This is a genomic window from Sediminibacillus halophilus, from assembly GCF_900103695.1.
Taxonomy (GTDB): Bacteria; Bacillota; Bacilli; order Bacillales; family Amphibacillaceae; genus Sediminibacillus; species Sediminibacillus halophilus.
This window is the reverse complement of sequence record NZ_FNHF01000003.1, coordinates 346029-403699: the sequence shown is the minus strand read 5'-3', so window position 1 is coordinate 403699 and position 57671 is coordinate 346029. Positions and strand designations below refer to the sequence as shown.

The 57671-nt window shown below is 44.3% G+C and carries 58 protein-coding genes, 1 riboswitch and 2 other annotated features (1 of these 61 only partly in view); of the genes, 24 read left to right on the top strand and 34 right to left on the bottom strand.

Annotated features, from left to right (window positions below; translation table 11 throughout):
• The 9 genes from rarD to BLR82_RS12415 form a co-directional block, all read left to right on the top strand.
• Positions 1-480 carry the 3' portion of an EamA family transporter RarD gene (gene rarD, locus BLR82_RS12455; protein WP_074599793.1) on the top strand. Its footprint begins 438 nt before the window's first position, so only the last 480 of its 918 coding nucleotides appear in the window; the start codon falls outside the window, past its left edge; its stop codon occupies positions 478-480.
• A 177-nt stretch (positions 481-657) separates the two neighbouring features.
• Positions 658-1164 carry a DUF3231 family protein gene (locus tag BLR82_RS12450; protein ID WP_074599792.1) on the top strand — a complete coding sequence of 169 codons (507 nt, stop codon included), beginning with the start codon at positions 658-660 and terminating at the stop codon, positions 1162-1164.
• Positions 1165-1564: 400 nt separating this feature from the next.
• Positions 1565-2404: a CAP domain-containing protein gene (locus BLR82_RS12445; RefSeq protein WP_074599791.1), complete on the top strand. Its 840-nt coding sequence runs from the start codon at positions 1565-1567 to the stop codon at positions 2402-2404.
• Positions 2405-2581: 177 nt separating this feature from the next.
• Positions 2582-3142, top strand: coding sequence for an RNA polymerase sigma factor (locus tag BLR82_RS12440; RefSeq protein WP_245693800.1), 561 nt, complete (start codon positions 2582-2584; stop codon positions 3140-3142).
• Positions 3143-3583, top strand: coding sequence for an anti-sigma factor family protein (locus BLR82_RS12435; RefSeq protein WP_074599789.1), 441 nt, complete (start codon positions 3143-3145; stop codon positions 3581-3583).
• On the top strand, positions 3580-4686 hold the full coding sequence (locus tag BLR82_RS12430; RefSeq protein ID WP_074599788.1) for a hypothetical protein: 1107 nt from the start codon (positions 3580-3582) through the stop codon (positions 4684-4686). The genes BLR82_RS12435 and BLR82_RS12430 overlap by 4 nt, the downstream gene beginning before the upstream one ends.
• Positions 4683-5522: a hypothetical protein gene (locus BLR82_RS12425; RefSeq protein WP_074599787.1), complete on the top strand. Its 840-nt coding sequence runs from the start codon at positions 4683-4685 to the stop codon at positions 5520-5522. The genes BLR82_RS12430 and BLR82_RS12425 overlap by 4 nt, the downstream gene beginning before the upstream one ends.
• Before the next feature lie 169 nt (positions 5523-5691).
• Positions 5692-5802: riboswitch (SAM riboswitch) on the top strand.
• Positions 5803-5940: 138 nt separating this feature from the next.
• Positions 5941-7707, top strand: a complete 1767-nt coding sequence (locus BLR82_RS12420) for a PLP-dependent aspartate aminotransferase family protein (RefSeq protein WP_074599786.1) — start codon at positions 5941-5943, stop codon at positions 7705-7707.
• A 141-nt stretch (positions 7708-7848) separates the two neighbouring features.
• On the top strand, positions 7849-8151 hold the full coding sequence (locus BLR82_RS12415; RefSeq protein ID WP_074599785.1) for a hypothetical protein: 303 nt from the start codon (positions 7849-7851) through the stop codon (positions 8149-8151).
• A 227-nt stretch (positions 8152-8378) separates the two neighbouring features.
• Here BLR82_RS12415 and BLR82_RS12410 read toward each other — a convergent pair whose 3' ends face one another.
• Together BLR82_RS12410 and BLR82_RS12405 are read right to left on the bottom strand one after the other, a co-directional pair.
• The gene (locus tag BLR82_RS12410) at positions 8379-9290 is read right to left on the bottom strand and encodes a TIGR01777 family oxidoreductase (protein WP_074599784.1); all 912 of its coding nucleotides are present in this window, start codon (positions 9288-9290) and stop codon (positions 8379-8381) included.
• A gap of 111 nt (positions 9291-9401) precedes the next feature.
• Positions 9402-10022: a TetR/AcrR family transcriptional regulator gene (locus BLR82_RS12405; RefSeq protein ID WP_175486804.1), complete on the bottom strand. Its 621-nt coding sequence runs from the start codon at positions 10020-10022 to the stop codon at positions 9402-9404.
• A gap of 129 nt (positions 10023-10151) precedes the next feature.
• Between BLR82_RS12405 and BLR82_RS12400 the strand changes: the two genes are divergently transcribed.
• The 3 genes from BLR82_RS12400 to BLR82_RS12390 all read left to right on the top strand — a co-directional run bounded on the left by BLR82_RS12400 (position 10152) and on the right by BLR82_RS12390 (position 12544).
• Positions 10152-11054: a hypothetical protein gene (locus BLR82_RS12400; RefSeq protein WP_074599782.1), complete on the top strand. Its 903-nt coding sequence runs from the start codon at positions 10152-10154 to the stop codon at positions 11052-11054.
• A 311-nt stretch (positions 11055-11365) separates the two neighbouring features.
• Positions 11366-11914, top strand: a complete 549-nt coding sequence (locus BLR82_RS12395; protein ID WP_217629892.1) for a hypothetical protein — start codon at positions 11366-11368, stop codon at positions 11912-11914.
• Between the two features lie 15 nt (positions 11915-11929).
• On the top strand, positions 11930-12544 hold the full coding sequence (locus tag BLR82_RS12390; protein ID WP_074599780.1) for a class D sortase: 615 nt from the start codon (positions 11930-11932) through the stop codon (positions 12542-12544).
• Positions 12545-12592: 48 nt separating this feature from the next.
• Here the strand turns inward: BLR82_RS12390 and BLR82_RS12385 are convergent, their stop codons facing one another.
• The 7 genes from BLR82_RS12385 to BLR82_RS12350 form a co-directional block, all read right to left on the bottom strand.
• Positions 12593-13372: a class I SAM-dependent methyltransferase gene (locus BLR82_RS12385; RefSeq protein ID WP_074599779.1), complete on the bottom strand. Its 780-nt coding sequence runs from the start codon at positions 13370-13372 to the stop codon at positions 12593-12595.
• Positions 13373-13775: 403 nt separating this feature from the next.
• Complete coding sequence (locus BLR82_RS12375) at positions 13776-13973, bottom strand: DUF2188 domain-containing protein (protein ID WP_026570880.1); 198 nt, start codon at positions 13971-13973, stop codon at positions 13776-13778.
• 109 nt (positions 13974-14082) lie between these two features.
• Positions 14083-15153 (bottom strand): Gfo/Idh/MocA family protein, encoded by a 1071-nt coding sequence (locus BLR82_RS12370; RefSeq protein WP_074599777.1) that lies wholly within the window; start codon positions 15151-15153, stop codon positions 14083-14085.
• Positions 15154-15163: 10 nt separating this feature from the next.
• Positions 15164-16138 (bottom strand): ABC transporter permease, encoded by a 975-nt coding sequence (locus BLR82_RS12365; RefSeq protein WP_245693798.1) that lies wholly within the window; start codon positions 16136-16138, stop codon positions 15164-15166.
• Positions 16131-17645: a sugar ABC transporter ATP-binding protein gene (locus BLR82_RS12360; RefSeq protein WP_074599776.1), complete on the bottom strand. Its 1515-nt coding sequence runs from the start codon at positions 17643-17645 to the stop codon at positions 16131-16133. The genes BLR82_RS12365 and BLR82_RS12360 overlap by 8 nt, the downstream gene beginning before the upstream one ends.
• 88 nt (positions 17646-17733) lie before the next feature.
• Entirely contained in the window at positions 17734-18705 is a 972-nt protein-coding gene (locus BLR82_RS12355; protein ID WP_074599775.1) for a substrate-binding domain-containing protein, read from the bottom strand.
• A 114-nt stretch (positions 18706-18819) separates the two neighbouring features.
• Positions 18820-19809: a LacI family DNA-binding transcriptional regulator gene (locus BLR82_RS12350; RefSeq protein WP_074599774.1), complete on the bottom strand. Its 990-nt coding sequence runs from the start codon at positions 19807-19809 to the stop codon at positions 18820-18822.
• A 181-nt stretch (positions 19810-19990) separates the two neighbouring features.
• Between BLR82_RS12350 and BLR82_RS12345 the strand changes: the two genes are divergently transcribed.
• The 3 genes from BLR82_RS12345 (at position 19991) to BLR82_RS12335 (ending at position 22965) form a co-directional block, all read left to right on the top strand.
• Complete coding sequence (locus BLR82_RS12345; protein ID WP_074599773.1) at positions 19991-20959, top strand: sugar phosphate isomerase/epimerase family protein; 969 nt, start codon at positions 19991-19993, stop codon at positions 20957-20959.
• A 427-nt stretch (positions 20960-21386) separates the two neighbouring features.
• Positions 21387-22325 carry an SGNH/GDSL hydrolase family protein gene (locus BLR82_RS12340; protein WP_425440901.1) on the top strand — a complete coding sequence of 313 codons (939 nt, stop codon included), beginning with the start codon at positions 21387-21389 and terminating at the stop codon, positions 22323-22325.
• 25 nt (positions 22326-22350) lie between these two features.
• The gene (locus BLR82_RS12335) at positions 22351-22965 is read left to right on the top strand and encodes a YpmS family protein (RefSeq protein ID WP_074599772.1); all 615 of its coding nucleotides are present in this window, start codon (positions 22351-22353) and stop codon (positions 22963-22965) included.
• A gap of 38 nt (positions 22966-23003) precedes the next feature.
• Here the strand turns inward: BLR82_RS12335 and BLR82_RS12330 are convergent, their stop codons facing one another.
• The 5 genes from BLR82_RS12330 to BLR82_RS12310 all read right to left on the bottom strand — a co-directional run bounded on the left by BLR82_RS12330 (position 23004) and on the right by BLR82_RS12310 (position 26622).
• Complete coding sequence (locus tag BLR82_RS12330) at positions 23004-23639, bottom strand: response regulator (protein WP_074599771.1); 636 nt, start codon at positions 23637-23639, stop codon at positions 23004-23006.
• Complete coding sequence (locus BLR82_RS12325; RefSeq protein ID WP_074599770.1) at positions 23632-24672, bottom strand: sensor histidine kinase; 1041 nt, start codon at positions 24670-24672, stop codon at positions 23632-23634. Before BLR82_RS12325 ends, BLR82_RS12330 begins: the two co-directional genes overlap by 8 nt.
• Positions 24669-25394, bottom strand: coding sequence for a cell wall-active antibiotics response protein LiaF (gene liaF / locus BLR82_RS12320; protein ID WP_074599769.1), 726 nt, complete (start codon positions 25392-25394; stop codon positions 24669-24671). Before liaF ends, BLR82_RS12325 begins: the two co-directional genes overlap by 4 nt.
• 241 nt (positions 25395-25635) lie before the next feature.
• Entirely contained in the window at positions 25636-26259 is a 624-nt protein-coding gene (locus tag BLR82_RS12315; RefSeq protein ID WP_074599768.1) for a PspA/IM30 family protein, read from the bottom strand.
• Between the two features lie 24 nt (positions 26260-26283).
• The gene (locus tag BLR82_RS12310) at positions 26284-26622 is read right to left on the bottom strand and encodes a lmo0954 family membrane protein (protein ID WP_074599767.1); all 339 of its coding nucleotides are present in this window, start codon (positions 26620-26622) and stop codon (positions 26284-26286) included.
• 220 nt (positions 26623-26842) lie between these two features.
• On the opposite strand from BLR82_RS12310, the gene BLR82_RS12305 reads away from it, so the two are divergent.
• On the top strand, positions 26843-27820 hold the full coding sequence (locus BLR82_RS12305) for a cation diffusion facilitator family transporter (RefSeq protein ID WP_074599766.1): 978 nt from the start codon (positions 26843-26845) through the stop codon (positions 27818-27820).
• 29 nt (positions 27821-27849) lie between these two features.
• Here the strand turns inward: BLR82_RS12305 and BLR82_RS12300 are convergent, their stop codons facing one another.
• The 9 genes from BLR82_RS12300 to BLR82_RS12260 all read right to left on the bottom strand — a co-directional run bounded on the left by BLR82_RS12300 (position 27850) and on the right by BLR82_RS12260 (position 37462).
• Positions 27850-29502 carry a DUF2339 domain-containing protein gene (locus tag BLR82_RS12300; protein ID WP_074599765.1) on the bottom strand — a complete coding sequence of 551 codons (1653 nt, stop codon included), beginning with the start codon at positions 29500-29502 and terminating at the stop codon, positions 27850-27852.
• 276 nt (positions 29503-29778) lie between these two features.
• Positions 29779-30354 (bottom strand): hypothetical protein, encoded by a 576-nt coding sequence (locus BLR82_RS12295; protein ID WP_074599764.1) that lies wholly within the window; start codon positions 30352-30354, stop codon positions 29779-29781.
• 183 nt (positions 30355-30537) lie between these two features.
• Positions 30538-32715: a DNA topoisomerase III gene (locus tag BLR82_RS12290; RefSeq protein ID WP_074599763.1), complete on the bottom strand. Its 2178-nt coding sequence runs from the start codon at positions 32713-32715 to the stop codon at positions 30538-30540.
• A gap of 241 nt (positions 32716-32956) precedes the next feature.
• Complete coding sequence (arsC, locus tag BLR82_RS12285; protein ID WP_074599762.1) at positions 32957-33376, bottom strand: arsenate reductase (thioredoxin); 420 nt, start codon at positions 33374-33376, stop codon at positions 32957-32959.
• 23 nt (positions 33377-33399) lie between these two features.
• The gene (locus tag BLR82_RS12280; protein ID WP_074599758.1) at positions 33400-34698 is read right to left on the bottom strand and encodes an arsenic transporter; all 1299 of its coding nucleotides are present in this window, start codon (positions 34696-34698) and stop codon (positions 33400-33402) included.
• A gap of 16 nt (positions 34699-34714) precedes the next feature.
• On the bottom strand, positions 34715-35059 hold the full coding sequence (locus BLR82_RS12275) for an ArsR/SmtB family transcription factor (protein ID WP_074599755.1): 345 nt from the start codon (positions 35057-35059) through the stop codon (positions 34715-34717).
• 149 nt (positions 35060-35208) lie between these two features.
• Positions 35209-35337, bottom strand: coding sequence for a zinc finger domain-containing protein (locus tag BLR82_RS21615; RefSeq protein ID WP_175486803.1), 129 nt, complete (start codon positions 35335-35337; stop codon positions 35209-35211).
• A 220-nt stretch (positions 35338-35557) separates the two neighbouring features.
• Entirely contained in the window at positions 35558-35974 is a 417-nt protein-coding gene (locus BLR82_RS12265) for a universal stress protein (protein WP_074599753.1), read from the bottom strand.
• Positions 35975-36001: 27 nt separating this feature from the next.
• Positions 36002-37462, bottom strand: a complete 1461-nt coding sequence (locus BLR82_RS12260) for a SulP family inorganic anion transporter (protein WP_074599751.1) — start codon at positions 37460-37462, stop codon at positions 36002-36004.
• A gap of 297 nt (positions 37463-37759) precedes the next feature.
• Here BLR82_RS12260 and BLR82_RS12255 point away from each other — a divergent pair, with 297 nt between their 5' ends.
• Positions 37760-37942, top strand: a complete 183-nt coding sequence (locus tag BLR82_RS12255; protein ID WP_074599746.1) for a helix-turn-helix domain-containing protein — start codon at positions 37760-37762, stop codon at positions 37940-37942.
• A gap of 436 nt (positions 37943-38378) precedes the next feature.
• On the opposite strand, the gene BLR82_RS12245 is transcribed toward BLR82_RS12255, so the two are convergent.
• Positions 38379-39941 (bottom strand): bifunctional metallophosphatase/5'-nucleotidase, encoded by a 1563-nt coding sequence (locus BLR82_RS12245; RefSeq protein WP_139186955.1) that lies wholly within the window; start codon positions 39939-39941, stop codon positions 38379-38381.
• Positions 39942-40125: 184 nt separating this feature from the next.
• On the opposite strand from BLR82_RS12245, the gene BLR82_RS12240 reads away from it, so the two are divergent.
• The 6 genes from BLR82_RS12240 (at position 40126) to BLR82_RS12215 (ending at position 47134) form a co-directional block, all read left to right on the top strand.
• Complete coding sequence (locus BLR82_RS12240; protein WP_139186954.1) at positions 40126-41067, top strand: phosphate/phosphite/phosphonate ABC transporter substrate-binding protein; 942 nt, start codon at positions 40126-40128, stop codon at positions 41065-41067.
• A 148-nt stretch (positions 41068-41215) separates the two neighbouring features.
• Positions 41216-42013: a phosphonate ABC transporter ATP-binding protein gene (gene phnC / locus BLR82_RS12235; protein ID WP_074599740.1), complete on the top strand. Its 798-nt coding sequence runs from the start codon at positions 41216-41218 to the stop codon at positions 42011-42013.
• On the top strand, positions 41997-42788 hold the full coding sequence (phnE, locus tag BLR82_RS12230; RefSeq protein WP_074599738.1) for a phosphonate ABC transporter, permease protein PhnE: 792 nt from the start codon (positions 41997-41999) through the stop codon (positions 42786-42788). The genes phnC and phnE (BLR82_RS12230) overlap by 17 nt, the downstream gene beginning before the upstream one ends.
• The gene (phnE, locus tag BLR82_RS12225; RefSeq protein ID WP_074599734.1) at positions 42785-43585 is read left to right on the top strand and encodes a phosphonate ABC transporter, permease protein PhnE; all 801 of its coding nucleotides are present in this window, start codon (positions 42785-42787) and stop codon (positions 43583-43585) included. Before phnE (BLR82_RS12230) ends, phnE (BLR82_RS12225) begins: the two co-directional genes overlap by 4 nt.
• Positions 43586-43777: 192 nt before the next feature.
• The gene (locus BLR82_RS12220) at positions 43778-45400 is read left to right on the top strand and encodes an ABC-F family ATP-binding cassette domain-containing protein (RefSeq protein ID WP_074599733.1); all 1623 of its coding nucleotides are present in this window, start codon (positions 43778-43780) and stop codon (positions 45398-45400) included.
• Between the two features lie 360 nt (positions 45401-45760).
• Complete coding sequence (locus BLR82_RS12215) at positions 45761-47134, top strand: FAD-dependent oxidoreductase (protein ID WP_074599732.1); 1374 nt, start codon at positions 45761-45763, stop codon at positions 47132-47134.
• 77 nt (positions 47135-47211) lie between these two features.
• On the opposite strand, the gene trpA is transcribed toward BLR82_RS12215, so the two are convergent.
• The 9 genes from trpA to BLR82_RS12170 form a co-directional block, all read right to left on the bottom strand.
• The gene (gene trpA, locus BLR82_RS12210; protein WP_074599731.1) at positions 47212-48009 is read right to left on the bottom strand and encodes a tryptophan synthase subunit alpha; all 798 of its coding nucleotides are present in this window, start codon (positions 48007-48009) and stop codon (positions 47212-47214) included.
• On the bottom strand, positions 48002-49207 hold the full coding sequence (gene trpB / locus BLR82_RS12205) for a tryptophan synthase subunit beta (RefSeq protein WP_074599730.1): 1206 nt from the start codon (positions 49205-49207) through the stop codon (positions 48002-48004). Before trpB ends, trpA begins: the two co-directional genes overlap by 8 nt.
• 1 nt (position 49208) lies before the next feature.
• Positions 49209-49826, bottom strand: coding sequence for a phosphoribosylanthranilate isomerase (locus BLR82_RS21070; RefSeq protein WP_074599729.1), 618 nt, complete (start codon positions 49824-49826; stop codon positions 49209-49211).
• 12 nt (positions 49827-49838) lie between these two features.
• The gene (trpC, locus tag BLR82_RS21065) at positions 49839-50615 is read right to left on the bottom strand and encodes an indole-3-glycerol phosphate synthase TrpC (protein ID WP_074599728.1); all 777 of its coding nucleotides are present in this window, start codon (positions 50613-50615) and stop codon (positions 49839-49841) included.
• A complete protein-coding gene (gene trpD, locus BLR82_RS12190) occupies positions 50615-51643 on the bottom strand; it encodes an anthranilate phosphoribosyltransferase (RefSeq protein ID WP_074599726.1) in 1029 nt (342 codons plus the stop codon). Before trpD ends, trpC begins: the two co-directional genes overlap by 1 nt.
• A complete protein-coding gene (locus BLR82_RS12185) occupies positions 51624-52226 on the bottom strand; it encodes an anthranilate synthase component II (RefSeq protein ID WP_074599724.1) in 603 nt (200 codons plus the stop codon). The genes trpD and BLR82_RS12185 overlap by 20 nt, the downstream gene beginning before the upstream one ends.
• A complete protein-coding gene (gene trpE, locus BLR82_RS12180; protein WP_074599722.1) occupies positions 52207-53619 on the bottom strand; it encodes an anthranilate synthase component I in 1413 nt (470 codons plus the stop codon). The genes BLR82_RS12185 and trpE overlap by 20 nt, the downstream gene beginning before the upstream one ends.
• 76 nt (positions 53620-53695) lie before the next feature.
• Positions 53696-53943: a binding site (T-box leader), on the bottom strand.
• A gap of 46 nt (positions 53944-53989) precedes the next feature.
• Positions 53990-54232 (bottom strand) — a binding site (T-box leader).
• A 132-nt stretch (positions 54233-54364) separates the two neighbouring features.
• The gene (locus BLR82_RS12175) at positions 54365-54919 is read right to left on the bottom strand and encodes a hypothetical protein (protein ID WP_083334836.1); all 555 of its coding nucleotides are present in this window, start codon (positions 54917-54919) and stop codon (positions 54365-54367) included.
• A 22-nt stretch (positions 54920-54941) separates the two neighbouring features.
• Positions 54942-56051: a DEAD/DEAH box helicase gene (locus BLR82_RS12170; RefSeq protein WP_074599720.1), complete on the bottom strand. Its 1110-nt coding sequence runs from the start codon at positions 56049-56051 to the stop codon at positions 54942-54944.
• 232 nt (positions 56052-56283) lie between these two features.
• Here BLR82_RS12170 and BLR82_RS21475 point away from each other — a divergent pair, with 232 nt between their 5' ends.
• Positions 56284-56415 (top strand): hypothetical protein, encoded by a 132-nt coding sequence (locus BLR82_RS21475; RefSeq protein ID WP_281242190.1) that lies wholly within the window; start codon positions 56284-56286, stop codon positions 56413-56415.
• A gap of 128 nt (positions 56416-56543) precedes the next feature.
• Here the strand turns inward: BLR82_RS21475 and BLR82_RS12165 are convergent, their stop codons facing one another.
• A complete protein-coding gene (locus BLR82_RS12165; RefSeq protein ID WP_074599718.1) occupies positions 56544-57341 on the bottom strand; it encodes a 3D domain-containing protein in 798 nt (265 codons plus the stop codon).
• Positions 57342-57671 lie beyond the last annotated feature (330 nt).

Genomic DNA, 57671 nt, shown 5'->3' with positions numbered 1-57671 from the left:
TTAACCATCAGCTTCGGTGTTTTTCCCTGGATTTCCATTATGCTGGCCCTCTCCTTCGGTTTATACGGCTTGTTGAAAAAAACAGTGGCCATCAGCGCGATGTTTGGACTGGCGATTGAAACACTGATTGTCATGCCAATCGCCTTGATTTATTTGGTCAGCCGGCAAACTGTTGCGGGTACAGCTCCGGAGGTCTTCACTTCCACCACTGGACTGTTGGTTTTAAGCGGCGTAGCGACAGCTGTCCCGTTATTATTGTTTGCCAGCGGAGCACAGCGAATCCCTCTTTCCATGGTCGGATTCCTGCAATACTTCGCCCCAACGCTGATGCTGTTTATCGGTGTATTTCTATATGGAGAAACCTTTACTCATGCACACCTAGTCTCTTTCACGTGCATTTGGGCAGCCCTTGCTATATATACTGTCTCCCGCACCAAATGGTTTCATCATTTGGAGTCGAGGTTCTCACGTAGTTATTAGGATTCATAATCAGGCTTTCCCTAAACCGGTTCCTTTTACCCTTCAAAAAGCGGAAAGGGAAAACGTTTTTTCATAAATAATGGTTGCTTCGTTCTGACAAAAGTGAATTGTCCCGCATAGTTTTCCTGCTATTCGCAAACTATATCCTTGCATGATTATACAGCAAGGAGTGAAAAAATGGGTATTTTAAGTGGAAATCCAAAAAACCAGCCAATGCATTATGGTGAAGTTTTCGGGATTTGGAGCAGTCTTGCAGGCAGTAAGGGCTTGATCGCAGGTTACCAAACCATGGCGAACCATACCGGCGACCGGGACTTAAAGAAATTGATTGAAGACATGATCCGGACGATGAAGCAGGAAAACGAAGAACTTGAGGAGCTTTTGAAAAATAACGGAATTGCTCTTCCTCCATCGCCACCGGAGCGGGCAAAAGCGGCTTTAGAACAAATCCCTTCCGGCGCAAGGTTCAATGATCCTGAAATAAGCGCCGCTATTTCCCGGGATATCGGGCAGGGGCTGGTTGCTTGCAGCCAAATCATCGCTCAATGCATCAGGGAGGATATCGCCATGATGTACGGCCAGATCCATATGAGCAAAGCACAATTCGGTGCCAGACTGCTACGGTTGAATAAAGAAAAAGGCTGGCTCATTCCGCCACCAATCCATAACCAAAACTTTGAATAAGCATTTCGGGGACAGTCCCTTCCATCGTTGCACGAGGATAGGGGTCTGTCCCCATTTTTTATCTCGCTTCGTTTACAAGGTAACAATATGTTTACAAGAGCAGGACCATTTGTAATATAAACGGCCGATTTTGAAGGCTGTCAATGCGGTTTTCCATGTAAATTTAACCAATTTGGCGGCTTTTTTGCATGGACAACGTTAATGGCAGAAGCCATTCCTTTCAACGGACGGTCCGGAGAATCTATTATTATAATAGGAAAGAAATAATCTTCGCGGAAATTATATACGAAAGAACAAGCTCCATCCCGTTTGTAAATGGTAAATAGCTCCTCAAATATTACAAAAAAACCATGCTATGATGTAACAGTAAAAAACAAAACGAAGAGGAGAGTGTAAGGAAATGTTCAAGAAAGTAAGTGTAGTAACAGGAATTTCAGCAGCATTACTTTTTGGAGGAGCTTTTTCTTCCTCAGTAGATGCGCATGCAAATAACGCAGACAACCAACAGGCAAAGTCCTACCAAGTCTATTACTCTGTAAATAGCTATGGTGGTGACTTTTCACAAAAAGATATTCAAAGTATGATAGATAAATACTTCAGCAAGAACAAATGGAGTCAGAAGCAGCAAGCTCCAGCGAAACAAGAACAGGCACAGCCACAAAAAGCTGAAGAGCAAAAACAGCAAGAACAAACAAAAGAGCAGCCTGCAGAACAAAAAGAGCAGGAAACTGCAGAACAAAAGCAACAAGCAGAGGCTCCAAGTAACGAGCAAGCTGAACAAGCACAAGCACCTCAACAAAACAACAATGAAGCAACAGCTGAAGAATCCAAACAAGAACAGACGCAAAATGCAGGACAAGAGCTTTCTCAGTATGAACAAGAAGTAGTAGAATTGACCAACCAGGAAAGAGCCAAGCAAGGCCTTGATCCTTTGGAAATCGATACGGAACTAAGCAAGGTTGCACGTGAAAAATCAGCAGACATGGCTCGTAATGGTTACTTCGATCATAACAGCCCAACCTACGGTTCTCCATTCGATATGATGAAGCAATTCGGTATCTCCTACAACACCGCAGGGGAAAACATTGCCAAGGGACAGCGTACTCCGGAAGAAGTAGTAAACGCTTGGATGAACAGTGAAGGCCACCGTAAAAACATTCTTAACGGCAACTTCACGCATATCGGTGTCGGTTATGTCGAAAATGGCAACGTTTGGACACAACAATTCATCGGTAAATAATAGACAAGTAGTTTTGGACAAGGGCTGCCTCATTCGCCGGTAAATGGCTTATGGGGCAGCCCTTTTAATTGGGGTCAGTCCCTCCCATCGTAATACGGTGGGAGGGACTGACCCCAAAATTTTCTTATTATTTTTTGTAGGGGTTGGGCATGGTTGGTTCGTCTATAAAGTGAAATGGTGAGGAGAGGAGGAGCATCCATTCAAGATGAACTGCTTATCAAGAAAATAAAAACAGGCAATCAACAGGCACTGCGTCTGCTGATCGAGCGTTATAAGCACCATGTATTCAAGGTGACAATGAGCGTGTTGCATGACGAAAAAGCAGCTGAAGACGCCGCACAGGAGACATTTATCAAGATGGTAGATGCCCTCCCCTCCTACCAGCATCAAGGTTTTAAAACCTGGCTTGGTCGGATAGCTTTCCATAAAGCGATCGACTCCCGTCGAAAACAGCAGCGAATGAAAGAAGATGTCAGCGGACCATATCATGAATATCACCATGGCCAGGTTGACAGTGCGGAAGAACAGGTATTGCTGCAAGAAAGAAAACAACGTATCCGCGACCAAATCGAGCAGCTTCCGGAAAAACTTCAGTTTGCTGTCCGCTGCTATTATTTAGAGGGCATGTCCTATGCCGAAATCGCTAATCAGCTTGACCTGGCCGAAAAGACAATTGAAGTACGGCTGTACCGAGCACGAAAATGGATGAAAGCCCATTGGAAGGAGGATGATTTTTAAATGATACATATTGAAGAGGAATTGTGGCACTACATAGAGGAAACAATCGATGACCAGAGACAACAGCAAATCGAAGCCCATTTGGAGAGTTGCGAACAATGTTTTGACCATTACCTTGCATTACTTGACCAATGGGAACCACCAGGGCATCTAGCCGATCCGTTTACCGAATCAACCATAGACAAAATAAACGTTCAACAAGTACTGCCCCGAATGGACAGACAAAAAAACTCATCCTCTCCATCCAAGGAAGTAAAAACCGTAAGTCATTATTTATTGGCTGCAGGCCTAACTATTGTATTAATGGCAAGCGGCATCTTCCAGGGCGTTTTGCATATAACCGATCAAACGAGTCTAAATAGCCGGCCGTCCATGACAGACAGTCTCATGCAAAAAACGGACAGCTGGCTGACGCAACTAATGAAGGGGGAAAATCAATGAATAAATCATCTGTACTTGCATTCTTTTTAGCGCTTATTCCCGGTTTCGGCCACATGTATCTTGGTCAAAAACGTAAAGGGGTGCTCTATCCGTTTCTTTTCTTCGGCACAATAGGATTGGGAGCATTTGCTTATTTCATCTCTGCGATTGATGGATTCATCCCCTTGACACTGCTTGTCGCCTTTCTGATTTGGGCAATAAATGTCATCGACATGATTATTACTCTATTGATGCGGAGCAAAATACAGACTGCCGGTCAGTCGGCCGACACTAATGTTGTATCTCCGAATCCGATTGTTTCCCAACCGGAGAATTACAATGAACGATTCACGACGATTTTACTGTCATTCATCCCTGGGGTCGGCCATTTTCAACTCGGTCTGAATCAGAGAGGACTAACGTTTTTGGCTGGTTTTTTCGGTGTAGCCTCAATGATTTTCTTTGTTGCTTTTGTCAGCCATCAGGGAGGGTTTTTAATTTTTCTGCTGGCCATGCCGATTATCTGGATATACAGCTTTTTTGACGCGATTCAGCAATTGAATAAAAAACAGAACGGAGAAACGTTAGAGGACCGTACAATTATCGAAGATCTGGACCGGTATCGTGAAGAAGGTAAGAAGAGCAAAATGCTAGCCACTATTTTGGCCATTTTTCCAGGGGCTGGCCATATGTATTTAGGACTACAACGAAGAGGCCTGCAGTTAATGGCCGCCTTCCTGCTGTCTATCTATGTACTGGACGTTTTGCGTCTGTCCATCTTTTTATTTTTGATACCGATCATCTGGTTTTTCAGCTTCTTTGATGCCTTGCAGCATTCGAGCAAATCTGAACAGGAAGATCTTCAGGACGTACCGATTGTCAAGTATTTAGCCAACCATCAAAAGTGGCTGGGCATTGCCCTTTTAGGACTTGGTCTTTTCTACATTGCCGATTCAATCCTGCTGCCAGTCTTCGCCGAACAGGTACGTAACGTCTTTCAAATCGACCTTTGGTATTACTACCATCAATATTTTCAGGTATCGGTCGTTTGCCTCCTGCTGATTGCCGGGGGAATCCGCTTGATTGTCGGAGCAAAACCTAGTAAAGGAGGAAATGAACAATGAAGAAATGGCGGGTAGGATCTATTTCGATGGGTGCAGCACTCATTTTACTGGGCGTGGTCATCATGCTCTCTCAATTTCTAGAATGGAATGCAACCACGGTTTTGCTGGCCTGGTTTCCGCTTATCCTGGTTGTTTTAGGGGTGGAAATCATCCTTTATGTCTACTTATCTCAACAGGAACAGCCAGTAGTAAAATATGACTTTTTATCGATTATTTTTATTACTTGTCTTGGCGGGATTGCCCTTATTCTATTTATTGGCGCCTCCACGGGGGTGCTGGACAAAATAAAAACCACTGTTCAAGCAGAAGAGGTCGAAGCAACATTACCGCCGATCGAAAAAACAGTCGATGAAAAAGTTAAAAAAATCGTTTTGGAATCGGCCGAGGGAACGTCGCTGGAGACGAATAACACAGGGGATGTTCATATATTTGGCACCTTTCATTCAAGTACGATGAGCAAGAAGGATATCAGACCGGAGGAAATCGCCTCTTTCCATCAGATTGGTGATACGATGTATATTGAAATGCTGGAAGCACCTTCCAGCCGATTCGGCTACGATGAAAGCCAATTTACTGCTACTGTTTCTATTCCCGGCAACCTGGAAACCGAAGTCCGGTCCTGGCTGGATGAAGCGCATCTAAACCTGGCTGCTATCAAAAGTGACTGGTCGCTAAAAGAGGTTGATCAGGTGTATCTGACTAATACAGATACGGCCGATGTTCAACTACAGGCAGAAAATATCTGGCAAGAGGAAGGCAGTGACCAAACAGAGACTTTCGGAAAAGGCACCCACCTGCTCGACATCGAAGCAGCCAACCAACTGTACACCAAATAAATTCTTTATCCTGGTAGAGCGTTGGGGGACAGTCCCTCCCATGGTGTTACGATGGGAGGGACTGTCCCCCACTTCCCAAAAATTTTTTCTTAATGGGGTTGACTCGATCGATAGGGTGATTTATAATTCTTTCAAAGATTGAAATTTTCTAACAAATCGAATAATAAGACTCTTATCCAGAGCGGCGGAGGGACTAGGCCCGATGATGCCCGGCAACCTTCAGGCAATGATGCTTGAAAAGGTGCCAATTCCTACAGGTCTATGATCTGACAGATAAGAGGAGGACTACGAATATAAGCCCTCTTCTTAGGAAGAGGGCTTTTCTATTCCCCTCTTTCCAACCCAACATTTCATTACCTGCTCTCACGGCCTTAGGTGCAATTTTTCCCTAGCATTATCACAATTAGGAGGAATTAAAATGACAAACCCTTTCCATTTACAAGGTACCGAAACGCAACTACTTCACGGAGGACAGACACCTGATCCGGCGACAGGGTCCCGGGCAGTCCCTATCTATCAAACAACTTCTTATGTTTTCCGTGATACCGAGCATGCACAAAATCTTTTTGCCCTTGCAGAACCAGGCAACATTTATTCGAGGATCATGAACCCGACTGTCGATGCATTTGAACAACGAATCGCTCTGTTGGAGGACGGCGTCGCGGCGGTAGCAACCTCGTCCGGCATGGCTGCCATTACCCTGTCGATCCTGAATCTTGCCGGGAGCGGGGATGAAATCGTGGCCGACAGCAATCTGTACGGCGGCACCTATAACCTTTTCGTCAAAACGCTCCCTCGCTATGGAATCAATGTCACCTTTGTCGATGCTTCTGATCCGGAAAAAGTCCGGGCAGCTATTACGGACAAAACCAAAGCCGTCTTCGGGGAAATCATTACCAACCCCAGCCTGAATGTACTTGATGTGGAGACAATCGCTGCAATTGCACATGAGCAGGATATTCCATTGATTATCGATAATACCTTCGCCACTCCGTATTTAACCAAACCAATTGCCTGGGGGGCTGACATCGTGGTCCATTCCGCGACCAAATGGATCGGTGGACATGGTACAACAATCGGAGGCGTAGTAGTCGATGGCGGGCGTTTTGACTGGAACAATGAAAAATTCCCTGAATTTATTAATCCCGATGAAAGCTATCATGGCATTCGCTATGCGGTCGACACTGCCCCGGCAGCCTTTGCTACAAAGTTACGTGTACAGCTGCTGCGCGATATTGGTGCCTGCCTAAGCCCACAGAACGCATTCTTACTATTGCAGGGATTGGAAACATTGCATCTGCGTATTGAAAAACATAACCAAAATGCTCAACAGGTCGCCAAGTACCTAAGCGATCATCCAGCAGTGGAATGGGTTGCATACCCGGGATTGGAAAACCATCCTTCCCATCAGCTCGCAGAAAAGTATTTAAACGGAAAAGCCGGCTCCATTATTACTTTCGGCATCAAGGGCGGTCGTGATGCCGGACGGCAGCTAATCGACAACATTACCCTATGGTCGCATGTTGCCAATGTCGGGGATGCCAAATCGCTGATCATCCACCCGGCTTCTACAACCCACCAGCAGCTGGATGCAGATGGATTGAAAGAAAGTGGTGTAACGGAAGAATTGATTCGTTTGTCAATCGGTATTGAAACGGCAGAGGACTTAATCCAGGATCTCGATCAGGCAATCGCCAACGCTACAGGAACACAACCCACCGTTACCGTCACAAACGAAAAGGCAATCCAGTGGGCGCTTCACTCACCATTCGACCGGACAAACGGACTGCGGCAAAAGACAATCGCCGTTCTTGGAATAGAACCCGATACTAATTTGCCGGTGTATCAGACAGCTGCGAAGTTGCAAAACCTTGGTTACAAAATCATTCCGGTTCATACTGGAAGTGAGACGATCCTTGGTGAGACACCAATAGCAAATGTGGAAGCAATAGAAGAAGAGGTCGATGTTGTTTATACACAGGACACGCTGGCGGCTGAGGCCCTATTGGCAAATGAAAGCCCGGTAAAAACAAAAATACTATGGCTCGATTCTCAGGAAACCAGCCTCGATGTCACTGACCAGGCGCGCGTACAAGGGATTACCGTTGTCGAAAGTCTTTGCCCATATCAGGAAGCGGTAAGATTGAGAAGCGGAGAAACCAGACAACAACTTATCCACGCCTGATCTAGAGAATAGAAGGATTCCCCTCATTAAAAAGCCGTTTGGAATTATCCAAGCGGCTTTTTTGTGTAAGGTGTCTGCCATTCTTCACTGCATAAATTCGTTAAATCCTTTCATACTATTCCTAAAGAGGAGGAAACATGGATGGACTTTCCGACTATACATACAAACTTTTGGGACGCTGTGATAGCAGTGCCTGCCGTCATGATCACAACTCAATTGATAAAAGTGTTTTTTCGCATTCCAAAAAAGTTTGTTCCGACGCTTGCACTGGGTATTGGGTTGGCGATTTCTGTTCTCATCAGCCACCGTGGCAGCATAATTGCAGGAATTTTCATGGGCTGGTTTTATGGCTATGCTGCTATCGGTTCTTATGCATCCTTAAAAACGACGATTATCACCTTTCTACACAAACGAAAGCATAAACGACTGTCGTCTCTCGGTTGATCAACCAGCTTGCTAATATATGTTTTTCAGCTCCCGCACCTCTTCCTCTAGCTGTTTCACCCTTTCCCGAAGTTCCTTTTTTGGTTCAGAAATTCTTCTGCCAATCATACCAAAAAAAGCCGAACAGAGCTACGATTCCGCCGGCGATTGCCATGACAAACAATAAACCTATTTCTGCAAAGATTATCCCTCCCTCTTTCACTAATAAGTCCGCTCTTTCTCTTTTTTTAACCCGGCATTCCAACACGCTTGTTCTGATGAAGAATATCCTTTATCGTCTTATCAAGCGTATCAAACCTGAATTGGAAGCCTTCCCGTTCCAAACGTTCTGGAATTACCCAGCGGCTTTTTAATACAAGTTCCGTTTCCGTCCGGATCAATACTGCCCCCATTTCCAACATCCATTTCGGTGCTGGCAGACCTATCGGGGCATTCATTTCCGTTCTTAATAGCTTCATCAACTCCCGATTGCTGACGGGATTTGGTGCTGCACAATTAAAGACCCCGCTCAAGTCATCCCTTCCAAGCAAAAACAGGGTGATTTGAAATAGATCCTCTACATGGATCCAGCTGAATTTTTGCCTTCCAGACCCCTGGACACCGCCGAGACCGAATTTCACCAGATTTAAATAAGGAGTCATCACTCCTCCCTTTGGTCCTAAAACGATAGCAGTTCGGAGTGCAGCTTGTCTTGTTTTCGGTAAATCAAAGGAAAAGAATACTTCTTCCCATTTTTCCGCCACATCCACAGAAAACCCTGTGCCTGTTTCTCCGTTTGTTTCCGTCATCGGCCGATCCTCCGCATGCCGGTAAATGGTAGCGGTACTGGCATTAAGCCAAACTGGCGGCGGGTTATCACAAGCCCTGATGGCTTCGCCGAGTATCGTTGTCGTTTCGATTCTAGATTGCATGATCTCCTGCCTGTTTTTATCATGATAACGGCAATTGACCGATTTACCAGCGAGATTGACGAGCAAATCTGACGCTTCCAGCGCCTCTTTGATGGCATTTCTGTCATCCCATGTTATGTAAGAGGACTGTCTCGATATAATGCCTACGTCATACCCCTTCTCTTCGAATCTCTCTTTGAAATAATTACCGATAAAGCCTGTTCCTCCTGCAAGGATCACCTTTTTCATCGTAAAAACCCCAATCTGATTTTTTCTGAATTGGTCGTCTCTTGGTGTTTTGCGTTTATTTTAACATAGTTAACTATTTGTAACGGCACTTCAGCGTGAAAAGAGGAAGGACTATGACTCCTGCCCGAGTCCGCTTTCATCCGTAAAGGAAATTGGCGTGTTGGACAGTGTTGCCCTCATCAATTGAAAAACATCTTCTTGAGCTAACAACTCCTCACTTTCCGATATCATAGCTTGTACCCTCATGCCATATCCAAGAATAGTGAAGAAAGCAGATATTTTTTCAGCATCCAATATATCGGGTATCGGCCCTCCATTTTGTCCTGCTTTAATCCACTTTACGGAGTGCTGAAAAAATGCATTCTGGAATTCCTCTAAGATTTCTTGATCCTCTGGTTTATTTTGGTGGCTTACTAAATAAAAGAAAATTTGGTTGGAAACGCTCCTTTTGGAATGAATAAAGGATTTTAATGTCTGGCGAAGCGGTTCGCCCAATTCCATTTCCTTTTGTTCCTTCATACTACTTTGAAACTGCTTATCAACTTGTTCTAATTGATGCTTCAACACCAAGACAAACAATTCATTTTTACTTTTAACATAATGATAGATTGCGCCTTTTGAAAGACCGCTACGCTGTATGATTTCATTCAACGTTGTCTTCTGACAACCTTTTTCAGAGATGATTTTTTCGGTTACATTGATTAGTTTTTGGAAGCTTTCATTCTCATGCATGTTCTGTACACTCCTAATAATCATATAACTTAACTATACAGAGCAGTAAAGTTTCTGTAAACTGATTGCAAACCGACCGTCGGTATGTTACTTTTTTCTTATAAAACACCCTATTAAGGAGGGGATAAAATGGCAGGTACAACTCAAGGGAATTCTAATTTTTATCGTTCATGGTTTGGTCAAGAACGCTTATTACTGATCACAGGAGGAATCGGCATTCTGCTTGGCGGGGTTTGTCTTTTCATGATGCTTTTCAAGGGAGCTGCAATTCCTCCGGAGGGGGATTTGTTTAAAGCGGTATCTTTTAATGTTGCTATCGGAATCTTTTTAATTACGACGGCCATACTACTACCTTTAGTCGAGATGCCTGACTCTAAACAAAGGTTATTTCGTTGGAGCCTCTTTGTCAGCAGTCTATATAGTTGCGGCGCAGAAACCATTCAACACCTTCGAGGTATAAACCCTCGTTTTACAGTAGCCGGAAATCTGATTGACCAAGTAGCAGGCGGGGTTTTCGGACTTGTATCCTTATGCATAGTCGGGCTATACATTATGTTGGCCTTCTACATCTTCCAGCCTGTTATGCTGAAACAACATCCACTATTTACCCTCGGTTTAAGATACGGTATTCTATCTACGCTGATTTCCTTTGCGGCAGGTGTCTGGATGATTGTATTGCAGGGGCGATTTATCGGCATGGATGGAAATATTATCTGGTTCCATGGTTTGGGATTTCACGGACTACAAGTTATGCCACTTCTTGCCTGGGCTTTCGTACAATCCTATTCTGATAAAAGAAAGCAACAGAAACTGATCCACTTAACTGGATGGGTTTGGAACTTATCACTAGGGATGATCGGCATACAAACAGCACTAGGAAAATCACTTCTCCAGCTAACCATTACCTCTGCCGCATTCTACTTACTAACAATAGCCTTTTGTACAATCTTTCTTTTAACTGCTTTTCAATTTTTTAAAAATTCAAAAGGGATTGCCTCCATTGCTCCAGAAGACAAAGATTTAGCAAAATAAGCTTTAACAATGTATAGATCACAATCTGTATTCCTCCATGTCTCCTATAGAAGTATCAGCTGTTTCACTAGATGCGCATGGTCCCCCACTTCAGAGTCCACTGCAGACGTTTCTGGCAAATGAAAGAACCTGCGGTGCTATACCAGATTGTCATAGGAAAATTTTCATTTTATTAAATAGAAAAACAAATTTGTTACAAAAATGTGAAAAATGACGTTTAAACGTAACTCTAGCCCGGAACAGTATTAATGTAACAAAATTCTCAAGGAGGTTTTACTATCAGTAAAAAAGTATGTGCTGTACTCGTCGCTTTGTTTGGAATTTTGGGATTACATAGCTCTGTTTCAGCTGAGGATCACGGGAATCCTCCGGTCGAAGAGCTGGAAGCACAGTTCAACAGTTTGATGGATTTAGAGACAAATGAGGATGGCGAGGTAAAAAAGTACAGTTCCAAAGGACGCCTTGAGCAGGAATTCAAAAGCATCATGGTTTGGCCATTGGCCGATCATTTTGTTGATACGTATTTCGAAGAAAAAAACGGAAAATTATATAAAAAAGAAATAGATGGACCTTATCGGTTACAAACGGACGAGGACTATTCGTTAGAAAAAATCAATGATAGCGAGTACAAACTTACCCAACAAGGAGAAAATCAGCTCAGAGGAAGTTATACACTTACAATCACGTATAGCTATGAGGCAGGAAAATGGGTGTTTGCAGACAGAATGGATCATGTTTCTGATCAGGGTGGACAAATGCCGGACACAGCTACTTCCCTGCCAACGATGATGATGTTCGGTATTATTATTAGCGCCATAGGATTATTGGTGCTTACTTTAAGAAAACGATTAATGGCCTAAACGGGGTGTTTTGTAATGAAGATGCTCGGTTTCTTCCTACTAACAGCCGGCACTGCTATTGTATTGTGGAGCGGATATACGTGGTGGCAGCAAGGAAGTGCGGTTACCCATCAACCTGAAAAAGTCGAAGAGGCCCATCCTGAATGGGAGAATACAAAACCGCAAAAGACCTTGAAAACGAACAGTGAAGATACGGATTCTCTTCATTTTCAATCAGGTGAAAAAGTCGGCCAACTAGATATTCCCCGTATTGGCAATGAATATGAGGTGTTTTGGGGAACAGGTCCCGAGGTTCTTAAGCAAGGTGTAGGGCTCCATGATAGTAAATGGACCGTAACGCCGAATCAAACGGGACATGTAGTTTTGTCTGGACACAGGGATACTGTCTTCCGTCATTTGGATCAAGTAGAAAATGGGGATCATCTCTACGTCACCTTTGAAGGAGTGACTTATGATTATCAAGTTAACAAGACCTGGATAACAGATAAAGATGATCGTTCGGTAATCGTGAAGAAGGAAGAACCGACATTGACACTTACAACCTGCTATCCTTTTGACTTTATCGGCTCTGCGCCAAAACGTTATATTATCCAGGCAGCATTGGTTGGAAAAGACGTAACTGCGGCCTGATAAAAAGTCAGCTCATGTAAGGATGAGCTGACTTTTGATTTTGTAGAGTCACAAAACGAATTTTACTGCCTTCGTCGCGATAAACATTTTGATATATTGATCCAAAATCCGTGTTCCTCCAAAATCATCTTCATAAAAGCCCGTTATGGCAAAGCCGGCGTCGATTTGCCCTTGTATTTGGTCTTCCAAGGTATGTGCATATTCAATGGTTTGGTTGGAGCGAATGTAATCCTCTACTTCTTCTTTGGGCAACTGATCTAAAGTCGAAGAAGGGATGGGATGCCTCACATCAAGAATCCCTTTTTGTTCCTGCTGATCATCAAAAATAAACAGCAGCGGATTCGTAAATCCGGCGATTAGAGTCCCATTGTTTTTTAATACCCTTGCTGCTTCTTTCCATACCGGACGGATGTTATCCACGAATAAATTCGAAACTGGGTGGATGATCATATCAAATGATTCGTCCTCAAAGATACTTAAATCAAGCATATCTCCTTGCATGGTGCGTAACGACAAACCATCTCGTTCCGCTACCAACCGATCCTGTTCCAATTGTTTTTTTGATATATCGGTGACGGTTACCTCAGCACCCGCAGCTGCCAGTACTGGAGCTTGCTGCCCTCCACCTGATGCGAGGCAAAGTATTTTCAATCCTGCCAATCGGTTCGGAAACCAGCTGCGCGGTACTGGTTTTTCCGTGGTGACAGTGATCTCCCATTCCCCTGCTTTGCTTTTTTCAATCGTTTCCCTACTGACTGATTTTGTGTAACGCGAGCCTTCCTCTACTTTCTGATCCCAGGCATTACTGTTTTGTCGTGTAGTGTCCATCTTCATTTCCTCCCCATCCCGATAACCTTCTATGTTTTTACCAGCGTACCATAGAAGTACCATGATAGGGCCCTTATTTCAATAAAATACACGAAATAGGCCAGGCGGGGGACGGGGTGGGGTCAGTCCCTCCTATGGGAAGTTTCATTGACATTGCTGATGGAGGGTCAGTCCCCCATCAGGCCGAATCAACCCTTTTTCCAGGCGGTTTTTTGATAGGAATCCTTATCTGTCAAGGCTTCCAACTATTCTGGGGACTGACCCCCAAGGGTTTATTATTCCATCATGAGCCGGAGAGGGACTGACCCCTGTTCCCCCCCCCTGTTACCTCGACCCTTGTTCCTTCCAGAAGAAGGCCAGCTCATGGTGAGCTGGCCTTCTGGTGTTATGGGTTGATTGGTTTTTAGTATTTCTTCTCTTCGACGATTTCGTGGTTTTCGTCTAATATCATTAAACGGCTTGGTGTATCGTTTGAAGCCAATTTTTCGGCTTCTGCGATTGCATCGTCTTTTTTGCTGTATAAATCTGTCGGAGCTACGTCTTCGATTTTCACATACCAGCCTTCAGCATTTTTGTTTGGTGTTACGCTATATTCTTTCATGTCCATCGCTCCCTTTCAGAAATTGCTTTATCTTCTTTTACAAGACAGTTCCCGAGAGCTTAGCGCCCCAAACCTGTACTACTGAGTTCTGTGCAGGGCTCTGCCTGCTTTATACTTTCTTGGTTTCTACTTTACCGGAACTCTGGTTAACCTGAACAACTGATGCTGTTTCTGCGGCTTTTACGATGCCCAGGATGACCTTTAATGAAACAAGCGCATCTTCTCCGGTAACAGGCGGTTCCTGATTACGAAGGACACTATCCACAAAAGAATCGATTACACCGCTATTCGTTTGCTTGTCATTTGTCTGGATGGTTTCCAATTGATACTTGGTTACTGCCCCATCCTTGTCCATGACAATCAGTGGATATTTATTGTCATGATAGATTTTTATAATTCCACCCGTCAGGTAAATAATCGTGCTGTTATCCTCCTCACCGTAGTAAGTCCAAGAAAAGGAGGCCGTCCCAATGCGCCCTCCAACCGTTTTCAAGCTGCATACTAGATTGTCGCAAACCTCTATCGGTTCGCCGGATGTGCCCGTTTTATCTAAAGAACCTTGAAAAGCGCTGACCTGTTCTATTTGATCATTCAATAGATAATGGAGTAAATCGACTTTGTGGATTCCTAAGTCACCTGCAACTCCAAGTCCTGAACGCTCTTTGGAAAAAAACCAAGTGGAATTCGACTTATTAATCCCCCATCGTTCAGGTCCCGCATGACCGAAGCTCGTTTTAAAAGTAAGGACTTCTCCGAGTTCTTTACGCTCTATTAACTGTCTGGCTTTTTGATGAGCCCTCGTAAAACGCTGGTTATGATCGATCATCAATTTTTTATTAGACGTTCTCTGCGCCTGAACAATTTGTTCTGCATCCTCAAGGGTTAACGCTATCGGTTTTTCACAAAGAACATGCTTTCCGCCTAGTAACGCTTTAACGGAATTGATAGAATGAAATTCATTCGAGGAACAGTCGCTAATAATATCGATCGTCGGGTCTGTTATCAAGTCGTCCAGCGATTGAGCAACCGATCCTGCAAATTGATTGGCCAGGATTTCCGCCCTTTCAGGGTTTCGATCATAAAAGACAATTTCACTAATAAATGGATTCGCTTTGTACTCTGGGGCATGGCGAAACCTGGTAATGGATCCGCAGCCGATAATGCCTGCCTTCAACTTCATAGACACCCTCCTATTCCCGCTTTTGGAAAACTACAGCGACGATGATGATCAATCCCTTTACAAATCCCTGTAAATGCGGTGATACATTCATCAGGTTCATCATGTTGTTCAAAATGCCAAGAATCAAAACGCCGAAAAACGTCCCAAGAACCTTCCCCCGCCCACCGGTCATCCTTGTCCCTCCGATGATGACCGCTGCAATTGCATCCAACTCATACGCCTGACCGGAGCTAGAAGAAGAGATCGAATTCAGCCTCGATGTTTCAATAATCGCTGCAATACTTACGAGCAGACCAGCCAGACTATAGACACCTATTTTGACACGGTCGACACGTATAGTGGATAATAAAGCCGCTTTCTCATTGCTCCCAATCGCATAGACATACCTGCCAAAGCGCGTCTTTTGCATCAATACATAAACAAGGCCTGTCATTACTAAAAAAATGATAATTGGATAATCGATGATCCATAATTCGCTATTTGCTATTACCGTGAAGCTGGATACCTCTCCAGAGATACTACCACCATCAGCAATATACAGCGCAATCGATCTCGCTCCCGCCATCATACCCAATGTGGCAATAAACGAAGCAATCCTTCCCTTGGCAACCATCAGGCCATTTAACAGACCCGCAAATGCTCCGACTATAAATGCAGTCAAGATCGCTAACAAGATACTTCCTGTCGCATTAAGGGACAAAATAGAAACGACACCGACAAGTGCCAGGACGGAGCCGACCGACAAGTCAATACCACCTGAAAGCATAACGATGGTCATCCCCAAGGCGACAATGCCGATAATCGAAACCTGCATCAGAATATTCAATTGGTTATTCACATCCAGGAATCGGGGATTTAACAAGGATGCCAGGACAAAAATGACCACAAAAGCAATGATTACACTATATTCAGACCACAGCCAGGACAAGTGCCTGTTTCTGTTCGACATTTCTGTACTTTCTTGTTGGGTTGCTGGACTAGCCAATGTGTTCTACCTCCCTTTTTGACCCGGTGGCATATTTCATGATTTCATCCTCGGTCGCTTGGTCCCGTTTCAATTTTGCCGTTATCTCTCCTTGGTACATCACATGAATAGTGTGACAGACTTTGAGAATTTCCGGCGCCTCGGAAGATAGAATGATGATCGCTTTGCCTTGTTCGGCCAACCGGACAATCATTTGGTAGATCTCCCGCTTAGCACCGATATCAATTCCCTGAGTGGGGTTATCAAAGACGAGAATCGGGGTATCGACTTCCAACCATTTTGCCAGGACCACTTTTTGCTGATTGCCTCCGGAGAGCTTATCGATGGTCACCCTTGGATCATGCACCTTAATATTCAAAGTTTCTTTAAAATGATGAAACCGGGATTTTTCCAGGTTCGGCTGAAGAAAACCAAACTGCTCAAAGTGGGATAGAGCAGATATACTCATGTTGTGGTAGACACTTAAATCTTTTATGATAGCATTCTCTTTTCGGTCTTTTGGTACAAAGCCGATTCCAGCCTGCAACGCCTGTACGGGATGATTGATAGAAGCAGAGCGTCCCTCTACCTCAATGCTGCCGAAGGGTTTCTTTTTAAATCCAAAAATACTTTCAAACAACTCTGTACGTCCATCACCGGCCAGCCCGGTAAAACCAAGGATCTCTCCAGAATGCAGGGTAAAGTTTATGTCCCGGAAAAGACCAGGGCTTGTCAAACCTGTTACGCTAAGCATTTTCCTACCTGGTTCATGCTGCTGAATAAAACGTTCTTCCGACACAGATCTGCCGACCATCAGCTTTGTAATAGCATCCAAGTTTTGATCAGCCATCCGGCCTGAGCCGACTACTTTTCCATCCCGTAAAACGGTATAACGATCACAAATTTCCTGGATTTCTTTTAACTTATGGGAAATATAAATAATCGAAACCTTGGCTGCTTTTAAATTTTTCATCAAGGAAAACAACCGATAGACTTCATGTTCCGTCAAGGCTGTAGTCGGTTCATCCATGATGATGATTTTGGAATCCTGAAGCAAAGCCCTGGCAATCTCGATCAATTGCTTATAGGAAGCATCCAACTGACGGACATAGGCTTTTGGGTCAATTTTCACGCCTAGCTCGGCAAGGACCTCGTTCGTCTTCCGACACATTTCTTCTACTTTTAGCAGCCCGAACCGGTTCCTTCTTTCCATCCCTAGAAACAAGTTTTCATACACTTTCAAATCCGCTACTACATTTAATTCCTGGTGAATGAAACTAATGCCGAGCTGCTGAGAGGTTCGCGGGTCGACTATCTCCACTTGTTCACCGTTCACCCTGATTGTGCCTTTATCAGCAGGGAAAATCCCTCCCAAAATATTCATCAAGGTTGATTTGCCGGCCCCGTTTTCCCCAAGCAGAGCATGTATTTCGCCCTTTTCCAAACGGATACCTGCCTGTTTGAGCACAGAAACGCGATTAAAGGATTTATCGATATTTTCCATTTCCAATACATAATTACTGCTCATTCTCCATCTCTCCCTATCGGAAAGAGGGAATACAATGCTTGTCGATTGTATTCCCTTTTCCGTGCCTCTCCTTTTACACGCTGTCCGCTTAATACTTGGAGTCTTCCTTATAGAATTGATCCACATTTTCTTTGGTTACCTGGGTAGCCTCTTTCACCACCATTTTTTCTTCCGGCTCTTCACCTTTTGCAAGGTCTGCCGCAATGGTCACAGCATCCCGGACCATAGTCGGGGAATAGAGGAAGGTCGCCTTAATCAACCCATCCTCCTGCATATTCTCGAACACGGTTTTATTGCCGCCGGCCCCTGTAATAAATTGAATGTCTTCCCGATCCGCCTCATTGATTGCCTGAAGTACGCCTAACGCCATTTCATCATCCTGGGTGAACACCGCATCTATTTGTGAATGCGCTTGCAAAATGTTTTGCATAACTTCCAATGATGCTTCTTTCGAGAAATCCCCATTTTGCGAAGCAATGACTTCTATGCCGTCTTCCCCATCCATCGCCTCTTGGAATCCGCTCCCCCTCTGGTTCGTGACAGAACTAGGAGGTCCGGTAATCTCGACCACTTTTCCAGTTCCCCCCAACTGTTCAATAAAGTATTTTCCTGCGTTGACTCCAATCCCTTCATTATCCCCTTTTACCACCACAGTCGCTGCATCGTTTTCTAGTTCCCGGTCCACGATTACTAACGGAATACCTGCTTCTTTCACTTTTTGACCGACAGGAGACAGGGCTGCAGATTCGATCGGCAGCATCACAATGACATCCACCTCTTGGGAAATTAAATCTTCTACATCATTTGCTTGCTTATTTGGATCCGCTGCATTGGTCATCACGTAGTCGATTCCTTCTGCTTCCTTTATTTCCTGTGCTTGTTTTTCCGCATTGTCGATTAATGCTCCCATCCAGCCGTGTGTTGCCGATGGCAAGGAAATACCAATTTTAAGATCGCCGTCCTCTCCAGATGCTTCGCCACTACTCTCCTCACCGCTTCCACATGCTGCAAGTCCCCCTAGAACCAACATAGACAAGAACAAAACAAGTAGTTTTCTCACTTCTACACCCCTTTTTTGTTATTGGAAGCTCGCTTTAATGTAATCGTTTACATATAAGGCCAGCACTCTAGTATCAAAATTCATTTGATACCACAATGCCGGGCTTAGTACTGATTAACCCAACGTAGACTCCCGAATGACTAATTCGTGTTCCAGAATAAGACTTTCCACTTCTTCTCCTTGAATTTTCTTGACTAGCATATCTGCTGCAGCCTTTCCCATCTCATACATTGGCTGCGAGATCGTTGTCAAAGTAGGGTGCGTCATATTGGAAAAAGCGATCTTGTCAAATCCAATAATAGCAATATCCTCCGGCACCCTCAGCCCTTGATTATGAATTTCCTTCAACGCACCAATAGCAAGCAAGTCAGATACAGCGAAAATAGCTGTTGGACGTTCTTTCTGCATTAAAATCTTTTTCATTGCCTGCTGGCCATAAGAAAAGTCCAGTCCCTTTGTGTGGACGATCAAGCTGTCCTCTAATCCCATATCATTTTCTTCTAATGCTTTCTGGTAGCCAAGCTGCCGCTGGCGGGCATACAAGAACTTCTTGTCGGAATTAATCAAAGCAATTCGCTGATGCCCGATTTTTATCAGATGCTTCACCGCACGATAAGCTGCCTGAGCATTGTCAATGGTCACATATGGAATACCACTGTCGACAGCATACTCACTGCACTGGATAATCGCATGGTTTTCAGCGAGTCGGATAAGGCTGTCGGTGTTCACAGCCGGATCCATGGAAATGATACCATCGGCCATTTTTTTGCGGACTAAATCAAAATAGATGTTCTCTCGTTCAGCATTTGTATCGGTTTCACACAGAAGGATATTATAGCCCAATTCGATTGCTGTGTTTTCAATGCCATTGATAATTTCCGAATAAAAAGGATTGGAGATATTCGGAATCAGGACAAGCAGCAATCTGCTTTCTGAGTTTCTTAAATTCCGACCGAGGAGGCTGGGTTCATAATTTAATTTTTTTATTGCATCTTCTACTTTTATTCTCGTCTTTGCCGTGACAGAGTTTTGCCCATTCAAAACTCTGGAAACCGTTGCAACAGAGACTCCTGCTTGTTTGGCCACTTGGTGAATGGTTGTCATCTTCCCCAGTCCTTCTTTCTGTATTGTTGCGTAATTTTTTGTAATCGTTTACAATACAAATAGTAATGCAAGATTATTTTGATGTCAACCGTTTTTATACAGTTATTATCTCACCATTCTCTCTAGTTATGTAATGGATTACAAATCTGTGTTTTCTGATAACTTTGAAGGAGGAAAGAAAATGAAGTTAGGGGTTTTTACTGTTTTATGCGCAGACAAACCGTTTGATGACATGCTCGATTATGTTTCTTCCAAGGGGTTGGAAGCAATTGAGTTAGGAACCGGAGGGTACCCCGGCAATGATCATTGCCCTATCGAGGAATTACTCGATAAGCCATCCGCTCAACAGGAAATGAAGCAAAAACTATCTGATAAAGGGATAATGATCAGCGCTTTAAGCTGCCATTCCAATCCACTGCATCCCCAGGAAAAAATGTCTGTACCTGCGGATACCTTACTCCGGAAAACCATTAAACTAGCATCCCAGTTAGGAGTAAAGGTTGTGAACACATTTTCCGGTTGTCCCGGAGATCATGAGGGTGCGCTTTACCCAAATTGGCCAGTGGCAGCCTGGCCGCCCGATTATCAGGAAGTATTAAAGTGGCAATGGAATGAAAAACTGATTCCATACTGGAAGGAAATAAACGACTATGCAGCCGCCAATGGCGTAAAAATCGGACTGGAATTGCATGGCGGGTTTTCCGTACATACGCCTGCAACCATGTTAAAGCTACGAAAGGCTTGCGGCCCTGCAATCGGAGCGAATTTAGATCCAAGTCATATGTGGTGGCAGGGGATTGATCCAGTGGAGGCCATCAAAATACTCGGAGATGCAGACGCTCTCCACCACTTCCATGCGAAAGACACCATCATTGATCAGCAAAATACGAATATGTATGGTTTAACCGATATGACACCTTATACAGAGTTGCGCAGCAGGGCGTGGTATTTCCGTACGGTAGGTTATGGTCATGGACGTAAAACATGGGCCGATATTGTTAGTGCCTTGCGCCTGGTTGGCTATGATTATGTGGTCAGCATCGAACATGAAGATGGACTGATGTCCATTGACGAAGGGTTCAGCAAAGCTGTCGAGAACCTTCAGCCCATCATGCTGAGAGAACCAGTGGGTGAAATGTGGTGGGCCTGACAAATACATGCCAGATCGCTTACTCTTTCATAAACCGGACGTCGTCTTGTGGTCCGGTTTATGACTCCCTCTCACCTTCCCTTTTTCCAGTTATTTCCCATGATGAAAATAATTATCGCTGATAGCGCAAGACATGTTATCATATTGTATACTATTACTAACGATACATCGGTCTGTGCCGATGCTTTTTCGATGTCAGGTGAAGATCGAAATTCTCTTTCCCCACGTTTTTGAAAGTGGAACGAAGGGAATATTCTTTTAGTGCGTGTTCTAAAGTAAATGAAAAGGATCAAGAAATTCGAGGCTGCATAAATTTGAGCAACAGAACGTACACAAGTAATTCGTGAGTAGCGGAAAAGCAAGCCAGCGAAGAAACTTTTTGAACAGCCTCTTTTTAATACTGATTTTTTATCAATTCCTAATAGGTGTGATAAAGTTGCGAAATAAATACTCCAAGACTATCATCGGTGCCATTTTGTTGATTTTGCTGCTGGCGATTGTCACTTTTCAAGCAATCCAAACGTCGGAAAGCGACAATGCCGAAAAAAATATCCGGCCGGAAACCCAGGAGAAAGATCTTGAAATCACAGAAGAAATACCAGATGATACTGAACTTCAAAAAGCTGAAGAGACGGAAGAAGAAAAACAACCGTTGACAGAAGATATCAAAGATAAGGTCAGCCAGGTAATCGAGAGCGCCCTCGGGTTATTTGTCAAAAAAGATCTGGACATCGTCGCGATCGGGGATTCCCTGACCCAAGGGGTTGGTGATACTTCTCATAATGGCGGTTATGTGGGGATTCTCGGGAATACCTTGAACGATGATGGGCAACAAAAAGTGGACATCGTCAACTATGGTAAACGGGGAAATCGTTCTGACCAGCTGTTAAAACGGTTGGACCAGACTGAAATAAAGTCCTCCATCGAGGAGGCCGACATCGTCCTCGTCACCATTGGGGCGAATGATATAATGAAAGTAGTAAAAAACAACTTCACCAATCTGGAGTACGAACCATTTGTGAAAGAACAGGCGAATTATATGGAACGGCTCCGAAAAATATTTGATAAGATGGTGGAATTAAATCCTGATGCCACCATCTATTTGATCGGCTTTTATAATCCATTTGAAAATTACTTCAGTGATGTCGAACAATTAGGACAGATCATCGATGATTGGAACAGTACAGGAAGTACAGTGGCTTTAGAATATGAACAAGTCAACTATATTCCAACCAAGGATTTGTTTGCAAATGCGAATCAGGACTTACTTTACGAAGATAATTTTCACCCAAATAACACCGGTTATAAATTAATCGCTGAACGGGTTCTTGAATATATACGGCCGGAAATAGAGCGTTCCGAATAAGCTTTAACAAGAGAGGAATAGAACAATGAGTGAAGAAAAATCGCAGAAACAGAGACACTGGAAACGTTGGTTTCTTGTACTTGCGGGAATAAATGCCGCGGTTATCCTCCTCCTTCTGTTTCTGATATTTATTCCATCCTGGTCAAACCCGTCACTTGATTGGGAGGAGCTGGAGCAAACACCGGGAGCTGAATTCACGGTCACTTCCAGCAAAGAAAATGTAAGTGAGCTGGTCAATGCTTATGTGGATCAAATGTTTAACGATACTACCGGAAAATACGAGGTAACCATGGAGGATGATGTGGAATTTACCGGTTCCCTCAAGGCCTTTAGCGCGGAGATTCCTTTTTCCATCCATTTAGAGCCGATTGTCCAGGAAAACGGTGACCTCATCCTCAAACAAAAGGACATTTCCCTGGGATTGTTATACCTGCCAAAAAGAAAAGTTCTGGAGTATCTGAATAAAAGCTATCCAACCCCTGACTGGGTAGTCGTTAACCCGGAAGAGGAAACGATTTACATTGCCATTACCCAAATGGAAATGAAGAGTAACTTCAAAGTAAAAGCGGAAAAATTTGATTTAGAGAACGATGATATTTCCTTCCGCATCAAAGTGCCTAATGAAACGTTGGGGCTATGATGAAGATAGCGGCAACCTTATAAGGTTGACCGCTTTTTTTATTTCGGGACAAGTCCCTGGCGGTAGGCGTACACCGCGGCCTGGGTGCGGTCCTGCACCTCTAGTTTACTTAGAATGTTGCTGACGTGCACTTTCGCCGTTTTCAGAGCGATGAACAACTCGTCAGCAATTTCCTGATTCGACTTCCCTTGTGCTACCAATAACAGCACCTCCATCTCACGGGCCGTCAAGCTTTCATGCGGAAGCGTGGTCTGTCTGTTCCTCATTTTTGCCATCACCTTATTGGTGACTTCTGGTTCAAATACCGCGTCCCCTTGGTAAGTGGAGCGAATTGCCTGCGCTATTTCACTGGCTTTCGACGTTTTCAACAAGTAACTGGAAGCACCCGCTTCTAAAGCAGGGTACACTTTTTCATCGTCAATAAAACTAGTCACAACAATGATTCGTGCCTCCGGCCAGGCTTTGACAATTTTTTCAGTCGCTTCGATTCCGTCCATTCCTTCCATGACCAAATCCATCAATATAATGTCCGGACGCAGCTCCAGCGCCAATTCAACCGCCTTTTTTCCATTATCAGCTTCGCCAATCACCTCGATATCCGGCTGGGTAGTCAAATAAGCACTGACTCCTATCCGGACCATTTCATGATCGTCAACAAACAATACGCTAATCACGTTCATCACCCTCTGATTTTAATACCGGCACTTTTACTTCCAATCTTGTCCCTTTATCCGGTAAGCTAATGACTTTGATGGCAGCCCCGACCTCGGCCGCCCGCTCTTTCATATTCTGCAATCCATAAGATCCCGACTGGCTTTTTTCCACCTGGAAGCCCACTCCATCATCGATCACCCGTAAAATGACCTGTCCCTGGCTTTCAATCAACAGGATATCCAGCGCATGGGCCTTAGCATGGCGAAGCGTATTGGACACCGACTCCTGCAATATCCGAAATAGATGATCTTCAACCCCTCTTTCGAGCTGAACGTCGTCCATCTTCCAGGAAATAGCTATCGGAACCTTTTGTTTCAGCTCTTCCAGCAGCTGTTCTATGCCTTGTTGAAGCGACTTCCCTTTCAATGCAGCAGGCCGCAAGTGCAAGAGCAATGCCCGCATTTCCAGTTGAGACTGCTGAATCATCGCTTCTATTTGCTTTAACTGGACAGAGACAGCTTCATTATTGTTCAGCTCATTAAGCGCTGAAATCAACATGGAAGCTGCAAACAACTCCTGACTGACTGAGTCATGCAGCTCTCTGGCCAATCGATTCCTTTCCTCGGAGATGACCCGTTCGATTTCCTTCTCCTGGTCCTCCACCCGCTCTGTCGCCATCTTTTGGGCCAGTTTTGTCTGGTCGTAAATGTAGTTTTGAAGTTTTGCAGCCTTCTCATGTAAGGCCTGTATTTCTGCCAATGAAGCGGATTCTTCAGGAACCCGCTGGTTGTCATGAGTTCTGTCGAGTACGGTTTCCAAGCTATTTAATTGTTTTTTCCAAAATAGTCCTTCTGCAACCCCAAAACTGCCCCCGGCTGCCAGCGTAATCAAAATAATAAAAACAACAAACGGCAATTCCCATATTTTCCGTTGCCAAAGATCTCCCCAGTCATCGAGCGGAAAGCCAAGAAAGAAAACGACAGAAAAAACTATCAACAAGAGCAAAGCCGTCAACAAACCTACAATGAGTGAACGCTGTACCGTATTTTTCATACACGCTTCACCTCTATCTTGCCGGCCAACATCGAGGTGACAATTTTAACCTTCTGTTTTGCATGCTGATAGTTTTCGGTTTCCAGATGAATAACCTTGTTCCACATCTGTTTTTCTTTATAGTCAAGAATCTCCGCAGATCCAAACAAGGCAGAATGAATGATGGTGATTTCGACTTCATAAGGAACTTGGATTTCAATATTGCCAAAGAGGTTACGAATTAAAATGACCGACTCCCCTTTGGGAAGCACGGTGTTATTCATGTCAATAATGGAATCGCCGATGCCTGTCTGGATATTGACATCCTGCCACTCGTACGCCCCTGAACTTGTTTTTTGGCGGCCGAACCATTTATTGGTGAACATCGCTGGACGCTGGATGGTTCCTCTTGCCGAACCATCCTCTTCAAATTGCGGCTGATAATAGACCGGATCTTTTTTGGAATGATACCATTTGAGCACAAAATAGGCGACGATGGTCAACAGCAAAAATTTGAACGCAACGGTGTTGAGAATAATGATAATCAGTCCGAGCAAGCCTGCCCAAAACACAAGCCTTCCCCAGGACTTGTCGATTCGTTTCCGTCCATAGTATATAGCTGCACCGTACAAAAAAAGAAAAAAGAGAAGCCGCGGTCCGTCAAAAAGCAACTCGAACACAAAAATGACGGTCGTAATCAGTAAAATCATATCGATGAAGTCTGTATTTTTGCGATTAAACATAAAGCTACTCCTCTTTTTTATTTTGGGGATTTCGATGCGGAAGTTCCCATCCGTCAGCTTGCGATCTCATCTACTCCTAAACCCATAGATTCACAATCCTATTTCTCCGCACCTGGAATGGCCTCCGAGGAATCGACAACAACAGGAAATAAGACGTACGACAAGTACGCCTTATCCACCTTTCTCCGCTCGTACTTCTCCTTCTAGATTACCAGAACTCTCAGGCCAGGAGAAGCGCTATTTATTCCGCTCTTTTTTCTAACTCGGCGATGCGGGCATCCAGCGTATAGCTTCGGTATTCGGCATTTACCTGGTTTTCCAGCCGCTCGATATAATCCTCCATTTCATCAAAGGTTGCGCTGCTTTTTTCGGCAAAGCGATCAGTATGCAGCACTTTATTCATCCCTTTGTGGGCTTGAGCAGCGTTTTCCCTTCCTTTCAGTTCCATTCGTTTCACATATAGATCTTTTAGCTTATGCTTCATCTGCACATATTTGCTTTCCAGCGATTCCAGCTCTTTAATGGCGTTTTGCCTGATGGAGTCCAGTTTGGCCGCCCGCTCCTCGAAGTATTCCTGATCTTTCTGCGCTTGTTCATGGAGGTCTTCTTCATTAGACCTCAAAGCAATCTCAGCCTGGCGTTTACGCTTGTCCGCCATAGCAGCAGCCTGATGGTACTCTCTGGTGAATTCCTGTTTAAGTGCGTATTGCTTTTCTACAAGTCCTCTGATTTTTTTCACTTCCTGCTCACAACGGCGTACATACTGATTTAACTGTGCGATTGGATTTTTTTGTTCCTTTTGATCGAGCATCTCATTAAAGTCGGCAGAAATCGTGTCCTTAATTCTTGTAAATAAATTACTCATTACTATACAACTCCTTTTCTATGTTTAGTTAATCCAATATTCTTTTCCAGTTTCATGAAAAAGGTCATCATCCAAATAACTGGATTCATGTTTATCTTTTTTCCACATTTTATAGGTATAGTACAAAACGACGAAGGCAGCCACACCAATCAATGCCGGCAGGTTCGCCAGTGAAATCGAAAGACCGATCAGAATAGCGATTGCCCAAAGCACTTTCTGGCCTACCGTAACCGCAAGAACGAACTTTTTCACTGCGTAATAGGAAACAACCAGACTGACGGCCAATAGAATCATCGGTCCGAGATTAGCCAGGATGAGGATGACTGCTGTCACACCTAGTAATAGCAACAGGAATGTTTTCATGTCGATATCCTCCTTTCTTATCTCTATCTTAGCGGGAATAGAGGCCGAACATAACGACCTAGAGCTATAATTTCCACTAAGCCTGAAGGCTTATCTGGCACAACTCCTTTAAAAAAAGGTGTACAAGGTGTTTCGTTTTCTCCAAACAGAGGCAATATAAAAAAGTGTACTTATTTAATGTGATAACTACCTGCACGCTATGGAAAGGAAGGAAAAACGGATGAAAGAGTTATGGAACCTGCTCAAACAAGGGACAAAATCTTCCTTGTGGGCTGCAACAATCAACATTGTCGTAGGAATCATCAAAACAATCGCTTACTTCATCACAGGAAATGTTGCCATGTTTGCGGAAATGATGCACAGTTATGCGGATGCAGCTAACCAATTTTTCGTTTTCACTGGTTCGGCATTAAGCAAAAAAGCGCCGACAGACCGGTTTCCAAACGGCTTTGGCCGTCTCGTGAACCTTGTTCTTCTCGGCGCCGTTTTGATTGTCGGGATTCTTGCTTATGAGACCATAAAAGAAGGGCTCCACCATATTATCCAACCCGAAGGTCATGAAGGGTGGTTCTGGCTGAACATAGGTGTACTTGGGGTTTCCTTTCTTCTGGAGGGATTTGTCCTGACGAAGGCTATGAAAGAAATAACCGAACATATTTCCGGCGGGGAAAAGAAAGGCTTGAGACTAATTAAGCAAAGCTTTAGACATGCTAAGGAAGCAAATCCGGCGACAAAACTTGTTTTTTTAGAGGATTTGGTAGCGACACTTGGTGCACTGATTGCCATGATTGCCATTACCCTTTCCAGCTATACACCTTTTCTTAGTGCCACCGGTTATGCCTCCGTCATAATCGGCCTGTTATTGTTTATCGTGGTCGGAAGAATTTTTCTCGATAACGCAGCAGGCGCCTTGGGAATCACTGTACCCGAAATGGAAAGCACCATTGGCATTCTGGCCATGAAGGAATCGATGGTTAAGGATATCAAGCGCCTTCATGTCATCAAAGAGGGCGACCAACGCCATGTCGAATTGAAAATTGAAGTGGATCCTAACGTAACCATAGCGGCGGCTGATGACATGCGAGATCGCCTTGAGAAAAATATCATGTCACAGAAAGGCGTGACAGACGTGATTATTGAATTTGATGAAGATGATCAAGTGCCGAGCTGGTCCGGTTCATCTGAAAAAGAAAAGTAAACAAGCACTGCTTTGTGCAGTGCTTGAGGTCATTCTTGTTTTTTCTGCTGGTTATAGTAAATTCTCGATATGAACAAACCGATGACACCAAGCGTAATGAATAAGACCGCCCGCCAAACGATATCGATTGTCGTTAAATCATACAGGATAATTTTTGCCAGAGTAATCATCAGGAATGCTAATCCAAGGTACTGCCAATGCTTTTCTTTAAAAAAGCTGTAAGCCCCATACATCAGTGCGACGAATATCATCCAGGACATAGACAATGCAATGTCAAAGTCCAATGCCCTGTTGTAGGTCAGCATATCGCTTATTTCACCGAAGTAGTATAGCAGCAAACCAGCAATCACGTAGGGCGCAGCGATGGCCACCCATGACTGTTTTAGCACGGACGCCTTCTCTTTGAAGCAGTAAATTGCCAGGAAAAAACCGATTAACAACAGCCAGCAAAGGACCTCGATTGTCGACAGATTCCTGCCCGGATAAAGCGTCAATTGATTGATAACCGGGATTAGAAGGAAAAAACTCGCAATGGTTCCAAACAGGCTGTTCCGCTTTTGGGAAAGATAATAGACAATCGCTGCCTGGATAACATAAACAAGCATCTGTACATAAATCGTCTCTTCCAGTGATTCAGTAATAATCAGAAATAGATAAAACATCGAAAAAACAAAAAACGTATTTTTCAATACAGTAAGCGATTGGCCTTTTACAAGACTTAGTCCCCCGTAAGCGGCTGCAGTAGCAAAATAAAAACTATATAGCTGATAATCATGCTGCCCGAATACATCCAATCCGATCAGATAAAGGAAAAAGGCTCCCGTCGAAATTGCCGGAATGTACATTTCCTTGCTTGCTGTGTGGTGTACTTGAAAGGCCAAATAAATAATCAACAGCTGCTGCATTGCCAAAGCGGAAAAAGTGACAAAAGTTGTCGTCCCGGCTCCGACAAAAGCAAAAAATACTACTGCAAAAATAAAGGCATAATTGGCAATATTCCAGGTAACTTTGTAACGCTTATAAACCGATTCCAAAACCAATCCGGCAAAAATCAGCGTTTCGTATAAGTAAAAAATCGTTTCTGTTCCTCTGTCCCCAGCAAACAAAAATGGATATAGATAAGCACCAAGACCAATGATGGCAAGCAAGCTTTGGGAACCATATTTCCTCGACATCCAGACACCTGCCACCATTCCTGCAGCCAACAGAATCAACGTGATTAAATAAGGAATAAGCAGATATAAAACATTACCGGCAAATATAGAAGCAATATACACAATGATACTACCGCCGAGCAGAACAATACTGAGTGCACTTGGGTTTTTGCGAAACTGCATATGTCCTATTCCATACAGCAGTCCTGACACCACAAACCCGGCCATAACCCGGATCGGCGGGCTGAGAATCCCTCTATCCATCGCTGCAATAAAGGCCCAAATAATCCCAAGAACGAATACCAATATGAATACACGTGGCAGCCAATCACTGATGATTTGCTCCATATCTTTCGGCTCTTTTTCTGTGGCAGATGATACCGGCTCTGCGATGGCAGGTCGTTGCTCCTCGACTGAGCCTGCTTCCGGTTCGTTATGCTGCAAATTTCTTAATTCTTTTTTCACTTCCACTAATTCCGCCTCGATATGACGGACTTTTTCTTCAAGTTGATAAGCACGATCAGTCATATTATTTCTCCTTTGCCATCCAATAAATGGGTTCCACTCTTATAATTCAGGATATGCAGCAATATTCCTTCCTATCTTTTTAAATGGTGTTCTTCATATCGATCCAGGGCAAAGTGGCTGTGAGATAACATAGATGAATGCTTCTATTTGCTAAGTCCATTTATAAGAAAAACCGGACGAGTTCGAATGCCCCATGGTTTCGAATCATCATCCGGTTTTCGCATTTGCCACTATTTTTGTGACAAGCCTTTTCTGAAAGAATTTATCAGCTTTATTTTACGCTGTGCTCTTTTCTGGCTTTAATTGTTTCCGTTTTGTTTTTTTCAAGTATAAAGGGTAATCTATTAACTTTCCACTGTACATGAATTGAAGCTTATGCCAGGAACGGATATCCTGCGGCCTAATCAGACAGGGTGGTTTTTCATGCTGATAGCAGCCGCAATCACCAAGAAGTGTGGCGACAAACTGCGAACAAAAAAAGGCGTTTTTTCGCTGCATTTCCCGTTTCAACGGTACGAGGAACAAACCAATAAAGTTATACCGATAGTTGACTTTATCAGCCTCCATGGCTTTTATCCGTTCTTGCATTTGCTGGTATTCGTCCTTGCTGACGGATAAGCGGTAAACCGCACCTATGCTGTTGCGAAAAAAAGCAGTTCGAATATCTTCTTTGACAAAGCCGCCGATAAACGGATTGCGTGGATTCTTTCTGCCAAAACTATAGAGCTCTCTTAACTCATGGTCGAAGGCAATCGACACATGGTTCATGCTCGACTTCGTCCAAAGGTTGATAACCCGTCCCAAAACGGTACCGGTATCCGAAAAAACCAAAAAAACCTGCTTTGTTTGCATGTCCATTTCCCCCATCGACAACTACCGCACTTTCTTGTTTTAAAAAGGACGTATTACTTTTTAATATAGGGGATAGTGGATGTTTTAGCAATAGACCTGTCAGAAAATTTACATGATCAGCAGTAACTGTATGTATTTCCATAGAAAAGACCTTCGGAAAAATCACGAAGGTCTTTCTGTGACTTACTTGTTTTTTAATTTCGCCAAAGCTTCGGCAAGTGCAGGATTAGTGAATTCATCATCCTGCTTCTTCAAATACTTGTTCACATCTTTTTTCGAGACTTTATTCTGCTTCTCTTTTTTCTTCCGTTCATTGAACGTCGACAGTTTTTCACGGTGACCGCAGCTGCAGGTGAACATCTGTCCTTCTCCTTCTCCACGTAACTCCAATCGTTTGTGACAATTAGGGCATCTCGCATTGGTCTTTTTGGCAATGTTCTTCTTGTTTCCGCAAGAACGGTCCTGACAGACAAGCATTCTGCCTTTCTTACCATTAACCTCTAGCATCAGTTTGCCACACTCAGGACACTTGGTACCGGTCATATTGTCATGCTTGAAGGTCGCATCGCTGTGCTTGATTTCCTGGACGACTTGCTTGGCGTAGCCTTTCATCTCTTTGATAAAGGCTGCCTTGCTGCGCTTGCCGTCCGCTATTTCGCCAAGCTTCTGCTCCCATTCTGCAGTCAGGGCAGGGGATCTAAGGTCTTCCGGTACAAGATCAAGCAGCTGACGGCCTTTGGACGTTATGAAAATATGCTTGCCTTTCTTCTCCATATAAAAGCTGTTGAACAGCTTTTCGATTATATCTGCACGGGTAGCAACGGTACCTAATCCACCTGTTTGGTTGATCGTTTTGGCCAGGTGTTTGTCATCCTTTGCCATATAACGGACCGGATTTTCCATCGCCTGGAGGAGATTCCCCTCTGTAAACCGTTCCGGTGGCTTGGTTTTTCCGTTTGTTAAGGATAGCTTCAAGTCGGTAAACGTATCACCAGACTCGATATTCGGTAATTTCTGGTCCTCATCCTGTTCGTATTCATCTTCATAGCGATTGTCATAGACTTCTTTCCAGCCTTGTTTATTAATTCGCTTACCGCTAGCAGTAAAGGTTTGGCCGTCTATTTCAACCGTGATTTTCGTCTGCTCATATTCATGCGGCGGATACAGCACAGCTAGGAACCGTTTGACCACAAGATCGTAAATCTTTCGCTCCTTGTCATTTAAATCCGCCAATACAACCGGCTGTTCCGTCGGGATGATGGCATGGTGGTCGGAGACCCTGTGGTTGTCGACGACAGATTTTCCAAGCTTGATTTCCCGTTTGCTGATCTTGTTGGCGAGCTTGGCGTATTGGTCGACTCCGCACGCTTTCACTCTATCCTTTAGGGTTGGGACGATGTCACTGGACAAATACCTGGAATCCGTCCTCGGATATGTCAGCACTTTATGTTGTTCATACAGCTTCTGCATGAGTGACAATGTCTGTTTCCCGGAAAAGCCAAATATTCGATTGGCATCCCGCTGTAGTTCAGTCAAATCATACAGCTGCGGTGCAAAGGTTTTTTTCTGCTTTTTATCAGCTTTCGTCACCTTTGCCGGCTTTCCTTTGACACTGTTCAGAATTTGCTCGGCTTTCTGCCTGGAAAAGGTCCTGCTGTTATGTTTCTCATCCTGCCAGGTTAAAGTAAATCCTTTGTTTGTCTTCGCCTGAATGCCGTAATATTCCTGGGGTTTAAAGTCCTTGATTTCCTGTTCACGGGCGGCAATCATTGCCAGTGTCGGTGTCTGTACACGACCGCTCGACAGTTGGGCATTAAACTTGGTTGTCAAAGCTCTGGTAGCATTTAATCCGACATACCAGTCCGCTTCGGAACGCGCGACGGCTGCATCGTACAAATGCTCGAATTGCTTGCCCGGTTTCAACTGCTTAAAACCATCTTTAATCGCTTTGTCGGTGACCGAGGAAATCCACAACCGCTTCACCGGCTTTTTAACCCGTGCTTTCTCAATGATCCAGCGTGCTACCAGTTCCCCTTCACGCCCGGCATCCGTTGCGATGACGATTTGGTTTACATCCTGTCGGTTCAACTGGGTTTTCACTGTATTGAACTGCTTACCGGTCTTCTTGATCACAACAAGCTTCAGACGATCCGGCAGCATCGGCAAATCCTCCATCCGCCATGTTTTGTACTTTTCGTCGTACAATTCCGGATCAGCCAAAGTCACGAGATGGCCGAGCGCCCACGTTACAATATATTGCGAACCTTCAAAGAAGCCGTTGCCTTGTTTATGACAGTTAAGCACTCTGGCAATATCTCTTCCTACTGAAGGTTTTTCTGCTAGTACTACAGTTTTACTCATCAAAACAAATCCTTTCTGGATAATGCTCCTCTTTACTTTAACACATTTTAACTTTGGGCAGAATAGACGTTCCTTCGGTTAAAAGAACTAAAGACTCCACCAGATAGAAGGATATTTTAAAAAAGGTTGTGGAAAGACATGGCGGCCAAAACGAAAACCGAGTGAGTTCGAAATGCTAATCGAATTCGCTCGGTTTTTGTTATAGTCACTATGCTTCTGTCCCTGATTATTAAAGTTTATTTCATTCTCCTGTTTCGGCAAACCGTTGAATGCGTTCACCGATTTGATCACGTACGCGTTGGAACACTTTCCATTTTTCTTCCTCTGTTCCTTCGGCTTTAGCCGGATCGTCGAAACCCCAGTGCTCTCTTTTTACCTGTGGAGGGGTCATCGGACATTTATCTGCCGCATCTCCGCATAACGTAACAACTAAATCCGCATTGTTAAGAATTTCCGGATCGATTATGTCCGATGTTTGATCAGAAATATCGATTCCAACCTCGTTCATTGCCTTCACGGCATTCGGATTCAGCCCGTGAGCCTCAATTCCGGCGCTTTTGACCGTCCATTCGTCTCCAAGATATTTTTTCCCCCACCCTTCGGCCATCTGACTACGGCAGGAATTACCGGTACATAAGAAATAAAGTGTTTTTTTATCCATGTTATCCATCTCCTTGTTTATAGTTATAGTAATAATAGCGTTAGAAATAGTCCTGTCAATGTAATGAACAAGATGGGAATCGTCAAAATGATCCCTGTCTTGAAATAAGTGCCCCAGCTGATTTTCACGCCTTTTTGCGAGAGGACATGGAGCCATAGCAAGGTCGCAAGGGAACCGATCGGTGTAATTTTCGGGCCTAAATCAGATCCAATGACATTAGCATAAATGAGCGCCTCTCTCATGACGCCTGTTGTATTGGTTTCGGCAATTGCGAGCGCATCAATCATGACGGTCGGCATGTTGTTCATAATTGAGGATAAAATTGCTGCAATGAAGCCCATCGCTACCGTTCCGACAAACAGCCCCTGTTCTGCACTCGCCTCTATAGCTCGTGCCAAAACCTCGGTTAGCCCGGCATTCCGCAGGCCATAAACGACAACGTACATACCGATCGAGAAAAAGACAATCTCCCAGGGTGCACCCTTCACCACCGCTGTCGTGTTTACTGCCTTGCTTCCACGGGCCATCACCAGGAAGAATACCGCAACTACACCGGCAACGATTGAAACAGGAAGGGCGACGAATTCACTGACAAAGTAACCGATGAGTAGGACACCGAGTACATACCAGGAGATCCGGAACAATTTTCGATCTCTTATCGCCTCATCCGGTTTTTTTAGCTGGAACAGGTCGTACTGTTTGGGAATGTTTTTCCTGAAATAAATAAACAAGACCAAAACAGTTGCGCCCAATGAAAACAGGTTGGGGATGATCATCCGGGATGCATATTCCAGAAAACCGATGCCGAAGAAGTCCGCCGATACAATGTTCACCAAGTTGCTGACAACCAACGGCAGCGAGGTCGTATCAGCAATAAATCCACTCGCCATGATAAAAGGAAAAATCATTTTCTCCTGGAAGTTCAGGTTGCGCACCATCGCCAATACAATCGGGGTGAGGATCAAGGCGGCCCCGTCATTGGCAAACAAGGCGGCCACAATCGCTCCCAACAAACTGACATATACAAACATTTTTACACCGTTTCCGCGGGCTGCTCTCGCCATATGTAAAGCTGCCCATTCAAAGAAACCAATTTCATCCAATATCAAAGAAATAAGAATAATTGCAACAAAGGCAAGGGTAGCATTCCAGACTATTTGGGTTACTTCCCATACGTCACTAAGACCGACCACTCCTGCCAGCAATGCAAGGACAGCCCCGCCGCAGGCAGACCATCCAATCGATAACCCTCTCGGCTGCCATATCACAAGGACTAGGGTAGCCAAAAAAATCAGTAATGCTACTATAACTGCTAAAGACAACGTTTATTCCCTCCAATTAGCAACACGTAACCCGTGTCCCTTTTGCTTCTAGCTCTTTTAGTTTATCCTCCTGCTCAGGTAATTGCAGGAGCACTTGCTGGACGAATGGAAAATACTCGCTGTTTTGATTGATCGAATAAAAAATCCATTGCCCCCTGCGTTCTTCTTTTACTATCCCAACATCTCGCAACTTGCGGAGATGCTGGCTGATCGACGGTTGACTCGCCTGGAATATTTCCACGAATTCACAAACACAACAATCGTGATTCTCAAGCAGCTTCATCATCGTAAGCCGAGTTTTATCCCCCAACAATTTGAGGATCATGGCAGCTTTCTCCATTTCAATGTCCGTCCTTATCATACAAGCGCCTCCCTTTTGATTCGGATATTAATATATAATGATTTACTTATATATGCAAGTAAAAAAACTTTATTAAAAACACTTCGGGCATCCCCCTCCACCTCAAATAATCTCCACAATGGAAGAGGATCCCAGCAATGACTGGAATGCTATATTTTTTTCATTATCTTCCCTTGCCCATTACACGTAGGACATTTATTTTCCAAGTGAAAGAACAAGAATTTTTTTTGAATACTTCCTTTCCCACGACAGCTACGGCATATCGTATATAATTTCACCTGTCCAATCCTTCCTTTTGTTGAACTTACACTTTAAAATCAAGTCAATTATAACATGAATAAAAGCATAACAATCAATTATGACCTTTTACATTCTTTTAAAAGGACGATTTTTAAAGATGCCGATTTCTAGTTAAATAGGGGCAGTCCTATAGGTCTCTTTTCGACCTACGGGGCTGCCCCTTGGATTTATATTTTTCATTTCACCTGAATAGATGACTTACTTCACAATCAGCACAGGGCATTCCACTCGCTTAGCCACTTTATGGCTGACACTACCCAAAATCATCGTCTGCAAATTGTTCAAACCTCTGCTACCAATAACGACACAATCAAAATTTCCGCTATTGGTATGATCTACAATTGTCGGGCCTGGTTCTCCATGCAGAATGTTTATTTGGTATTCTACATTAGAACGTTCCAGTACTTCCTTCACTCCTTGTACTTTTGCTCTTCTATTTTGCTCTAACTCATATTTATCCGTATTATGCAGTACATCCTGCTTCGATGTCTGTCCATCGACAACATAGACGACTTCAATACGACCATCAAAATTCTCGGCTAGTTGTATCGCATGATCAGCGGAACGAACCGAGTGTTCGGATCCGTCCGTGGCCAGCAAAATATTTTTGAACAAGCACTTCACCTCTTTTAGTTGTCATTATTAATGTCCGGATGCTTTGGATAATCCGCCAATCCGCTTTTTCAAATGCTTACTTTCCTCATTTAGTCCTGTATAAACCACTTCGGTATCATTTTGTTCGAACTTCATCTCGATTTTATCCAATGCCCCAATAGCAGAATCATCCCAAAGGTGGGCGTTTGATAAGTCTACTTCTACTTGTTTCACATCATCGTTAAAATCAATTTTGTCCAGTAAATCATTTACCGAGGCAAAGAAGATTTGGCCTTCTATCTTATACACTTTCTTCGCCCCTTGAAGTGCCACAATCTCGTGCACTTTCACTTTGGAAATCTTGGCAGCGAAGAACACCATGCTCAATAGCACGCCTGCCAGGACGCCCTTCGACAGGTCATGAGTCGCTACGACAGTAATAACCGTAATCAACATGACAGCGGCATCCGTACGTGGCAGTTTATGAATGTTGCGCAAAGAGGACCAGTCAAAAGTTCCAATCGACACCATGATCATAACGCCAGCCAGGGCAGCCATCGGGATTTGCACGACGACACCGCCCAAGGCGATGATCAAAAACATAAGGAAGACACCGGCAACCAATGATGAAAGTCTTCCGTTCCCTCCTGATTTCACATTGATGACAGACTGCCCGATCATGGCACAACCAGCCATACCGCCGAAAAATCCAGTTACGACATTGGCAATGCCTTGTCCACGGCTTTCTTTGTTTTTATCACTCTCAGTATCTGTCATATCATCCACGATATTGGCAGTGAGCAACGACTCCAACAATCCTACGATTGCCAAAGCCAAGGAGTAAGGGAAAATAATCATCAATGTTTCCAGGGAAAATGGTATGGAAGGTATCAGGAATACCGGCAGCTGCTGGGTCAAGTTTCCTAAGTCTCCTACCGTACGGATTCCAAAATCTCCAAAAATCGCAACAGCTGTAACAATGATAATAGCGACCAGAGTGGAAGGGATTGCCTTCGTAATACGCGGGAATAAATAAATGATTGCTAGTGTTAATGCGACTAGTGCATACATTACCCAGCTTTCTCCTTCAAAGTGCTGTAGTTGCGAGGTAAAAATAAGAATTGCCAGAGCATTTACGAATCCGACCATAACCGATCGGGGGACAAACTTCATCACGGCGGCCAGTTTAAACACACCGAACAGAATTTGCAGGATACCAGTCAGGACCGTCGCGGCAAATAAATATTGCAGCCCATGATCAGCCACTAGTGTGACCATCAATAAAGCCATCGCACCCGTCGCACCGGAAATCATTCCCGGGCGGCCGCCGACAAATGAAATGACAACAGCGATACAAAACGACGCGTACAATCCGACCATCGGATCTACACCAGCAATTATCGAGAAGGCAATTGCTTCTGGAATCAATGCCAGAGCCACCACGATACCGGATAGTACGTCTCCTTTAATGTTTCCAAACCATTGCTGCTTGATATTTTGTAAATTCAATAGAGCACCTCTTTCTATTTGAAAATATATATTCTTAAAAAAGTAATTGTTTGAGTCAACGAACCGAATCATATCACAGCTTGCTTTATCCGCAAAATAGCAAGAAAACGCAAACAATGAAAAATAGCTTTAATTTCCTTCCATATACTTTTCTATAATGGCCTTTTTAATAAATAGTATAAAAAGGCAAATTTGAATCTATTCTTTTATAATGGAGTATAATCATTTGTCGGATTTTTAAAATTCAACCGGATTTATGATATGATAAAAGCATGCTAACAGTTTGGAGGCGTCCTTATGGAAAAGGAAATCATGACCGTTTCACAGGTTGCAGAATACTTGCAGCTAAGTGAGATGACCACCTATAAATTAGTCCAGGAAGGGAAAATTCCCGGATTCAAAATCGGCAGACATTGGCGCGTTAAAAAAGAAGACTTAAACGAATTTATTGAACGACTTAAAAATGGAGAGAGAATCTAAATAGATGATATACAAAGTTTAAAGGAGTACGGGCTAAATCCACCACTTCCTGTGGCAATGCCTGGATGATCCACATCGTGTGGGCCTCCAACCAGCTTAAGAATAGGCTCGAAGTGGCTCTTTTTGGCACACAGAGGACTGACTTAAAACTTAGAGGGATAGGCGCTGTTGACCGGACAGTTTCAGCCAAAGCTTATATATCAAACGAAACGCCGAAGCGGAATCTCCGCTTGGCGTTTTTTAAAATGTCAATTTAATTTAATTTGCCCTCTGTAATTGCGATTTATCTGCACCAAGGAACAAACAATCCCATGCCTCAAGGTGATCGCTCCCTATAAAGCAGCTTCATAATTGATATAGAAGAAACGCGTCATTACCTTTTTAAAGCAGTTACAGCACAAAGGAAAACGGGCGCAACTGCACCCGTCTTCTTTACCTAAATGGTTACTTTCCAGTTATGATCACAACTAGCTTTAATTGTTTTCCTTTTTAATATGTAGTCAGCAATAAGCTCGGTCATGTCGACCGGTATATCCTTGATCAGCGGCTTGCCTTGATACATATCGAAATCGCCGGCACCGCCAGCACGGTAATTGTTCATCACCACATCATACTGCTTGTCAAGATCGATCGGCTTGCCTTGGTAGTCCAGTTTGACCACACGCTCCCCGACCGGATTGGAGACTTTCAGTTGGTAATCGATCCCTTCCCACATATCATAGTTATAATGCTGCGGTTTTGGCTCGATAAAAGCTGGATTGACAGTGATTTCTCCATCGACAACCTGGAAATATTTCGCGCTTTGCTCCAGTGCATCCTTGATATCCTGGCCACTGATCCGGATAACGTTCAACGTGTTTGGATATATATAGTTCGAAACGATGTCCCGCATGGTGACATTTTCACCAAACCCGGGTGAATCATTATTGAATAGGGCGGTATTGGCAATATCCACTCCAGCCGCATCCATTTGCACCTTATTGATGAATTCAATCAATGGATTATCCTGCAAACGTGTTTGCATCGGATCATCAATCGTCATACTTCCTTCGATTTTTCCAATCGGACTATCCAGCCATTCCTGTGTGGCTTCCTCAAAATCGGCAATTAAATCCAGCACTTTTTGATCTGCTTTGATTTGTTCGTCTATTTCTATGACAGCAGGCGCTGCCTGTTTCAATTGCCAGCCAGCATCACTCTTCTCTAATGACAATGTCACTTCCCCAAGGACTTGTCCATTATTGCTTGGCTGGACGACAGCTATATTGTTGACGGTTTCGGCGATTGTCCGATGTTGGTGACCAGTGATCAATACATCGACTCCCTCAAACTCCTGGAGCATTTGATAACCTTCATTTTCGCCGGTCAGCCGTTCGGTCGGTTCTCCGGTTCTCAGATCCCGTTCAAACCCACCATGGTAGGAAACGATCAGTACGTCCGGCTCCTCTGTTTCCCGGATAAATGCCACCCATTTTTTTGCCGTCTCTAATGCATCGGGAAACGCAAGTCCTTGGATATTCCTGGTTTCCTCCCAATTGGGGATGAACTGAGTAGTTAAGCCAAGAACAGCAACTTTGACACCATCAATCCCTTTTACGATGTATGGATTGCCAAATGCTGGCCTTCCGGTAGATTCATCGACAACTGTCGCGGAAAGCCAAGGAAAATCAGCTTGTTCGACCACATTTTTCAAATATTCCTGCCCATAATTGAATTCGTGGTTTCCAAAAACCGACGATTGATAGCCCATATGATTGGCCACTTTGATAATCGGGTTCGGTTCTTCTTGTTTATACTTTGCATGGTAATAAGTCAAAGGGCTCCCCTGGATCAAGTCTCCGTTGTCGAGCAATAGAACATTGCCACAGGCTCTCTTTTTATTTACCAGGGTGGAAATTTTCGCCAGTCCCAGCCCCTGGTCTGTATGGTCCCGGTAAGTAGTCGGATAGATATACCCATGAATATCACTGGTGACTAACACGTGAATCGCTGTCTGCATGATTTCCCTCCTGTGATTGCTTATCTCCTGTATCTCTAAATTTATCATAACAATTGCAAAATCTATTATAATCGAAATCGGGGAAATTTTTTTAAAATTTTACAAACTATTTACATCATATGACAAAAATTATGCTATAGTAACGGAGTAACACATTTTAAAAAATATTGGAGGTAGTTTTCCTATGTTGTTTAAGAAGCTTGCAACAGTTGGAGCGACTTTAGCTTTAACAGCTGGTATTATTAGTGGGTGCGGCGGTTCAGATGATGCAGAAGGCGCTAGCGGTGAAGGTTCAGAGGCTTATGTTCCAGAGAAATTGACGGTGCAATTCGTCCCTTCCCAGAATGCAGATACATTGGAAGCCAAAGCAAAGCCATTGGAAGAATTGCTTAGTGAACGTCTGGACATCCCCGTTGAGGTTAGTGTATCCACGAACTACAACACAATCATAGAAGCTATGGATTCAAAGAAAGTTGACGTAGGATTCTTACCCCCTACTGCTTATGTGTTAGCAAAAGAAAAAGGTGCAGCAGAAGTAATCCTGCAAGCACAGCGTTACGGTGTGGATGATGAAACCGGACAGCCGACAGACGAACTGGTAGACGGTTACAAATCCGAATTTGTCGTTAAAGCAGACTCCGATATTGAAAGTATTGAAGACTTAGAAGGCAAAAAGATTGCCTTCCAGGATGTTACTTCTTCTGCAGGATATGTATGGCCGGCGGCAGCTTTGATGGATGCTGGTATCGATCCGCTTGAAGATGTACAAGGCGTTACTGTCAAAGGCCACGACCAAGGTGTTATCTCCGTTCTTAATGGTGATGTTGATGCGGCAGTTGTCTTCCAGGATGCGCGTAACACGGTAATGGGAGATTACCCGACCGTATTTGAAGATACAAAGGTTATTAAGTTTACTGAAATGATCCCTAACGATACCATCGCCGTCCGTTCCGATATGGATTCCGAATGGAGCGATAAAATCAAGGAAGCCTTCATCGACATCGGACAAGATGAAGAAGGCCATGAAATTGTTAAAGAAATCTATACACATGAAGGATATGTGGAATCAGAAGACAGCAAGTTTGATATTGTAAGAGAATACTCTGACAAAGTAAAAACAGAATAGTTTCATCCGTTTTCGGGATTAAGCCTATCCAATAGTATGAAATACAGCCAGTCGATATTATCTCGTACTGGCTTTTCTTTTATGTAAACGAATAGATACATCCAGCAGCTCAGATTTGATTAAATTCTTGTAAAGGTTGGTATGAAGAGTGATAGAATTCAAGAACGTTTCTAAAGTTTATCCGAATGGTACACAAGGATTGAAAAACATCAATGTCAAAATTGAAAAAGGCGAATTCGTCGTTATTGTCGGCCTTTCCGGTGCAGGGAAATCTACTTTTCTCCGTTCGATTAACAGATTGCACGAAATTACTTCGGGTGAAATCGCCATTGACGGAAAGTCGATCACGAAAGCAAAAGGGAAAGATTTGCGCATCGCCCGCCGGGACATCGGGATGATTTTCCAAAACTTCAACCTGGTAAAAAGGTCGACGGTTATCCGAAATGTCCTGTCCGGCCGCGTTGGCTACCACTCCACATTGCGCACAGTCCTTGGCCTCTTCCCAAAAGAGGATGTCAATCTTGCTCTCAACGCTTTGGATCGAGTAAATATTGTCGAGAAAGCTTACACCCGGTCTGATCAGCTTTCTGGTGGTCAGCAACAAAGGGTATCGATTGCCCGGGCACTTGCGCAGGAAGCCAAAATCATCCTTGCAGACGAGCCTGTTGCCTCGCTTGACCCTTTAACTACGAAACAAGTAATGGATGACTTGCAAAAAATCAACCAGGATTTGGGTATCACGACCGTGGTAAACTTGCATTTCATCGATATCGCCAGACAGTATGCCACCAGAATTATCGGCCTGCAAGCTGGCGAAGTTGTATTTGACGGCCCAGTCGAAGAAGCAACCGATGAAAGGTTCTCTGAAATTTACGGCCGTCCTCTTGAAACAAGAGAAGATGAAGAAGTAGAAGTAGGAGAGTCTGCCCATGAATCAAGTAAATGAACAAAAGATTCCGAAGGCACCTAGCAAATGGAAGCATTATTTTACGTTCATCTTGATTTTGCTTCTGCTTTGGGGCAGTGCCTACCAAACCGACAGCACGTTCAAGGAACTAATTGAAGGCTTTCCAAACATGTTCTCTGTTCTGGACCAAATGATCCCGCCCAATTGGGCCTACTTTGACAACATTATCGGAGCCATGCTCGACACGATTCGCATGGCCGTTTTGGGCACGACAATCGGTGCGGTCATTGCCATTCCGTTTGCGATTTTCTCGGCTAGTAACATGATAAAGTCCACTTGGGTGTATTACCCCGTCCGTTTTCTTTTAAACCTGGTCCGTACCATTCCGGAATTATTACTGGCGGCAATATTCGTTGCCATTTTCGGCCTAGGGCCGCTTCCTGGTATATTTGCTCTGGGGATTTTCTCGACAGGAATCATCGCCAAGTTGACGTATGAGGCGATTGAAGGCATCGACAAAGGCCCGCTGGAATCGATGACAGCTGTCGGCGCTAATAAAATCCAGTGGATCATGTTTTCTGTGGTACCACAGGTTGCCGCTTACTACGTTTCTTATGTACTTTATTCTTTTGAAATCAATGTCCGTGCTGCTGCTATTTTAGGACTTGTTGGGGCGGGCGGTATCGGAGAATATTACGACCGGACCCTCGGCTTCCTTGAATATGACAAGGTCAGCACGATTATTATATTCACGTTGTTGGTTGTCTTAATTATTGATTATATCAGTACTAAATTACGGGAGAATTTACTATGAGCAGTGCAACTAGACCAATAAAACCAAAAAAGAATATCGTCAGACGCTGGGTTATCTTTATAGCGCTTGCTTTGTTGTATATCTGGGCTTTGTCCGGTGTACCGGTAGAGGGGTTCAAAGAGACCGCCGGCCAAATTTCTAAGGCAATCGTTTCGGGTATCTTTTCGCCGGACTGGGACTACGTTTACTTACCTGAGGGGGAAGACTTGCTGCGCGGTCTTCTTGACACATTGGCCATTGCGATTTTAGGTACCTTTATTTCGGCCTTTCTCTGTATTCCATTCGCTTTTTGGGCGGCAAACAATATGAGCAAAATTAAGGCCAATGCAGGTATCGGAAAATTCTTTCTCAGCTTTGTCCGTACATTTCCTGAACTGGTCATGGCCTTGTTGTTCATCAAAATGGTCGGACCTGGTTCGTTTGCAGGTGTTCTGGCATTGGGACTTCATTCCATCGGCATGCTGGGCAAATTATTTTCCGAGGAAGTGGAGAATATTGATTTTGGGCCTTCAGAAGCTTTGAAGGCGACTGGTGCCCGTCCGCTTCAAACGTTGTGGTTTGCCGTATTTCCACAAGTTCTGCCAGGTTTTATTTCTTACACCTTGTACCGGTTTGAAATCAATCTCCGTTCTGCCAGTGTACTCGGTATCATCGGAGCCGGCGGTATCGGTACACCGTTGATTTTCGCCATGCAATCCAGGGATTGGAGCCGTGTAGGTATCATCCTTCTCGGAATTATCGTCATGGTAACCATCGTTGATATTATTTCCGGATATCTTCGTAAAAAGATTGTTTAGTTACAGACAGTGTTATCCTAGGTGAACAACTACAGAAAAACTACAATTGCCGAAAAGATGTACTTTGGCTAATTGTAGTTTTTCTATTAAATTTCATCGTGTTTATTGGGCTTCATTCAGTACATTGACTAAAAGCAGCAAAACCTTTATCCTTGATTGGATGGAATACTATTTGGAGGAATGTTATAACTTATGATAAATGTAAGCAATGTAAGTCTCCGTTATGGCGATAAAAAATTGTTTGAGGACGTTAATATAAAATTCACTGCCGGTAATTGCTACGGCTTGATTGGTGCCAACGGTGCCGGAAAATCAACCTTTTTAAAGGTGCTTTCCGGAGAAGTCGAACCGCAAACCGGACATGTGTCCCTTGGTCCCGATGAGCGTTTGGCTGTGTTAAAGCAGGATCATTTTGAATATGAGGAATATGAGGTACTAAAAACCGTTGTAATGGGTCATGAACGCCTGTACCAGATTATGCAGGAAAAAGACGCCATTTATATGAAGCCTGACTTTTCCGAGGAAGATGGCATGCGTGCGGCCGAACTTGAAGGAGAATTCGCTGAATTGAACGGCTGGGAAGCTGAATCTGATGCTGCTGTTCTATTGAACGGACTGGGTATTGGAGAAGATCTCCACACAAAGCAAATGGCCGATCTTACCGGTTCTGAAAAAGTTAAAGTGCTTCTTGCCCAAGCTTTGTTCGGCAACCCGGATATTTTATTGCTAGATGAGCCGACTAACCATCTGGACATCCATGCGATTCAGTGGCTGGAAGAGTTCTTGATCAATTTCGAGAACACCGTAATTGTTGTATCCCATGACCGTCATTTCCTAAATAAGGTATGTACCCATATTGCTGATGTCGATTATGGAAAAATTGAAGTCTATGTCGGAAACTATGACTTCTGGTATGAATCCAGCCAGCTCGCCTTAAAAATGGCACAGGAAGCGAACAAGAAAAAGGAAGAGAAAATCAAGGAGCTGCAAAACTTCGTTGCCCGCTTTAGCGCTAACGCATCGAAATCAAAACAGGCTACTTCCCGTAAAAAAATGCTCGATAACATCACGTTGGACGATATTAAACCGTCTTCCCGCCGTTATCCGTATGTCGCGTTTACACCGGGCCGCGAAATTGGAAACGACTTGCTTCGTGTAGAAGGACTTTCCAAGACGATTGACGGTGAAAAAGTACTGGATAATGTCAGCTTTACCATGAATAAAGATGACAAAATAGCACTTGTCGGTAAAAATGAGATAGCCAAGACAACCCTGCTTCGGATATTGATGGGCGAAATCGAGCCTGATGAAGGAACATACAAATGGGGAGTAACCACTTCGCAATCATATTTTCCGAAGGATAATACCGAGTATTTCAAGAATGGCGACTTAAACCTGGTAGACTGGCTGCGGCAATATTCACCTGAAGATCAAACAGAAACCTTCCTGCGTGGATTCCTGGGAAGGATGCTATTCTCAGGTGAAGAGGCGTTGAAGAAGTCCAACGTTTTATCCGGGGGAGAAAAAGTGCGCTGCATGCTTTCCAAGATGATGCTCAGCAATGCGAATGTTTTATTATTGGATGAACCGACTAACCACCTGGACTTAGAATCGATCACTTCTTTAAATAACGGTTTGGTCAATTTCAAAGGTTCTGTCTTATTCACTTCCCATGACCAGCAATTTGTCGACAGTATTTCCAATCGCTTGATTGAAATCACACCAAAAGGTTTGATCGACAAAGAAATGAGCTACGATGAATATGTAGCAGACAAAAAATTGCAACAGCAAATAGAAGAAATGTACGCTGTTTAACATTTAAGCCAGTCGCATAAGCGGCTGGTTTTTTTACTCTTGCAGCATACTTTATTGCTTGTTAATTGGCCCAGGTGATAGAAACTGGAAAAGTCTCTTTATACATAGAGAATCCTGTTAACACGCGCTGCAGAGACACCTTGTGCTTTCCACGGGCGCATCTAGATACTGGATACCAAAGCGCTCTTCTCCATCTTTTTTGGGTCTAATGACCTATTTTGTGAAATTTATCACAAACTTATTGATTTATGCTCCTTCAGAGACTATACTTGGTATGTAATCAAATGTGATTAATTTCACATATTCTTGTGAACTTTATCACATAATATATATTTTCTATTCATTGGAGGATGATGTTCGATGAAAATAGCTGTTATTGGATGTACACACGCAGGAACTGCAGCAATCACTAATATTTTGAGTATGTATCCTGAAGCAGAAATAGATGTATTTGAAAAAAATGATAATGTTTCTTTTTTGTCCTGTGGTATTGCATTATACGTTGGAGGAGTCGTAAAAGATTCTGACGGCTTATTCTATGCTTCTGTAGAAGGCTTTGAAGAACAAGGTGTACGCATGCACATGGAGCATGTCGTAACGGACTGTGATACGAACAACAAGACCTTGGCAGCAAAAAATTTAAAAACGAGTGAAACGAAAAAATACCAATATGACAAACTGATTATAACTTCTGGGTCTTGGCCGGTAACACCCCCTATTCCAGGGAGTGACCTGGAAAATGTACAGCTTTGCAAGAACTTCCATCATGCCAACGAGATCATCGAGCGTTCTCAAGCCGCCAAAAATATCGTTGTGGTCGGGGCTGGCTATATCGGCATTGAGCTAGTCGAGGCATTCGAACAGGCTGGTAAACAGGTGACGTTGATCGATAGTGAAAGCCGCATCCTGAACCGTTACCTAGATGAGGAATTCACCAGTCCGATCGAAAAAACACTTGCCGAAAAGGGGGTCTCCTTGGCTCTCGATCAAACGGTTAGCTCCTTCCAGGGCAAGGATGGGAAGGTTAGCCAAGTAATTACTGACGAATCGAGCTATGACGCTGATTTAGTCATTATGTGCATCGGGTTCCGTCCGAACACCGCCTTGTTTACCGGACAAGTAGACATGCTTGATAATGGAGCCATTATCGTAGATGAGTATATGCAAACAAGCAAAAAAGACGTTTTCGCTGCAGGTGACTGCTGTGCTGTCGCCTACAACCCTACGGAAAAACCAGCTTATGTCCCTTTGGCCACAAATGCTGTCAGGATGGGCACATTGGCTGCTTATAATTTAGTAATGCCACGCCTTGCGCATCAAGGTACCCAGGGTACTTCTGGTTTGAAAATTCATCAGCACAACCTAGCTGCGACTGGTTTGACGGAAACCGCGGCAGCGGCTGCAGGTCTCCGATTGGGAAGTGCCTTGCTGGAAGATACCTACCGGCCAGAATTCATGCCGGAAAATACCATGCTCAGACTAAAGGTTGTGTACGAGATGGACACCCACCGAATCGTCGGTGCCCAAGTTATCTCTGAAGGAGATTTCACTCAAGCAATGAACACATTGAGTGTCGCCATTCAAAACAAGATGACGATCGAACAAATGGCAATGACAGACTTCTTCTTCCAGCCACATTATAACAAGCCTTGGAATTACCTCAATCAGGTATGTATCAAGGCAATGAAACAAATCGAGGAAAAACAGATTGGACAACAAAAGGCCGTCTCCTAAAAGAGACGGCTTTTTCATTTTCTAACTGTATCAACTCCAGAAATTTACATTATGCACAGACAAGAGTCCAATACTTGTCACTCTGCAGGTGCCTGCTCTTTACTACTTGCTGCAGCTATCAATGTTTTGATTTCCTCCCGATTATTTTGATGAAGAGCATCGACGATTTTGCTCCCCACTACGACACCGTCACAGTTGGCGCTCAGTTCTTTGACATGGCCGGGAGTCGATACTCCGAATCCAGCCAGGACCGGTGCCTGGCAAATATTCTTTAAGGAAGCCAAGTGCTCCTGTAAACTCTCCTGGAAAGTCGCCCGTGTTCCAGTTGTACCTGTGACGGTAACGGCGTATAAAAATCCTTCTGTGCGTCTCGCCAATTCCTTCAGACGATCGGGAGGACTTGTCAAGGATGCTAAGCGGATCAAGGCAATATCGTTTGCCTGCAGTTCCTTTACGACCAGGTTCTCTTCTTCAAGCGGCAGATCCGGAATAATCAAGCCGCTGACTCCAGCAGTCCGGCAAGCACGAGCAAATGCCGCAACTCCATAAGCATAAATCGGATTCAAATAGGTCATAAGGACAATGGGAATGGAACGGTTTTCCTTAAATTGTCCGAGTTTTTCCAAAATCGCGCGAAGACTTACACCTTGTTTAAGAGCCCGAATACCGGCCTCTTGTATTGTCGGGCCGTCTGCTACTGGATCGGAAAATGGGACCCCAAGCTCCACAATGGTCGCGCCGCTTTCCTGCAAAAATTGAACTTTTTCCTCTAAACTGTCCAACCCGCCGTCCCCGGCCATAATATATGGAACAAACGCCTTATCGCCTTGATCAAGTACTTCCTGAAACGCCTGTTTTATTAGTTGTTTACTCATATGAACTCCCCCCAATCGCTGATCTCACCGTATCCACGTCCTTATCCCCACGACCGGATAAGCAAACAACAATCGTTTCAGAAGCATCCATTTTTTCGGCCAGCTTCATACTATAAGCAACCGCATGGGCACTCTCCAATGCCGGCATGATTCCTTCCGTCTTCGTCAGAAGCTGCAATGCTTCCAACGCCTCCGTGTCTGTAATGGAGTCATAGAGGACCCTTCCTGTTTCCTTTAAATGGCTATGCTCCGGTCCAATTCCAGGGTAATCCAGTCCTGCCGAAATGGAATGTGCTTCTGTTACCTGGCCGTTCTCATCCTGCAACAAATAACTCAGCGTGCCATGAAGGACCCCGGCTTTTCCGTCTGTCAGTGTAGCAGCATGCTTGCCGGTCTCAATACCTGATCCGCCCGCTTCTACACCATGAAGTTCTACCCGCTCATCCTCGACAAATGGATAAAACATTCCCATCGAATTACTCCCTCCTCCAATACAGGCAACAACTGCCTCTGGAAGCTTCCCTTCCTGCTCGATAATTTGCTTGCGCGTCTCAATCCCGATCACACTTTGAAAGTCCCGGACTATTTTCGGAAATGGGTGGGGTCCGACGACAGAACCGATAATATAGTGGGTATCTTCCACATTTGTCACCCAGTAACGCAGCGCTTCGTTCACCGCATCCTTCAGCGTTCCGCTCCCTTGATCGACGCTCTCGACTCGTGCGCCAAGCAACTCCATCCGGAAGACATTCAGTTTTTGTCTTCGTATATCCTCCTTACCCATGAAGATCACACAATCCAGCCCAAGAAGTGCACAGACGGTTGCAGTTGCAACGCCATGTTGACCCGCTCCGGTTTCTGCTACTACCTTTTTCTTGCCCATCCGTTGAGTCAACAGTGCTTGCCCGATGGCATTGTTGATTTTGTGGGCGCCGGTATGGTTGAGATCCTCCCGTTTCAAATAAATTTTCGGGCCACCAAGCTGGTTGGAGAAGTTTTCGGCATAATACAATGGCGTTTCCCTGCCCACATATTGCTTAAAGTAATAATCCACTTGATCAACAAATTCTGGATCAGCCATTGCAGCTTCATATGCCTTTTCCAGCTCCAATACAGCCGGCATCAATGTTTCAGGGACGAACCTTCCGCCGAAACTGCCAAAATGGCCCTGGATATCGGGTTGTTGGTAGGTTTTCATGTTATCCTTCCTCTCCTTTGCTTTTTGCTTCCTGAATAAATGTATAAATCTTTTTTTCATCCTTCATTCCCGCTGTTTCCACACCGCTCGATACATCTACCGCTGCCGGGGTGACCTCTTCTATCGCTTCTCTTACGTTGTCCGCATGCAATCCGCCCGCCAAAATCAATCTCCCATTCAGAGCAGGAAGCTCACGGGTCAGTGACCAGTCGAATACTTCTCCGTTTCCACCACGGTATTTCCCGGCAGGGCTGTCGAGCAAAAAGTAATCACATTGATAGAAAGCCAGTTTTTTCAGGTCGGCTGTACTTGTGATTTGAAAAGCTTTGATTACAGGGACTTTCAAGCTCTTCACAAATTCCGGTGATTCGTCGCCGTGTAATTGAACAAAATCCAAGCCTACCTCCTCGGCAACTTTCTCGATCGTTTCCCTCTGCTCATTGACAAACACCCCGACCTTCTTTACCCCGTAAGGCAGTTTCTCTGCAATCGAGCGGGCCTGCTCCACACTAACCCGCCGCTTACTTTCAGCAAAGACAAAACCGATAAAGTCGGCACCTGCACTCACCGCTGCTTCTCCAGCCTGGAGCGTCGTTATTCCGCAAATTTTCACTTGCATACCTTCATCCTCCTACAACTGCGGCACTCGCAAGTCCGAAAATGTCTGCGCTAAGTTTCCTGAACGCATCATCGTTTCTCCAACCAATATACCTTTGACACCATGCTGCCGGACCCTTTCTACATCCGCTCTGTGACGAAACCCACTTTCACTGATAATCAACGTTTCTGGATTCTTGATTTGCGAGGCTAGATGTTCTGTAACCCCAATATCCACTTCAAACGTTTTTAGATCACGATTATTAATTCCGATGATTTCCGCCCCTACACTTTTAGCTGTTTTCAGTTCTTCCTCGTTATGCACCTCCAGCAGGACATCGAGGTCTTTCGCCTTTGCGTACTGATACAATGCGTCCAGTCGTTTTTTGGGCAGAGCCGCAGCAATCAGCAAGATAACATCTGCTCCATAATCTTTTGCCCGGTCGATTTGAATTTCATCGATTATAAAGTCTTTGTTTAGGATTGGCACCTCAACTTTCCCACGTACAGCTTCCAAATCGAGCATGGTACCTTGAAAAAATGGCCGATCAGTCAAAATTGAAATGGCACCCGCCCCATTTTCGGCATACTCTTGAGCCTGCTCTGGCGGGTTTACGGCAGTGTTAATCACTCCCTTGGAAGGGGAAGCCCGCTTTATTTCGGCAATGATGCTTACCGTTTCAGCTTGGATAAACCTATCATATAAAGAGCGTTTCGCTGACACAGATGCACGAGATGCCGGATGGTAGCTATGTTTCAGTTGCGCAACTTCCTTTACTTTTTCTGCCAAAATTTCATCCAGAATAGTCATCAGCCGACCACCTCCTGTTTCGCTTTGTTACTGTATGCAATCAAATTCTTCAACTTAGTCAATGCTGCTCCCGAATCGATACTTTCCTTAGCCAACGCCACGCCCTCCTGGACAGTGGCCGCTTTGCCGTTAGCCAGAATAGCCAGTCCGGCATTGAAAACAACAGTATCCCGATATGCACCCGGTTCTCCTCTTAGCACGCGATACAAAATATCCGCATTTGCTTTGGCATCTCCCCCGCGGATTTCGGCATTTGGATAAACGGGCAGCCCGACTTCTTCTGGATGTAACGTAAACGGAATCAGTTCGCCTTTCTCCATCAATACCAAATGATTTTCACCAGCCAGTGAGGCTTCATCCATATAACCCGCTCCGTTGACAACCAACGCCCGTTTTCTGCCCAGGCGATGCAGGGCAGAAGCCATCATTTCCAGCATCTCCCGGCTGTATATGCCGAGCAGCTGGGTTTCTAGCGTTACCGGATTTGTCAACGGGCCAATAAGGTTGAATATCGTCGGGATTTGCAGGTTTTTCCGTACCTTCATGATTTTCTTTAGAGAAGGATGCACATGCGGGGCAAACAAAAAGGCAATTCCGTTGTCCCTGAGTACTTCCTGCATTTGCCGCTTCGTCAAATCGAGTGAAACTCCGAGCTCTTCCAGTACATCGGCGCTTCCAGTTTTACTGGAAACACTGCGGTTTCCATGTTTGGCGACAGGGATTCCCGCTCCGGCAATTACAAAAGCGGAAGTAGTACTGATGTTAAAGCTGTGAGAACCATCTCCTCCTGTTCCGCAGTTATCCATCACCCCGCTTATTCCATCGGTAGCGGCAATCGATTTTTCCCGAATGACCTTCACAAGTCCTGCGATTTCTCCAGCCTGTTCTCCTTTTATTTTCAAGGCGGTCAAGAATGCACCAATTTCTGTCTCAGACGTATTGTCGTGGAAGATTTCCTGTGCTGCCTGCTCCATTTCCTGCTGGCTCAATGTTTCCTGTTGCATCAACTTATCGAGATACCGTTTCATATACATCCTCCTTACGTGTAATCGAAAAGAAATTCCGAAGTATCGCCTTTCCTGTTTCCGTACCTATCGATTCAGGATGGAACTGCAGCCCGTAAACCGGCAAAGTATGGTGCTGGATTGCCATGATTTCCCCGTCGTCCTCGGCAGTAGCCGTAACTTTCAGGGATGCCGGAACGGACGCCTTCTCCACGACCAGCGAATGGTATCGCATCACTTCAAGCTTGTCGGGAAAACCGGCAAAAAGCTGGGTTCCCGTATGGGCTATAATCGATGTCTTGCCGTGCATTACCCGCCTGGCATGAATAACTGAGCCTCCGAAGGCCTCCCCTATTGCCTGATGCCCGAGACATATGCCAAGTATCGGTATTTTGCCGGCAAACCGCTGTACCGTCTCCACACATATACCGGCTTCTCCAGGAGTCCCGGGGCCCGGTGACAACACGATTGCCTCCGGGTTCAGCCTTTGAATATCCGCCACCTCCAGAGCATCGTTACGGACAACCTTTACAGCTTCACCTAATTCGGAAATGTATTGAAACAGGTTATACGTAAATGAGTCATAGTTATCGATTAATAAAATCATGTTGGTTTACCTCCAATAATGATTTCGCTTTATTGAGTGTTTCCTGGTATTCAGCTGCCGGATCGGAATCATAGACAATTCCTGCACCGGCCTGTACGTAAGCCTTGTTGTCTTTGATGACCATCGTCCGGATAGCAAGGGCAAGGTCAACATCTCCGTTCATATTCAAATAGCCAACCGCTCCGGCATACACTCCGCGTCTTTCCTGTTCCAGTTCATTAATGATTTGCATCGCCCGAATTTTCGGGGCCCCGGACACTGTACCTGCCGGGAGTGTCGCCGCCAGTGCATCCAGCCCGCTATAGCCTGCCAGAAGGGTACCTTGTACTTCCGAAACAATATGCATCACATGCTGGTATCGTTCAATTGTCATATACTTCGGAATCGTGATCGACCCAACCTGGCAAACTCTTCCCAGATCATTTCTGCTTAGGTCCACCAGCATTTTATGTTCGGCGAGCTCTTTTTCGTCTGTAACCAATTCTCCTGCCAATTTGTCATCCTCTGCTGTTGTCCGGCCCCGCCGCCGGGTTCCCGCAATCGGATTGGTGATGACTTGGTCACCTTTCGTTTTAATCAAGCTTTCCGGGGAAGCACCGAGGACAATGTACTCCTCAAAGTCGAGATAAAACATATACGGAGAGGGATTTGCCCGGCGCAGGTGCCTGTAAAAAGTAAAAGGATCAGCATCGAAAGCTGCCTTCATACGCTGTGATAAGACTACCTGGAAGATGTCTCCATCGACGATATGCTGTTTGGCCAGCTCAACTCTTTTCATAAACTCCTGTTTATCGAGTTCCGGGGTAAACTCGACCGGACCCAAGAGGGCTGATGCTTCCTCCTTTTCCAACGAAATCATTTGTTTCAACTCAGCTAATTTCTGCTCGAGCTGCTGTTCCGTTCGTTCCCTTGTCATGTCGATCGCGACGAGCGAAACGGTGTGGTGGAGGTGGTCGAAGACAATTATGTCCTGATAAAACAGCAAGTGCATATCTGGCATCGCTATTTCATCGTTTGCCACATCTCCAATATCTTCGTATTGCCGAATCGCGTCATAGCCGATGTAACCGACCGCACCTCCGTAAAACGGAAACGGAAGCGGCAGCTCCTCTCCCTCCAGATGCTGTTTTGCCACCTCAAGCGGCCTGCCGTCTTCTATTGAAGCTTCACCGGAGAGAGGATGTTTGATAAATGCCTGATTGCCATTCCCGATGATCTCCTTATATGGGTCTGCACCCAAAAAAGAGTACCTTCCTTTTTCCGACTCACTTGCCAGGCTTTCCAGTAAAAATTTGCGATCTCCCTTCATTCGTTTGAACACGGATATCGGCGTCAGTGTATCTCCATTCACTTGCATTTGTTTATATACCGGGGTATTTGTCTTCACCGTCATTTTCACACGCTCCCTCTGTTTGTAATGAATGTAGCTGATAAATAAAAAACCCCTATAAACACAACTATTTGTGTTTATAGGGGACGGTTTCTGCCGCGGTGCCACCACTATTGAAGGATTCTCCTTCCGCTTTTTCGAGTACGGGAGGAATGAACCATTCATCCGATACTCTATCCCTGTAACGTGGGAATGACGTTTTTTCCTACTCTTATTTCGGAAAAACTCTCGTAAGGCCATTCGGCTTTTTTATTCTGCCAGGATTCCACCAGCCCCGGCTCTCTTGAAGAAATCAAAAAACTTACTCTTCTTACTCGGCGATTTAAGCGTATATAAAATTGTTTGAAACGTATAAAAAACGGGCTTCCTCTCCATAAAGGACGAGGAAACCCGTGGTACCACCTTTTTAGCTATTTAAGAAAACAGCCACTCTGACGTACAGACCAAAGTCTGTACCTGCCCTTTTAACGTTGGGTCATCCGCCAAAGCCTACTGTTCCGTAAAGTTCGGTTTGGGGCTCAGAAGTCCATTCACACAACCGACGTACTGGTTTCCAGCTGCCACCAGCTCTCTATAACGTCCAGTATGTGCTACTATTCTTCGTCTTCGCCAAAGCTCATTGAATTATTGTTTATAATCATAGTACGGTATTTTTTATTTGTCAATAATAATAACACAAATTTTTATTAGTTATTTGAAAATTCCCGCTCTTTAAAAGTCCTATTTCTTCGCCGTCTGCGGTATTTATTCAACCCTTTTGCCTGGCCCGTTCCAACCTTACAACCGCCAACTGTTCTAAATTACCGGCTTGTTTAATCGTCATCGGGTAGATCCATGCCAGTTGTTTGTCCTGACGCTTTCTGCCGGTCACGTCGCCATACCCTGAGTACCAAAACGCTTGCCATATGAATTTGGAACAGTAATTAGTAGCTAACGTATTCAAGCGGGGGTCAAAGATATATCGTTTTATCCGGGTGATATGATCCCCTACCCACTGAGCAGCGTCTTCCGCCCCCCTCACTGGTCGGTAAATCGTTAATTCGGTACCGAACTTGTGCCGTGACAAATAAACCGCCAATTCTTCATAAAAACCACCTTTGGGATGGGAATGATAGACAAGCTGGTCATGTCCCACCATTCCGACATGCCCGACCATAAAAGTGGACATTCCTTTGGCTGAATAAAGAATGTCTCCAGGTTCCATGGCAATCTTCGTTCCTGGATACATCTTGTCCCCAGCTATATAAAGCGCGCTTAGATCGGCATATTCAAGACTGATAGAACGGTTGGAATATGGTAACACTTTTTTCTTCCCCTTCTTGTTCTTATATTTCCTTCCGTTTAATTCTGCCCTTTAAATCCCGTTCGATTGCCTGCAAATATTTCCGGTCCTTTGGTGCCACAAAGGTGATTGCCAGCCCTTCACTGCCTGCACGGCCAGTCCGGCCGATACGATGGATATAGCTCTCGGTGTCTTCTGGAATATCGTAATTTATTACATGGGTGACTCCTTCTACATCCAGACCCCTCGCAGCCACATCCGTCGCCACTAGAAATTGTGTTTTCATCTCCCGAAACCGTTTCATCGCCTTTTCCCGTTTCGATTGCGAAAGGTCGCCATGCAGTTCATCGGACAAATAACCATGGCTTTGCAAAGCGGCGTTTAGCTTAGCCGCCCTCCGTTTTGTGCGGCAAAAGATCACAGCCAGGAAAGGTCGGAACTGATCCAGAACAGTGCGCAGTTTATCCTGCTTTTCCCTATCTGTCGTTTCAATTACCATTTGCTTGATGCCTTCCAGGGTTGTATCGCTTCCCCTCACCTTAACATTTCGGGGACTGGTCATATACCTTTTTGCCAGTGCTCTCACCTCGTCAGGCATCGTAGCGGAAAAAAGCATTGTCTGCCGCCGCTCTGGCAGTTGTCCGATGATTTCTTTTATCTCTGGCATAAAACCGAATTGCAGCATCTGGTCCGCTTCATCCAAAACAAACAGGGAAACTTCAGAAAGGGAAACGGTGCCCCTGCGAAGGTGATCCAGCAGCCTGCCTGGCGTTGCGACCACAATATTCACCTGTTTTTCCAGCTTATTCAACTGGCCTTGAATATCCTGTCCGCCGTAAACGGCCAAAGTATGTATTCCGGTAAGATGTTCCGTTAATTTATTCAGTTCACTCGTTATTTGCAGGGCCAATTCCCGTGTCGGTGTGACAATTAATGCTTGCGGGGCATAGCCGTCCGGCTGTATTTGTTCCAGTATCGGCAGTACAAAAGCAAGTGTTTTACCAGTTCCTGTCTGGGCCTGAGCAATGACATCCTGCCCTTCATGAAGTATCGGAATTGCCTGTTCCTGTATGGGAGTCGGTTCATAAATACCATGATCCTTTAAAATATTTGTCAGCTCGGCTGAAACACCAAGCGAAGAAAATGTCGCCAACCTTTTCACCTCTTCAATCGGTTTTACTTGAAAGTCTTCCCTGCAGTACTTTCGCTTAACCGCAGGGTAATTCTTTTTCTTTACTATAGCTATTTTAACCTCCTGGTACGAATATATAAACATTCTTACAATATTGTAAGAATTTTATCGAAGATTGTTAGAATTTACTATAGAAAAAGGATAGGTGGATGATTTACAATAATAGTAAGAATTCAACAGGGGGAGAATGGTAGTGAAGAAACTGTTAATCATCTTGTTTCTTATGTTGATTATTAGCTTCGGTGTAGTAGGTTATGTACAAACGGTCAGTCCAGATGGGGAAGTAGAGATGGAAGCTGACAAAGGAACCCAATTACTCAATTAATTCCAGTTTATATAATAGAGAGAGTTGGTTTTGGCCACCATATTATTGGCGCAAGCTGCATCAGAAAATACAGGTATAAAAAAAGCAGAAGCGCTGCATCGCTTCTGCTTTTTGCTTATTACAGGGAATTAATCAAGAATCGTAACTTCTACGGTTCTTCTGCCCCAGTCATATGCTTCTGATTTTGTTGGTACGTGAAGGTCCACGCGATTTCCTTGGATTGCTCCGCCGGTATCTGCCGCGATTGCTTCGCCGTAACCTTCTACATAAACCCTGGAACCTAACGGAATCACTTTCGGATCAACTGCAATAACTTTCGCATTTGGATTTTCATTTAAGTTGACGCCGGTGGCGGTGATTCCCGAGCATCCAGCACAATCAGAAGTATAGGCAGTAGACTCAACAGTTACCACTTTGCCGTCTGCTTCCTGTTTAGATTCTGGTGCTGGTTTCGATGCTGCTGGCTCTGTTTTGTTTTCTTCCGGTTCTGCGGCTTTGTCCGTATCGGTTTCCTTTGCTGTTTCCCTATCTACTGTCTCGTTTTCTACTTGTGGGATAACATCAAGATTATTGGTTTCTTCCACAAATAATTCTTGTGCTGGTAGAATAACGGAAGATGATAGATTGTTCCAATCTTTCAATTCCGAAACGCTCACGCCGTATTCGTTTGCGATGCCGAATAGCGTGTCCCCTTCTTTAACAGTGTAAGTGTCTGCTTTATCTATTTCTAAATCTTGTCCTGGGTAGATAATATCTGTGTCCAACTCATTGAGATCTCTTAACGTCTCAACAGATACTTCATGGTCATTGGCGATGCCCCAAAGCGTATCGCCTGACTCTACTTGATAGTCTTCGGCGGATGCAGATGTTGCAGCTGTCCCTGCAATAACAAGCCCTGTAGCTAGAGATACTACGAATTTCTTCATCTGTGTTTCCCTCCTCAAAATTTCTGACAAGCCTTATAGTAACACATACAAAATAGTGTTGTGGTTACAGCCTAATTAAGAGTAAATTACAAAAGTAACCCTTTATCATAGACTTGTCATATTTGTAATTGTGGGGCAATAATCCCGGTTTTTATACATGAAAATGTAAAAAAAAACAGGTTTAATAGTGAGAAGGGACCTTTTTGCTAGATAAATTATATGTTAATAGCATAGAAAAATAGGAAAACAACCCTTGATTTTCCTTAAAAAAGATAGGTTATCTCTTTTTTTTAAACACTACTTTCAATTACCGTCGTCTGATGGGAGTTA

Excerpts from the sequence above, each read along its gene's own strand:
- BLR82_RS12165 (WP_074599718.1), bottom strand. The coding sequence starts at position 57,341 with ATGAAGAAATTCGTAGTATCTCTAGCTACAGGGCTTGTTATTGCAGGG.
- BLR82_RS12245 (WP_139186955.1), bottom strand. The coding sequence starts at position 39,941 with ATGCAGACAGCGATTCACGTGTTAGTCACCAGTGATATTCATGGGTAT.
- BLR82_RS12390 (WP_074599780.1), top strand. The coding sequence starts at position 11,930 with ATGAAGATGCTCGGTTTCTTCCTACTAACAGCCGGCACTGCTATTGTA.
- trpE (WP_074599722.1), bottom strand. The coding sequence starts at position 53,619 with ATGACGGTGAAGACAAATACCCCGGTATATAAACAAATGCAAGTGAAT.
- BLR82_RS12375 (WP_026570880.1), bottom strand. The coding sequence starts at position 13,973 with ATGAAAGAATATAGCGTAACACCAAACAAAAATGCTGAAGGCTGGTAT.
- trpC (WP_074599728.1), bottom strand. The coding sequence starts at position 50,615 with ATGACTATTCTGGATGAAATTTTGGCAGAAAAAGTAAAGGAAGTTGCG.
- BLR82_RS12430 (WP_074599788.1), top strand. The coding sequence starts at position 3,580 with ATGAATAAATCATCTGTACTTGCATTCTTTTTAGCGCTTATTCCCGGT.
- BLR82_RS12420 (WP_074599786.1), top strand. The coding sequence starts at position 5,941 with ATGACAAACCCTTTCCATTTACAAGGTACCGAAACGCAACTACTTCAC.
- BLR82_RS12370 (WP_074599777.1), bottom strand. The coding sequence starts at position 15,153 with ATGAAGTTGAAGGCAGGCATTATCGGCTGCGGATCCATTACCAGGTTT.
- BLR82_RS12325 (WP_074599770.1), bottom strand. The coding sequence starts at position 24,672 with ATGAAAAATACGGTACAGCGTTCACTCATTGTAGGTTTGTTGACGGCT.
- BLR82_RS12445 (WP_074599791.1), top strand. The coding sequence starts at position 1,565 with ATGTTCAAGAAAGTAAGTGTAGTAACAGGAATTTCAGCAGCATTACTT.
- trpD (WP_074599726.1), bottom strand. The coding sequence starts at position 51,643 with ATGAAACGGTATCTCGATAAGTTGATGCAACAGGAAACATTGAGCCAG.
- BLR82_RS12240 (WP_139186954.1), top strand. The coding sequence starts at position 40,126 with ATGTTGTTTAAGAAGCTTGCAACAGTTGGAGCGACTTTAGCTTTAACA.
- phnE (WP_074599738.1), top strand. The coding sequence starts at position 41,997 with ATGAATCAAGTAAATGAACAAAAGATTCCGAAGGCACCTAGCAAATGG.
- BLR82_RS12425 (WP_074599787.1), top strand. The coding sequence starts at position 4,683 with ATGAAGAAATGGCGGGTAGGATCTATTTCGATGGGTGCAGCACTCATT.
- BLR82_RS12300 (WP_074599765.1), bottom strand. The coding sequence starts at position 29,502 with ATGACTGATCGTGCTTATCAACTTGAAGAAAAAGTCCGTCATATCGAG.
- BLR82_RS21070 (WP_074599729.1), bottom strand. The coding sequence starts at position 49,826 with ATGCAAGTGAAAATTTGCGGAATAACGACGCTCCAGGCTGGAGAAGCA.
- BLR82_RS12310 (WP_074599767.1), bottom strand. The coding sequence starts at position 26,622 with ATGAAAACATTCCTGTTGCTATTACTAGGTGTGACAGCAGTCATCCTC.
- BLR82_RS12295 (WP_074599764.1), bottom strand. The coding sequence starts at position 30,354 with ATGCAAACAAAGCAGGTTTTTTTGGTTTTTTCGGATACCGGTACCGTT.
- BLR82_RS12215 (WP_074599732.1), top strand. The coding sequence starts at position 45,761 with ATGAAAATAGCTGTTATTGGATGTACACACGCAGGAACTGCAGCAATC.
- liaF (WP_074599769.1), bottom strand. The coding sequence starts at position 25,394 with ATGTTTAATCGCAAAAATACAGACTTCATCGATATGATTTTACTGATT.
- BLR82_RS12385 (WP_074599779.1), bottom strand. The coding sequence starts at position 13,372 with ATGGACACTACACGACAAAACAGTAATGCCTGGGATCAGAAAGTAGAG.
- BLR82_RS12305 (WP_074599766.1), top strand. The coding sequence starts at position 26,843 with ATGAAAGAGTTATGGAACCTGCTCAAACAAGGGACAAAATCTTCCTTG.
- BLR82_RS12400 (WP_074599782.1), top strand. The coding sequence starts at position 10,152 with ATGGCAGGTACAACTCAAGGGAATTCTAATTTTTATCGTTCATGGTTT.
- BLR82_RS12360 (WP_074599776.1), bottom strand. The coding sequence starts at position 17,645 with ATGAGCAGTAATTATGTATTGGAAATGGAAAATATCGATAAATCCTTT.
- BLR82_RS12450 (WP_074599792.1), top strand. The coding sequence starts at position 658 with ATGGGTATTTTAAGTGGAAATCCAAAAAACCAGCCAATGCATTATGGT.
- BLR82_RS12315 (WP_074599768.1), bottom strand. The coding sequence starts at position 26,259 with ATGAGTAATTTATTTACAAGAATTAAGGACACGATTTCTGCCGACTTT.
- BLR82_RS12290 (WP_074599763.1), bottom strand. The coding sequence starts at position 32,715 with ATGAGTAAAACTGTAGTACTAGCAGAAAAACCTTCAGTAGGAAGAGAT.
- arsC (WP_074599762.1), bottom strand. The coding sequence starts at position 33,376 with ATGGATAAAAAAACACTTTATTTCTTATGTACCGGTAATTCCTGCCGT.
- BLR82_RS12410 (WP_074599784.1), bottom strand. The coding sequence starts at position 9,290 with ATGAAAAAGGTGATCCTTGCAGGAGGAACAGGCTTTATCGGTAATTAT.
- BLR82_RS12275 (WP_074599755.1), bottom strand. The coding sequence starts at position 35,059 with ATGATAAGGACGGACATTGAAATGGAGAAAGCTGCCATGATCCTCAAA.
- BLR82_RS12345 (WP_074599773.1), top strand. The coding sequence starts at position 19,991 with ATGAAGTTAGGGGTTTTTACTGTTTTATGCGCAGACAAACCGTTTGAT.
- BLR82_RS12185 (WP_074599724.1), bottom strand. The coding sequence starts at position 52,226 with ATGATTTTATTAATCGATAACTATGACTCATTTACGTATAACCTGTTT.
- BLR82_RS12255 (WP_074599746.1), top strand. The coding sequence starts at position 37,760 with ATGGAAAAGGAAATCATGACCGTTTCACAGGTTGCAGAATACTTGCAG.
- BLR82_RS12435 (WP_074599789.1), top strand. The coding sequence starts at position 3,143 with ATGATACATATTGAAGAGGAATTGTGGCACTACATAGAGGAAACAATC.
- BLR82_RS12220 (WP_074599733.1), top strand. The coding sequence starts at position 43,778 with ATGATAAATGTAAGCAATGTAAGTCTCCGTTATGGCGATAAAAAATTG.
- trpA (WP_074599731.1), bottom strand. The coding sequence starts at position 48,009 with ATGAGTAAACAACTAATAAAACAGGCGTTTCAGGAAGTACTTGATCAA.
- BLR82_RS12350 (WP_074599774.1), bottom strand. The coding sequence starts at position 19,809 with ATGACAACCATTCACCAAGTGGCCAAACAAGCAGGAGTCTCTGTTGCA.
- BLR82_RS12405 (WP_175486804.1), bottom strand. The coding sequence starts at position 10,022 with ATGCATGAGAATGAAAGCTTCCAAAAACTAATCAATGTAACCGAAAAA.
- trpB (WP_074599730.1), bottom strand. The coding sequence starts at position 49,207 with ATGAAAACCTACCAACAACCCGATATCCAGGGCCATTTTGGCAGTTTC.
- phnE (WP_074599734.1), top strand. The coding sequence starts at position 42,785 with ATGAGCAGTGCAACTAGACCAATAAAACCAAAAAAGAATATCGTCAGA.
- BLR82_RS12335 (WP_074599772.1), top strand. The coding sequence starts at position 22,351 with ATGAGTGAAGAAAAATCGCAGAAACAGAGACACTGGAAACGTTGGTTT.
- BLR82_RS12415 (WP_074599785.1), top strand. The coding sequence starts at position 7,849 with ATGGACTTTCCGACTATACATACAAACTTTTGGGACGCTGTGATAGCA.